Source organism: Methanofollis tationis (genome assembly GCF_013377755.1).
Lineage (GTDB): Archaea > Halobacteriota > Methanomicrobia > Methanomicrobiales > Methanofollaceae > Methanofollis > Methanofollis tationis.
In genome coordinates this window covers 1,061,408-1,116,514 of the sequence record NZ_JABXWR010000001.1, presented here as the reverse complement: position 1 = coordinate 1,116,514, position 55,107 = coordinate 1,061,408, and the positions used below count along the sequence as shown (strand labels likewise).

At 63.0% G+C, this 55,107-nt stretch carries 55 protein-coding genes, 2 tRNA genes, 1 other RNA gene and 1 pseudogene (2 of these 59 only partly in view); 27 read left to right on the top strand and 32 right to left on the bottom strand.

From position 1 onward, the window contains the following. The 3 genes from HWN36_RS05780 to HWN36_RS05770 all read right to left on the bottom strand — a co-directional run. Positions 1-987 carry the 5' portion of an ORC1-type DNA replication protein gene (locus HWN36_RS05780; protein WP_176788486.1) on the bottom strand. It extends 201 nt beyond the left edge of the window, so the window shows 987 of its 1,188 coding nt (coding positions 1-987); its start codon is at positions 985-987; its stop codon lies beyond the left edge, outside the window. A 192-nt stretch (positions 988-1,179) separates the two neighbouring features. Further along, positions 1,180-1,407, bottom strand: a complete 228-nt coding sequence (locus HWN36_RS05775) for a type II toxin-antitoxin system HicA family toxin (RefSeq protein WP_176788485.1) — start codon at positions 1,405-1,407, stop codon at positions 1,180-1,182. Then, positions 1,404-1,607, bottom strand: coding sequence for a type II toxin-antitoxin system HicB family antitoxin (locus tag HWN36_RS05770; RefSeq protein WP_176788484.1), 204 nt, complete (start codon positions 1,605-1,607; stop codon positions 1,404-1,406). The genes HWN36_RS05775 and HWN36_RS05770 overlap by 4 nt, the downstream gene beginning before the upstream one ends. 93 nt (positions 1,608-1,700) lie before the next feature. On the opposite strand from HWN36_RS05770, the gene HWN36_RS11995 reads away from it, so the two are divergent. The 5 genes from HWN36_RS11995 to HWN36_RS05750 all read left to right on the top strand — a co-directional run bounded on the left by HWN36_RS11995 (position 1,701) and on the right by HWN36_RS05750 (position 4,552). After that, positions 1,701-1,943, top strand: coding sequence for an ATP-binding protein (locus tag HWN36_RS11995; RefSeq protein WP_343044934.1), 243 nt, complete (start codon positions 1,701-1,703; stop codon positions 1,941-1,943). A 6-nt stretch (positions 1,944-1,949) separates the two neighbouring features. After that, positions 1,950-2,270, top strand: coding sequence for a Fic family protein (locus HWN36_RS12300; RefSeq protein WP_369334315.1), 321 nt, complete (start codon positions 1,950-1,952; stop codon positions 2,268-2,270). A gap of 154 nt (positions 2,271-2,424) precedes the next feature. After that, positions 2,425-3,759, top strand: a complete 1,335-nt coding sequence (locus tag HWN36_RS05760; protein WP_394354417.1) for an ATP-binding protein — start codon at positions 2,425-2,427, stop codon at positions 3,757-3,759. Between the two features lie 188 nt (positions 3,760-3,947). Further along, positions 3,948-4,364 carry a nucleotidyltransferase family protein gene (locus HWN36_RS05755; protein WP_343044933.1) on the top strand — a complete coding sequence of 139 codons (417 nt, stop codon included), beginning with the start codon at positions 3,948-3,950 and terminating at the stop codon, positions 4,362-4,364. Beyond that, positions 4,301-4,552 (top strand): HepT-like ribonuclease domain-containing protein, encoded by a 252-nt coding sequence (locus HWN36_RS05750; protein WP_218133196.1) that lies wholly within the window; start codon positions 4,301-4,303, stop codon positions 4,550-4,552. The genes HWN36_RS05755 and HWN36_RS05750 overlap by 64 nt, the downstream gene beginning before the upstream one ends. A gap of 4 nt (positions 4,553-4,556) precedes the next feature. On the opposite strand, the gene HWN36_RS05745 is transcribed toward HWN36_RS05750, so the two are convergent. Further along, entirely contained in the window at positions 4,557-4,799 is a 243-nt protein-coding gene (locus tag HWN36_RS05745; RefSeq protein ID WP_176788482.1) for a hypothetical protein, read from the bottom strand. Between the two features lie 164 nt (positions 4,800-4,963). Between HWN36_RS05745 and HWN36_RS05740 the strand changes: the two genes are divergently transcribed. Next, positions 4,964-5,467 carry a hypothetical protein gene (locus HWN36_RS05740; RefSeq protein WP_176788481.1) on the top strand — a complete coding sequence of 168 codons (504 nt, stop codon included), beginning with the start codon at positions 4,964-4,966 and terminating at the stop codon, positions 5,465-5,467. Between the two features lie 98 nt (positions 5,468-5,565). Beyond that, positions 5,566-8,625 carry a PAS domain S-box protein gene (locus tag HWN36_RS05735; RefSeq protein WP_176788480.1) on the top strand — a complete coding sequence of 1,020 codons (3,060 nt, stop codon included), beginning with the start codon at positions 5,566-5,568 and terminating at the stop codon, positions 8,623-8,625. On the opposite strand, the gene mptA is transcribed toward HWN36_RS05735, so the two are convergent. Continuing rightward, positions 8,622-9,557 (bottom strand): GTP cyclohydrolase MptA, encoded by a 936-nt coding sequence (mptA, locus tag HWN36_RS05730; RefSeq protein ID WP_176788479.1) that lies wholly within the window; start codon positions 9,555-9,557, stop codon positions 8,622-8,624. The two genes, HWN36_RS05735 and mptA, sit on opposite strands and share 4 nt — an antisense overlap. 143 nt (positions 9,558-9,700) lie before the next feature. Between mptA and ilvC the strand changes: the two genes are divergently transcribed. Both ilvC and HWN36_RS05720 read left to right on the top strand, forming a co-directional pair. Then, positions 9,701-10,693: a ketol-acid reductoisomerase gene (ilvC, locus tag HWN36_RS05725; RefSeq protein ID WP_176788478.1), complete on the top strand. Its 993-nt coding sequence runs from the start codon at positions 9,701-9,703 to the stop codon at positions 10,691-10,693. 66 nt (positions 10,694-10,759) lie between these two features. Beyond that, complete coding sequence (locus tag HWN36_RS05720; protein WP_176788477.1) at positions 10,760-11,242, top strand: flavodoxin family protein; 483 nt, start codon at positions 10,760-10,762, stop codon at positions 11,240-11,242. On the opposite strand, the gene purL is transcribed toward HWN36_RS05720, so the two are convergent. Further along, the gene (gene purL / locus HWN36_RS05715) at positions 11,220-13,292 is read right to left on the bottom strand and encodes a phosphoribosylformylglycinamidine synthase subunit PurL (RefSeq protein WP_176789583.1); all 2,073 of its coding nucleotides are present in this window, start codon (positions 13,290-13,292) and stop codon (positions 11,220-11,222) included. The two genes, HWN36_RS05720 and purL, sit on opposite strands and share 23 nt — an antisense overlap. A gap of 94 nt (positions 13,293-13,386) precedes the next feature. On the opposite strand from purL, the gene HWN36_RS05710 reads away from it, so the two are divergent. After that, the gene (locus HWN36_RS05710; RefSeq protein ID WP_176788476.1) at positions 13,387-13,998 is read left to right on the top strand and encodes a translation initiation factor IF-2 subunit beta; all 612 of its coding nucleotides are present in this window, start codon (positions 13,387-13,389) and stop codon (positions 13,996-13,998) included. Between the two features lie 391 nt (positions 13,999-14,389). On the opposite strand, the gene HWN36_RS05705 is transcribed toward HWN36_RS05710, so the two are convergent. After that, a complete protein-coding gene (locus HWN36_RS05705; protein ID WP_176788475.1) occupies positions 14,390-14,668 on the bottom strand; it encodes a DNA-directed RNA polymerase subunit L in 279 nt (92 codons plus the stop codon). 148 nt (positions 14,669-14,816) lie between these two features. Between HWN36_RS05705 and HWN36_RS05700 the strand changes: the two genes are divergently transcribed. Continuing rightward, complete coding sequence (locus HWN36_RS05700; protein ID WP_176788474.1) at positions 14,817-16,085, top strand: APC family permease; 1,269 nt, start codon at positions 14,817-14,819, stop codon at positions 16,083-16,085. Between the two features lies 1 nt (position 16,086). Here HWN36_RS05700 and HWN36_RS05695 read toward each other — a convergent pair whose 3' ends face one another. From HWN36_RS05695 to HWN36_RS05680, 4 genes are read right to left on the bottom strand one after another with little or no spacing between them, the layout of a single operon-like run. Continuing rightward, entirely contained in the window at positions 16,087-16,806 is a 720-nt protein-coding gene (locus HWN36_RS05695) for an MBL fold metallo-hydrolase (RefSeq protein ID WP_176788473.1), read from the bottom strand. Between the two features lies 1 nt (position 16,807). Continuing rightward, complete coding sequence (locus tag HWN36_RS05690) at positions 16,808-18,097, bottom strand: ATP-binding protein (protein WP_176788472.1); 1,290 nt, start codon at positions 18,095-18,097, stop codon at positions 16,808-16,810. Positions 18,098-18,136: 39 nt separating this feature from the next. After that, positions 18,137-19,018 (bottom strand): type II methionyl aminopeptidase, encoded by an 882-nt coding sequence (gene map / locus HWN36_RS05685; RefSeq protein WP_176788471.1) that lies wholly within the window; start codon positions 19,016-19,018, stop codon positions 18,137-18,139. Continuing rightward, positions 19,015-20,145, bottom strand: a complete 1,131-nt coding sequence (locus HWN36_RS05680; RefSeq protein ID WP_176788470.1) for a M24 family metallopeptidase — start codon at positions 20,143-20,145, stop codon at positions 19,015-19,017. The genes map and HWN36_RS05680 overlap by 4 nt, the downstream gene beginning before the upstream one ends. A 90-nt stretch (positions 20,146-20,235) precedes the next feature. Between HWN36_RS05680 and HWN36_RS05675 the strand changes: the two genes are divergently transcribed. From HWN36_RS05675 to HWN36_RS05665, 3 genes are all read left to right on the top strand, one after another. Then, positions 20,236-20,493 (top strand): hypothetical protein, encoded by a 258-nt coding sequence (locus HWN36_RS05675; RefSeq protein WP_176788469.1) that lies wholly within the window; start codon positions 20,236-20,238, stop codon positions 20,491-20,493. After that, positions 20,486-20,785: a hypothetical protein gene (locus HWN36_RS05670; RefSeq protein WP_176788468.1), complete on the top strand. Its 300-nt coding sequence runs from the start codon at positions 20,486-20,488 to the stop codon at positions 20,783-20,785. Before HWN36_RS05675 ends, HWN36_RS05670 begins: the two co-directional genes overlap by 8 nt. 40 nt (positions 20,786-20,825) lie before the next feature. After that, a tRNA-Asn gene (locus HWN36_RS05665) sits at positions 20,826-20,898 on the top strand. A 478-nt stretch (positions 20,899-21,376) separates the two neighbouring features. Here HWN36_RS05665 and HWN36_RS05660 read toward each other — a convergent pair. Continuing rightward, positions 21,377-22,504, bottom strand: a complete 1,128-nt coding sequence (locus tag HWN36_RS05660; protein WP_176787296.1) for an IS256 family transposase — start codon at positions 22,502-22,504, stop codon at positions 21,377-21,379. 257 nt (positions 22,505-22,761) lie between these two features. Here HWN36_RS05660 and HWN36_RS05655 point away from each other — a divergent pair, with 257 nt between their 5' ends. Further along, positions 22,762-23,844: a HigA family addiction module antitoxin gene (locus HWN36_RS05655; RefSeq protein WP_176788467.1), complete on the top strand. Its 1,083-nt coding sequence runs from the start codon at positions 22,762-22,764 to the stop codon at positions 23,842-23,844. Between the two features lie 159 nt (positions 23,845-24,003). Next, positions 24,004-24,984 (top strand): DNA-methyltransferase, encoded by a 981-nt coding sequence (locus tag HWN36_RS05650; protein ID WP_176788466.1) that lies wholly within the window; start codon positions 24,004-24,006, stop codon positions 24,982-24,984. Here the strand turns inward: HWN36_RS05650 and HWN36_RS05645 are convergent. Beyond that, positions 24,981-25,598, bottom strand: a complete 618-nt coding sequence (locus HWN36_RS05645) for a class I SAM-dependent methyltransferase (RefSeq protein WP_176788465.1) — start codon at positions 25,596-25,598, stop codon at positions 24,981-24,983. The two genes, HWN36_RS05650 and HWN36_RS05645, sit on opposite strands and share 4 nt — an antisense overlap. Positions 25,599-25,647: 49 nt before the next feature. Further along, positions 25,648-26,202 carry a YqhA family protein gene (locus tag HWN36_RS05640; protein WP_176788464.1) on the bottom strand — a complete coding sequence of 185 codons (555 nt, stop codon included), beginning with the start codon at positions 26,200-26,202 and terminating at the stop codon, positions 25,648-25,650. A 111-nt stretch (positions 26,203-26,313) separates the two neighbouring features. Here HWN36_RS05640 and HWN36_RS05635 point away from each other — a divergent pair, with 111 nt between their 5' ends. Both HWN36_RS05635 and HWN36_RS05630 read left to right on the top strand, forming a co-directional pair. After that, positions 26,314-26,532, top strand: coding sequence for a hypothetical protein (locus HWN36_RS05635; RefSeq protein WP_176788463.1), 219 nt, complete (start codon positions 26,314-26,316; stop codon positions 26,530-26,532). A gap of 108 nt (positions 26,533-26,640) precedes the next feature. Continuing rightward, positions 26,641-26,712: transfer RNA gene (locus HWN36_RS05630), tRNA-Ile, on the top strand. 110 nt (positions 26,713-26,822) lie between these two features. Here HWN36_RS05630 and HWN36_RS05625 read toward each other — a convergent pair. The 5 genes and pseudogenes from HWN36_RS05625 to HWN36_RS11975 form a co-directional block, all read right to left on the bottom strand. Then, a complete protein-coding gene (locus HWN36_RS05625; protein ID WP_176788462.1) occupies positions 26,823-27,389 on the bottom strand; it encodes a YeeE/YedE thiosulfate transporter family protein in 567 nt (188 codons plus the stop codon). Continuing rightward, positions 27,386-27,886 carry a YeeE/YedE thiosulfate transporter family protein gene (locus HWN36_RS05620; RefSeq protein ID WP_176788461.1) on the bottom strand — a complete coding sequence of 167 codons (501 nt, stop codon included), beginning with the start codon at positions 27,884-27,886 and terminating at the stop codon, positions 27,386-27,388. Before HWN36_RS05620 ends, HWN36_RS05625 begins: the two co-directional genes overlap by 4 nt. 10 nt (positions 27,887-27,896) lie before the next feature. Further along, positions 27,897-29,261, bottom strand: coding sequence for an MBL fold metallo-hydrolase (locus HWN36_RS05615; RefSeq protein ID WP_176788460.1), 1,365 nt, complete (start codon positions 29,259-29,261; stop codon positions 27,897-27,899). 37 nt (positions 29,262-29,298) lie between these two features. Then, positions 29,299-30,147 carry an SLC13 family permease gene (locus tag HWN36_RS11985; RefSeq protein WP_343044932.1) on the bottom strand — a complete coding sequence of 283 codons (849 nt, stop codon included), beginning with the start codon at positions 30,145-30,147 and terminating at the stop codon, positions 29,299-29,301. A 287-nt stretch (positions 30,148-30,434) separates the two neighbouring features. Further along, positions 30,435-30,983 (bottom strand): annotated as a pseudogene (locus tag HWN36_RS11975) (SLC13 family permease); the annotation flags it as partial. A gap of 741 nt (positions 30,984-31,724) precedes the next feature. On the opposite strand from HWN36_RS11975, the gene HWN36_RS05605 reads away from it, so the two are divergent. After that, the gene (locus HWN36_RS05605) at positions 31,725-33,740 is read left to right on the top strand and encodes a PKD domain-containing protein (protein WP_176788459.1); all 2,016 of its coding nucleotides are present in this window, start codon (positions 31,725-31,727) and stop codon (positions 33,738-33,740) included. Positions 33,741-33,939: 199 nt separating this feature from the next. On the opposite strand, the gene HWN36_RS05600 is transcribed toward HWN36_RS05605, so the two are convergent. The 4 genes from HWN36_RS05600 to HWN36_RS05585 form a co-directional block, all read right to left on the bottom strand. Continuing rightward, positions 33,940-34,311 carry a hypothetical protein gene (locus HWN36_RS05600; RefSeq protein WP_176787290.1) on the bottom strand — a complete coding sequence of 124 codons (372 nt, stop codon included), beginning with the start codon at positions 34,309-34,311 and terminating at the stop codon, positions 33,940-33,942. 510 nt (positions 34,312-34,821) lie between these two features. Next, on the bottom strand, positions 34,822-35,145 hold the full coding sequence (locus tag HWN36_RS05595; protein WP_176787289.1) for a hypothetical protein: 324 nt from the start codon (positions 35,143-35,145) through the stop codon (positions 34,822-34,824). After that, positions 35,142-36,257, bottom strand: a complete 1,116-nt coding sequence (locus HWN36_RS05590) for a PDDEXK nuclease domain-containing protein (protein WP_246269853.1) — start codon at positions 36,255-36,257, stop codon at positions 35,142-35,144. Before HWN36_RS05590 ends, HWN36_RS05595 begins: the two co-directional genes overlap by 4 nt. Beyond that, positions 36,254-38,353, bottom strand: a complete 2,100-nt coding sequence (locus HWN36_RS05585; protein ID WP_176788458.1) for a class I SAM-dependent DNA methyltransferase — start codon at positions 38,351-38,353, stop codon at positions 36,254-36,256. Before HWN36_RS05585 ends, HWN36_RS05590 begins: the two co-directional genes overlap by 4 nt. A 272-nt stretch (positions 38,354-38,625) precedes the next feature. On the opposite strand from HWN36_RS05585, the gene HWN36_RS05580 reads away from it, so the two are divergent. The 3 genes from HWN36_RS05580 to HWN36_RS05570 all read left to right on the top strand — a co-directional run bounded on the left by HWN36_RS05580 (position 38,626) and on the right by HWN36_RS05570 (position 40,938). Then, on the top strand, positions 38,626-39,639 hold the full coding sequence (locus HWN36_RS05580) for a hypothetical protein (protein WP_176788457.1): 1,014 nt from the start codon (positions 38,626-38,628) through the stop codon (positions 39,637-39,639). Positions 39,640-39,651: 12 nt separating this feature from the next. Beyond that, an RNA gene (gene ffs / locus HWN36_RS05575) (signal recognition particle sRNA) lies at positions 39,652-39,963 on the top strand. A 12-nt stretch (positions 39,964-39,975) separates the two neighbouring features. Continuing rightward, the gene (locus HWN36_RS05570; RefSeq protein ID WP_176788456.1) at positions 39,976-40,938 is read left to right on the top strand and encodes a malate dehydrogenase; all 963 of its coding nucleotides are present in this window, start codon (positions 39,976-39,978) and stop codon (positions 40,936-40,938) included. Here the strand turns inward: HWN36_RS05570 and HWN36_RS05565 are convergent. Genes HWN36_RS05565 through HWN36_RS05555 form a run of 3 tightly spaced genes read right to left on the bottom strand, consistent with a single transcriptional unit; the run spans position 40,922 to position 42,006 of the window. Continuing rightward, a complete protein-coding gene (locus HWN36_RS05565) occupies positions 40,922-41,182 on the bottom strand; it encodes an elongation factor 1-beta (protein ID WP_176788455.1) in 261 nt (86 codons plus the stop codon). The two genes, HWN36_RS05570 and HWN36_RS05565, sit on opposite strands and share 17 nt — an antisense overlap. A 3-nt stretch (positions 41,183-41,185) precedes the next feature. Next, positions 41,186-41,347 carry a zinc finger domain-containing protein gene (locus HWN36_RS05560; protein WP_004037327.1) on the bottom strand — a complete coding sequence of 54 codons (162 nt, stop codon included), beginning with the start codon at positions 41,345-41,347 and terminating at the stop codon, positions 41,186-41,188. Between the two features lie 47 nt (positions 41,348-41,394). Then, complete coding sequence (locus HWN36_RS05555) at positions 41,395-42,006, bottom strand: amino acid kinase family protein (RefSeq protein ID WP_176788454.1); 612 nt, start codon at positions 42,004-42,006, stop codon at positions 41,395-41,397. Between HWN36_RS05555 and HWN36_RS05550 the strand changes: the two genes are divergently transcribed. Further along, entirely contained in the window at positions 41,993-43,696 is a 1,704-nt protein-coding gene (locus HWN36_RS05550; protein WP_343044931.1) for a phospholipase D-like domain-containing protein, read from the top strand. The two genes, HWN36_RS05555 and HWN36_RS05550, sit on opposite strands and share 14 nt — an antisense overlap. 41 nt (positions 43,697-43,737) lie before the next feature. On the opposite strand, the gene HWN36_RS05545 is transcribed toward HWN36_RS05550, so the two are convergent. Continuing rightward, complete coding sequence (locus tag HWN36_RS05545) at positions 43,738-43,971, bottom strand: winged helix-turn-helix domain-containing protein (protein WP_004037333.1); 234 nt, start codon at positions 43,969-43,971, stop codon at positions 43,738-43,740. Positions 43,972-44,067: 96 nt separating this feature from the next. Here HWN36_RS05545 and HWN36_RS05540 point away from each other — a divergent pair, with 96 nt between their 5' ends. Continuing rightward, positions 44,068-44,400 carry a hypothetical protein gene (locus HWN36_RS05540; protein ID WP_176788453.1) on the top strand — a complete coding sequence of 111 codons (333 nt, stop codon included), beginning with the start codon at positions 44,068-44,070 and terminating at the stop codon, positions 44,398-44,400. Here HWN36_RS05540 and HWN36_RS05535 read toward each other — a convergent pair. Continuing rightward, entirely contained in the window at positions 44,393-45,913 is a 1,521-nt protein-coding gene (locus HWN36_RS05535; RefSeq protein ID WP_176788452.1) for an SLC13 family permease, read from the bottom strand. The two genes, HWN36_RS05540 and HWN36_RS05535, sit on opposite strands and share 8 nt — an antisense overlap. A 357-nt stretch (positions 45,914-46,270) precedes the next feature. On the opposite strand from HWN36_RS05535, the gene HWN36_RS05530 reads away from it, so the two are divergent. After that, positions 46,271-46,885 (top strand): DUF4118 domain-containing protein, encoded by a 615-nt coding sequence (locus HWN36_RS05530; protein ID WP_176788451.1) that lies wholly within the window; start codon positions 46,271-46,273, stop codon positions 46,883-46,885. 6 nt (positions 46,886-46,891) lie between these two features. Further along, positions 46,892-47,452 (top strand): DUF7504 family protein, encoded by a 561-nt coding sequence (locus tag HWN36_RS05525; protein WP_176788450.1) that lies wholly within the window; start codon positions 46,892-46,894, stop codon positions 47,450-47,452. Between the two features lie 9 nt (positions 47,453-47,461). On the opposite strand, the gene budA is transcribed toward HWN36_RS05525, so the two are convergent. The 3 genes from budA to HWN36_RS05510 are packed head-to-tail and all read right to left on the bottom strand — an operon-like array spanning position 47,462 to position 51,760. Continuing rightward, positions 47,462-48,274, bottom strand: a complete 813-nt coding sequence (gene budA, locus HWN36_RS05520; protein ID WP_176788449.1) for an acetolactate decarboxylase — start codon at positions 48,272-48,274, stop codon at positions 47,462-47,464. An 8-nt stretch (positions 48,275-48,282) separates the two neighbouring features. Beyond that, on the bottom strand, positions 48,283-49,602 hold the full coding sequence (locus HWN36_RS05515) for a small ribosomal subunit Rsm22 family protein (protein ID WP_176788448.1): 1,320 nt from the start codon (positions 49,600-49,602) through the stop codon (positions 48,283-48,285). Between the two features lie 22 nt (positions 49,603-49,624). After that, positions 49,625-51,760 (bottom strand): PAS domain S-box protein, encoded by a 2,136-nt coding sequence (locus HWN36_RS05510; protein ID WP_176788447.1) that lies wholly within the window; start codon positions 51,758-51,760, stop codon positions 49,625-49,627. A 923-nt stretch (positions 51,761-52,683) separates the two neighbouring features. Here HWN36_RS05510 and HWN36_RS05505 point away from each other — a divergent pair. Then, positions 52,684-54,963 carry a tetratricopeptide repeat protein gene (locus HWN36_RS05505; protein ID WP_176788446.1) on the top strand — a complete coding sequence of 760 codons (2,280 nt, stop codon included), beginning with the start codon at positions 52,684-52,686 and terminating at the stop codon, positions 54,961-54,963. Here HWN36_RS05505 and HWN36_RS05500 read toward each other — a convergent pair. Further along, a protein-coding gene (locus HWN36_RS05500) for a nucleoside 2-deoxyribosyltransferase (RefSeq protein WP_176788445.1) crosses the window boundary here: on the bottom strand, positions 54,931-55,107 show its final stretch. It continues 678 nt past the right edge of the window; the window shows 177 of its 855 coding nt (coding positions 679-855); the start codon falls outside the window, past its right edge; the stop codon is at positions 54,931-54,933. The two genes, HWN36_RS05505 and HWN36_RS05500, sit on opposite strands and share 33 nt — an antisense overlap.

The window sequence follows — 55,107 nt, the reverse complement described above, 5'->3', positions numbered from 1 at the left end:
CCGCATCCGGCCCCCGACCAGCCCGTACACCTGCCCGGAGATCACCGGCTCCTCCTCGTCCTCCAGGCCCGCCGCCACGATCGCCTCCAGCACCGCCCGCTCCCCGGCGTCCAGGGAGGCGACCGCCTGTGCCGCCCGCAGGTCCCGGGAGGCCGCATACGCGGCGAGCACGTCCGCCGTCGTCACCCCCCGCCGGGCTTCCTTTTCGGCCGCAACCGCCGCCAGCCGGACCATCTCCAGCCCCACCCGGAGGTCCCCGCAGGCGTGCGTCCGCTCCACCATGAGGTCGAGCGCCGCCGGCGGCACAACGCCGGGGTACAGCCCGGCCCGGATGCGGTCAGAGAGGATCGCCCGGATCTCCCCCGGCGTATACAGGGGGAAATAGACCTCGGAGGCCTGGAGCACCGAGCGCGTCGCCGGGTCCAGGCAGCGGACGAGGTCGACGTCCACCCCGGAGACGACCAGCACCACCCCGGTCCGCGTCCCGGGATAGCCCTCCGGCATCCTGAGGATCCCGGCGAGCAGGTCGTTTAACACGTTGTCCGGGAGGAGGTAGCCGGCATCGTCCAGGCAGACGACGAGCACCGCACCCCGGCGGGTCAACTCCCGGGCGATCCGGCCCATGAGCCGCCTGAGCGGGATGCCGGACGCCGGGGGCGCCTGGCCGAAGAGGGCGAGATAAACCTGGCCGAAGACCGCATAGGGCGTGCGGTGGACCTGGCAGGAGACGAGCACCGGCACCGCCACGCGGGTCGCTTCCTCGACCTCGGCGAAGATCCGGCGCACGGCGGTGGTCTTCCCGGTGCCGGGCGGCCCGCGGAGCACCGTGTTTATGGGGCGGGCGCCCTGGAGCGTCGGCCGCAGGGCGAAGGCAAGGTCGGTGAGCTGGGTGTCGCGGTAGTTGAAGGTCTCGGGGAGGTAGGTGATGTCGAAGACGCTGTGGTCGCGGAAGAGCGTCTGGTCGGCCATGAGGGGGGGTTGGGTCATGGGGAGTCCATCTCTCCTGAAATATAAATGGGCGAGGCGTGTGCGGGGCGGAAGTGAACGCGGGCGGGTGATACCCCCCAGAACGCCCCGGCGTTGAACGCCCGCGGCGCCTTTTCTCTCAGGACTCCCTATTCACACTGTTGCACGGAGGAGGACCCCACCCGGTTCGCACGGTGCGGGGGCACGATGGGCCTAGAGAAGATCGTTCAACTCTTCGACCGTGATGTGGGCCTGCTTTAAAATGTGCGAGAGGGTCGAACGCTTGACCGGCGTATGCATGGGCACGGTCAGTTTCAGGGTCGTATCGGGCAGGCGCTTGTGCAGGCGGATATGGCTGCCCCGCTGGCGGACCACGACCCATCCATCCCTCTGGAGAGCCGTGACGATCCTGTCGTAGTTCAGGGCCGGCACCCGGTTCATACCGCGATCTCGACCTCTTCGGAGGTTTCGGTAGAGATATAATCGTCCTCAACCGTTTCGAGATACAACGCGATCGCCTCCCTGATATTGTTCAGGGCCTCTTCCTTCGTCTCCCCCTCGCTGATGCAGCCGGGAAGGCCTGGAACATAGACGGTATACCCGCCTTCTTCAGAGGGTTCAAGCACAACCCGCAGTTTCATACTCCTACCTGTCAGTTCCTGGAATTTATACGTAATCGTCCGGCACCGCATGGGAACGCCGTCGCCCACCGCGACTACACCAGCACCAGCAGCGTGCAGGTGATGCTCTTTGCCGACCGCCTGGAAGTCTGGAACCCGGGCACCCTCCCGCCGTCCCTGACCCTCGAGAAACTCCGGGAGGCCCATGGCTCGGTGCCGGGCAACCCGCTTCTCGCCGAGCCGATGTATCTCGCCGGCTACATCGAGCGGATGGGCACGGGAACGCGGGACATGATCCGGCGCTGCACCGAGGCAGGTATGCCGGAACCGGAGTTCGCCGTCAGCGACGGGTTCTAGACGTTCATCCGCCGGGCTCCGGCCCCCGGTCGGGCGCCGCAGCCAGAGTCACGGCCAGAGTCACGGCCAGAGTCACGGCCAGAGTCACTGGAGACGAGAGTCCTCCTGCTCCTGGAGAGCGGCCCGAAGTCCAAAGGGGAACTCTCGCGGGGGCTCGGGCAGAAAGAGATCTCGGGTCAGCTCAACAAGGTCGTCCGCCAGCTCCTGGCCGAGGAGATGATCGATTACACCATCCCTGAAAAACCGGGCAGCCGGCACCAGAAGTACCGCCTCACCGGTCAGGGCCGGGCTGCGCTCGCGAAAGGCCCCGGAAGAGACACGTTGTGAGCGTCTCACGCAGGAGCGGGTCGTCGCCTCCTTCCGCGACGCCCTCACCTGTCGCTACCCGGGCGACCGGGAGGATCCCAAAACCCTCAAAGAAGAAGACACACCATGTGCTGACGCAGGGACCGGCGGGGTATCGCTCCCGGACGGGCGGCAGATCGACTTCAAGGAAGAGGTGAGCAGCACCTTCTACAAACTCCTCTCCGCCTTCGCCAACACCGCCGGCGGCACGGCCGTCCTCGGCGTCAGGGACCGCGACCACGCCGTCACCGGCATCGACCTGCGCAACAACGCCCAGAAAAAACTCGCAGACAGCATCACAAGCAGGCTCGGCCTCCACCCGGTCATCGAGACCCACGAGATCGACGGCAAAAATATCCTCATCGTCACCGTCGAGCAGAGCCGCACGCTGGTCGCCTATGAAGGCCGCTACTACACCCGCGTCGGCGACACCACCCGCGAGATGCTCCCGGACGAACTGCGGGGCTATTTCCAGGAGAGCATCGAGTGGGAAAGCGTCACCGGGACGTTCGACCCCGACGAGATCGACGCGGCGAGTGTCCGGCGGTTCCTCGCCCTCGCCCGGAAAGCCGGCCGCCTCACGGCCATCGACCCTGACGAACCGGTCGAGGCCGTCCTCCGCCGTCTCGGCCTCATCAGGGACGGCCGCATCACCAACGGCGCCGTCGTCCTCTTCGGCACCGACCCGCAGCGCCACTTCCCGAACACGATCCTGCGGATCGGCAGGTTCAGGCGGGCCGACATCATCATCGGCGACCACGAGATCAGGGGCAACCTCTTCGCCCAGTTCGAGGAAGCCGAGCGGACCATCAAGAATTACATCGGCGTCCGCTACGACATCTCCGGGGAGGCGATGCAGGAGTCTTTCCAGCGAAAGGAGGTCTGGGACTATCCCCTCCCGGCGATCCGGGAGGCCCTGCTCAATGCCCTCATCCACCGGGACTACTTCAACAACACCGTCCAGACCCAGGTCAGGATCTTCGATGACCACATCCGCTTCCACAACCCGGGCCGCCTCCCCGAGGGTGTCACCATCGAGATGATCCTCAGGGAGCACTACTCCTACCTCCGCAACCCCCGTATCGCCGATGTCTTCTACCGTGCCGGCCTGGTGGAGCGTTACGGGTCAGGGATCGAGCGGATCCTCCGGGCACTGAAGGAGGAAAACCTGCCGGCGCCAGAGATCGTCAGCACGCCCCTCGGCTTCACGCTCACCATGCGTATGAGTTCCTTCACCGATGAGTATCTGCAGGAGATCGGTCTGAACGAGCGACAGATCGCAGCCGTCTCCTACCTCAAGGAGCACGGCACCATCACCAATGGTCAGTACCAGGAACTCAACGCCGTCGGTGCCAGCACCGCACTGAGAGACCTGCACGACATGGTCGCAAAGCATGTTCTTGAACGGCGGGGCGAATCTCGGCGGGACATGCACTATGTCCTGTTCAGGGAGACGAGGGGGTCACCGTGATGTGGTGTGATAAGGAGTGATGTGGTGTGATGATCTCCCGAGAGATCCCAAAGGCTCTTTCCGGCACGGGTAACCCCTCACCCCCCCCGAACATCTGCAGCACGATCGCCACCTCCTGCCCGGCCCCATCATGCGGCACAGCCCATCCGAACACTATAAATGAACGCACGCGCCACCCGAAACCAGATATGCACCCTCTCGCCCTGGTCCGCCAGAACCTCCGCACCATCCGGGAACGCTACGGTGTGGCACGCATCGGCGTCTTCGGGTCGGTCGTGCGGGGCGAGGCCACCCCGGAAAGCGACATCGACATTCTGGTGGAGTTCAGGGAGGGGGAGGAGACCTTCGACCATTTCATGGACCTCAAGTTCTACCTCGAAGACCTCCTGGGCCGGCCGGCCGATCTCGTCATTGCCGATACGTTAAAGCCCGGGATCAGGAGCACCGTCCTGGGGGAGGTGGTCTATGCCTGGGGACCTCCTGCTCTATCTGGAGGACATCAGGGACGCCCTCTGTGGGGGAACGGTCGTTTGAGGAGGTTGTGGACGATCCGATGTGCCTCGACGCCGTCGTGCTGCGGTTCATCACCATCGGGGAAGCGGTGAAACATCTCCCGGCCGACCTCACCGCCAGCCATCCCGAGATCGAGTGGCGAAAGATTGCCGGGCTCCGGGACATCAGTGTCCATTCGTATTACTCGGTGAAACCGACGATTCTCTGGGATATCATCCAGACCAAACTCGATCCCCTTGACGAGGCCGTCGAGGGTATGATCCGGGATGAAGGGGAGTGACCCGTCACCCCCACCCGAGCATCTGCAGCACGATCGCCACCGCCCCGCCCACGACCCCGCCGGCCCCGGCGGCGATCTGCCGGTCCCGTCTGGCCTCCCCCACCGTCTCGCTCCGCCACCCCTCCAGGGAGCGGAGCCGCCCCTCACGGCAGGCGTCCTCCTCCTCCATCCGCTGCAGCGTCCTGCAGATCCACTTCACGTCCCGGGCCGTCTCGGCGACCAGCTCGCGGGTGCTCTTCTCGTTCATACCTGCCCCGGAGATCGGCGGGAAGGGAGATGAGCGTTTCTTAACCCTGCCATACGCCCCGCCCGTTCGGCCGTCAGATGTTAAGGCAGGCAGATATCCCTCCAGGTAATAGTATCCTGTGCCTGTTCATGTGCCCGGGAGCATGCGGGCAGGAGAAACAAGAAATGGTAGACTTTGTCGAGACCAGCAACACCAGGACCGCTGTGCGGCAGATCCCGGCCCCGATCGCAGACATTGCGACCTTCGAGGCGATCGTCGCCGGCGTGATCGCCGACAACCCCTTCGGGTGCGTGGAGTACGTGCAGGGCGGTTCGACCCATCAGGGCGTCGAGCGCAACCGCGAGTCCTACACCCTCCGGGTGAACTACGAGGACCTCGAGGGCAACGTCGTCGGGACCGTCACCGTGAAGGCGCCGGACATGGCGGCCTTCAACGCCGCGGCGACCGCCGTCCTGAACGATGCGGCCCTCGAGACCGCTCTCGGGGGCGACGCGGTGCGCAACCCGGACGCCGACGCCTTCAGCTGCCAGCTGAAGTGCCACGACGCGAGCGGGGAGACCTACTACGTCACCTTCGGGCGCGAGAGCGTGCGGATCACCTCGTACGAGGATGAAGCCGTTCTCGCCACCATCGAGGCGTGGGCGGACGAGGTCGCGGCCCTGAACTGAGGGGGATCTTCCCCCTCTTCTGGGTGGTCTTATCAGGCGCCTTAGCATCTCCGTGAAGGGGATACTTTTATCGGTTTATTATTATACTTTCATCCTGTATGTGCGGGGGCGAGGCAGACCATATCGCGAAGATCAGGGCGATCATCAGGCACAACCCGAAAGGATTGAGCATCTCTGAAATCGCGCGAAAAGCGCACCTGAACCGGAACTCTGTCGCAAAATACCTCCAGGTCCTCCTGGCCTCGGGCGAGGCCGAGCTCAGGACCATCGGCGCCGCCAGAGTGTATACGCCATCTCACCGCCTCCCGGTCTCCGCCCTGCTGGAGTCCTCGAACGACCTGATCGCCGTCCTCGACCGGGACGGGGCGGTGATCCAGGTCAACACCCCGTTTCTTGCGTTCTCCGGACTGTCCAGGGAAGAGATCCCGGGCGCCGGCCCCCCTGATCTCCCGCTCCTCTCGGCCCCGGCGCTCAGGTCGGTCCTGGCCGATCCCCCGGCCGAAGAGATCGTGATCCCCGAGATCGCATGGGAGAACGGGGCGGTCTTCCGGGCGAAAATTCTTCCGACCCGTTTTGAGCACGGGGGGCACGGGACGACGGTGATCCTGGAGGAGATCACCGGGGAGAAGAGGGCGTGGGAGACCTGCACCATCCTCGCCTCGATCGTCGAGTCCACCGACGACGCCATCATCGGAAAAGACCTTGACGGAATCGTCATCTCCTGGAATCCGGCGGCAGAGGCCCTCTACGGCTATACGGCAGAGGAGATGATCGGGCAGACCTTAGACCGCATCGTCCCGCCGGACCTGGGCGCAGAGGTGGCGGCGATCGTGGAGGAGGTCAGGCAGGGCCTCCCGGTCAGGCATATCGAGACGACCAGGGTCCGCAGGGACGGGAGCGAGGTCACGGTCGCCCTGACCGTCTCCCCGATCCGCGGCGAGGACGGGGCGGTGATCGGCGCCTCGACGATCGCCCGGGACATCAGCGCCCTGAAGAGGGTGGAGGCGGAGAAAGAGCGGCACCTCAAAAACATGGCGTTTCTCTCCGGGACGGCGACGGCCTTTGTCAGGACGGACGACGACGATCTCTACCGTTATATCGCGGAGAAGACCAGGGAACTCGTGCCCGGCGCCCTCGTTGCGATCGCCTCGTACGACCCGGTGAACAATACCCTGACCGCAGAGGAGGTGGCCGCTTCGCCGCACGACCTCGAGGTGATGGCCGGGTATCTCTGCACCTCGCCGGTCGGGATCACCGTCCCGTTCCTCGACGAGTACCGGGACAATTTTAAGGAACCCGGTCTTGCGCCGGGCCCGCCGCTCTACACCATCCTGATGCACGCCGTGCCTGAAGAGACCTGCAGGCAAATCGAGGAGGACCTTGGCCTCAACGGGAGCTTCTATGCCCCAATCATCTCGAATGGCCGGTACCTGGGCAGCGTGCTCATCATCCTGAAGAAGGGGACCGTGGTCGAGGACCCTACCCTGATCGAGACGTTCATCGACGGGGCGGCGGTCGCAATCCAGCGCCGGAATGCCCTCCTGAGCCTCAAGAGGGGCGAGAAACAGGCAAAAGAACTGCTCAACGCCACCCACGACCTTGCGATCCTCACCGATGCCGGCGGCCGGGTGCTCGACCTCAACGAGGAAGCCGCCCGGTTTCTCGGGCGGTCTGAAGAAGACCTGATCGGGTGCTCGCTCGGGGAGGTCCTGCCCGGGGTGGATGCACCGGAGGGGGAGGCGCATGCGCGCTTCGAGGTCTCGATAGCAGGGCGGGTCTTTGACGTATCTGTTGCGGCGGTGATGGACGAGCGATCCCCTTCTCCGAGATCGGCGGTCTTTCTCAGGGATATCACGGCAGAACGTGAGGCAGAGGGCCGGCTCAGGCGGATGAACCGGCATCTTGCCGAGATCATCGAGTTCCTCCCCGACGCCACCTTCACCATCGACGCGGACGGGAGGGTGACCGCCTGGAACCGGGCGATGGAAGACCTCACCGGCGTCTCGAAGGAGGAGATGATCGGGAGAGGGGACTACCAGTACGCCGTTCCCTTCTACGGCGTAGAGCGGGAGATCCTCATCGATCTCATCGACAGAGAGGGCGACGACCTTCCCCCGTACCTCAGCATCGACCGCACCCGGCACGCCGTCATCGGGGGCGCGTACTGCCCCTCCATCGCCGGGGGAAAAGGGGCATATCTCTGGGGCAAGGCGACGGCGCTCTTCGACGAGGACGGAAACCGGGTCGGTGCGATAGAGTCGATCCGGGATGTCACCCGCATGGTCAGTGCGGAGGAAGCGCTCAAACAGAGCGAGGCGAAGTACCGGGACCTCGTCGAGAACGCCAACTCGGTGATCCTCACCCTCGACACCGAAGGGCGGATCACCTTTTTCAACCGGTTTGCAGAGGCTTTTTTCGGCTACACGCGGGACGAGGTGCTTGGAAAGAGCGTTCTCGGCCTGATCGTCCCGGAGACGGATTCTGCCGGTCGGGACCTCAGGTTCATGATCGCCGCTCTCTGTGCAAGGCCGGATCGATTCGGGAACGTCGAGAACGAGAACGTCACCCGGGACGGAACGCCGGTCTGGATCTCGTGGACGAACCGCGCGATATACGGGGATGGCGGCGAGATCGTCGGCGTCACCTGCGTCGGCAACGATATTTCGGCCCGCAAGCAGATGGAAGAGGAGCTGAAAGCGGCGCAGCAGAACCTCGAGGCGACGGTGCGGCGCCAGACTGCCGACCTGCTTTTTGCGAACACCTCGCTCAGGGAAGAGATCGGCGGGCATATCCGGGCGCAGGAAGCGCTGGAGAAGAGCAGGAACACCCTCTGGCTGATGCTGGAGGTGATCGCCGACTGCATCTTTGTGGCCGGCGCCAGCGGCGAGGTCAGGGCGGTGAGGACGCCGGGCGAGGCCCTGCGGGGCGTGCCGGTCGAGGCGATCCTTGCGGGTGCCCTTTCCGGCGAACAGAGAGAGCAGGTGTTTGCAGAAGGGAGGCCGGTCAGGCAGGAGATCAGGCTCGCCTCGTTCGGGCGGGAGATCGCTCTCGACACCTGGCTGATACCGGTGCCTGACTGGGATGGAAAAGGGCCGGCGATCGTCGGCGTCGCCCGTGACGTTGTCACGGACGGGAAAAAAGAAGGGGAGGGGCGTTAATCGCCGTTTAACTCGGCGATCAGTTCGGCCAGCGTCGCCTTGCGCTCGGCATAGGCGTCGTGCTGGTGGATGCTCTCCTCGTTGGTCTGGCGGATCAGGACCAGGGAGTCGCCAGGGAGGGACCCGAACTCGCCGACGACCCTCCGGGCCATCTCGCGCACGCAGTCCTCGACGAAACGGGGGTTGCGGTGGGCCTGCATCACGACATAGTTCTCGTCGCCGCGCTTTAAGAGTTCGTAGATCTGGGCGCTCATCGAGTTCTTCAGGACGTCGATGATCGCCTCTAACGAGACGTGCTGGTCGTCGTCGGTCTCGATGCAGAGGAAGCCGCGGCCGCGCTGGTTGTGGGTGGCCATCGGCACCTCCTCGAAGAACGCCGTGATCTTCTCCGCCTCGATCCCGAGGTTTTCCATCACGCGGACGGCGTGGTCCTTGACGATGTCCTGGGCGCAGGGGCAGGCGGTCATGCCGGTGACCTCGGCGCCGATGCTCTTCCTGATGATCGGCTGGTGCCCGGTCCTCATGGCGATGGCGCGGGCATGGACCTTCACCACCTCGTGGCACTTCGTCCTGGAGACCGGGGTGTCCCGACGGACCATGAACTCGCTGCGCATCTGGACCTCGGTCCGGTCGGCGTACTCGTGGTGGTCGAGGAGTTTGCGTGCAACGACGCTGCAGAGTTCCTCGATCTCGGTGACCTGACCGTTGATCGCCTCCTGCAGCACCTCGTCGATCACCTCGAAGTTCCGTGAAAGATTGGCACCCTTCAGGCTCCCCGGCAGATCGACGTAGACGTCAAAATTGGAGATGAAGATAACCGGGCGCTTTCCTGGACGGCTGACTTCTACAAGCTTCTTCACGTTTTTAACGCCGACCCTTGTCAGGTTGATGCGAACATCAGGGATGGTCGACTGAACATCTGGAAGTTCCATTCTTGTAAACCTCGAATTACTGGAGATAATTGCACGAAATCGCGGCGTAGACCGGGACATTCAGGGGCGCCGAAATTATAGTGCTTTTTAGGTACCCCCTATAATTATTTATGAACTTCGTTCTCACCATATGGTGGTACAGTATGGTCGAGAAATACTTTGATGCCGACGCGGATATGAGCGTGCTGGCTGGAAAGAAGATCGCGGTCGTCGGCTACGGGTCGCAGGGACGGGGTCAGGCCCTGAACCTCAAGGACTCCGGCCTCGACGTGATCATCGGGGTCAGGCCCGGCAGGAGCTGGGAGGCCGCGATAAAGGACGGGTTTGAAGTCTACCAGGTGGCCGATGCCGCCAAGATGGCGGACATCATTCAGGTCCTTCTTCCAGACGAGGACCAGGCCGCTATCTATCAGGCGTCCATCAGGCAGGGGCTCTCCGCAGGAAAGACCCTGATGTTCTCGCACGGATTCAACATCCACTACGGCCAGATTGTGCCGCCGCCTGACGTGAACGTCGTGATGGTCGCCCCGAAGGGGCCGGGCCACATGGTGAGGAGGATGTACGAGGAGGGCAAGGGCGTCCCGGCGCTCATCGCCATCGAGCAGGACGCGAGCGGTCAGGCAAAGGCGGTCGCCCTCGCCTATGCGAAGGGCATCGGGGCGACGAGGGCGGCGGTCTTCGAGACCTCGTTTAAGGAGGAGACCGAGACCGATCTCTTCGGCGAGCAGGCGGTGCTCTGTGGCGGGTGCACGGCGCTGGTCAGGGCCGGGTTCGAGACCCTGGTCGCAAACGGCTACGCGCCCGAGATGGCCTACCTCGAAGTGCTGCACGAGCTGAAGCTGATCGTCGACCTCATCTACGAGGGCGGGTTTACGAAGATGCGCGACTCGATCTCGAACACCGCGCAGTACGGCGACCTCACCCGCGGCCCGCGGGTGATCGGCCCCGAGTCATATGCGGCGATGCAGGAGATCCTGGAGGAGATCCAGGACGGCCGGTTCGCAAAGGAGTGGATCCTCGAGAACATGACCCGCCGCCCGGTCTTCACCGCCCTCACCCGCGCCGACGAGGAGCACGAGATCGAGGAGGTCGGCGCCGAGATCCGGGCGCTGATGCCGCAGTTCCAGAAAAAATAACTCTCTTTTTTCAGGGCGGGTCCTGCCGCCAGAACGCCCTTATGGGTGTGCGTATATCTCTCCTGTATGCGAGCCTGCATTGTCTATTACTCGGCCACGGGAAACACGCGTGCGCTGGCCGAAGCGGCCGCCGGACTTTCCGGGGCCGATATCGTCGAGGTGAAGGACGAGGAGGACTACTCGAAGGTGATGATGTACCTCAAAGGGGCGCCCAGGGCGCGCCGGGGGGAGGCGGCCAGGATCGAGCCCGCGGCGATCGATGTCGGGGGGTATGACCTGATCGCCGTCGGCACCCCGGTCTGGGCGTTCAGGCCGACGCCGGCGGCAAATGCGATCGTCGCCGCCCTCCAGAACTGCGCGGGGAAACGGGCGGTCGCCTTTGCGACGAGCGGGGGTGCGCCGGGCGATACCGTGGGGGTGCTGAAGGCGCGGATGGAGGAGCGGGGCATGAAGGTCGTCGGCACCTTCCATGCGAGCGATAAAGAGGTAAAAAGCGGTGAGGGCGCCGACGCCCTCGCCCGCCTGATCAGTAGCGCATCAGGCGCGTGATCGAGGAGAGGGAGAACTCGATCTCCTCGGGGGAGAGGACGACCGTCTCATCCCCGACGGCGATCCTGAGCCCCTCCCCGCCGGCCGTGCCGATCACGGTGTGGGGGAGGCCGGCAAGGTCGGCCTCGTTTTTGACGGCGACCAGGAAGCGGCCATAGGTCTCGGAGAAGAGGGCGGTGACCGGGTCGCCGGAAAGCCGCACCTCTGCGTCGGGAGAGAGTTTTGCAAGGGCGACGAGCAGCCCGCCCTTCGAGAGGTCGGTGACGCCGGAGAAGCGGTCGGCCGCCACCCGCTCGCGGATAAGGGGGAGCAGGGAGGGGTCGGCGATCGCCGGGGCCGCACCGCCGCACCCGGTCACGGCGTCCAGGACCGACCCGCCGAGGTGCTCGCCGGTCTCGCCGACGAGGGCCAGGATGTCGCCGGCCGCCGCTTTCGTCCAGCAGCGCACCGGGCCTTTTCCTGCCATACCGATCGAGGGCGTCGGCTTGATCTCGGTCCCGTACTCGTCGGATTCGTTGTACAGGGAGACGTTCCCGCCGACGACCGGGGTGGCCAGGATGCGCGCCATGTCGCCGAGGCCCAGGACGGCCTGCTCCATATCGTGGAAGACCTCGGGGTGGAGGGGGCTGGCGAAGTTCAGGCAGTTGACGATGCAGAGGGGTTCGGCGCCGACGCAGGCGAGGTTGGCGGCGTTCTCGTAGACGGCGTTTGCGGCGTTCGCATACGGGGCGAGGGCGATGTGGCGCGGGTTGCAGCCGCAGGAGAGGACCAGGGCGGCGTCTTCGAGGCGCAGCACGGCGGCGTCGTGCGAGAGGGATACGGTGCGCACCTGGACGTCGTGATCGTACTGTTCGGTGATCCAGATCTTCGAGGCGATGTCGGGGTGGGAGAGGACGGCCAGGGCGAGCGCCTTTGTGTCGCCGGACGGGCGGGTGTAGGTGGTGTCGACGGTTCGCGGCGCCTGTGGAAGGGCGCACCGCGGCGTCCCGCCGACCAGGAGGTCGATGGGAAGGTCGCAGACGGTCTCCCCTGCAAACTCCACGATATAGCGCGGCTCGGCGATCACCTCACCGATCTCGCTCCAGCCGAGGTCGTACTTCGCGGCGATCGCACCCATCAGGGCGACGTCTTCTGCTGCCACCTCGATGAGCATGCGCTCCTGCGACTCGGCGAGCATGATCTCGACGGCGTTCATCCCGGTCTCCCTGAGGTGGACGCGGTCGGCGACGATCCTGGCCCCGAAGGTGCTCGCCATCTCCGAGGAGGCCCCGGCAAGCCCGGCGGCCCCGAGGTCGCGGCAGGAAAGCACTTTTCCGGTCTCTGCCATCTCCATCATCGCTTCGATCAGGAGTTTTTCGGTGAAGGGGTCGCCGACCTGGACGCTCGGGCGGTCTTCGGCCTCGGATTCCTCGGAAAGGTCCCGCGAGGCGAACGACGCCCCGCCGAGCCCGTCCCTGCCGGTGGAGGATCCGAAGAGGACGAGCCTGGTGCCCGGCGTCTTCACCCGCGCCGTCAGAAAGCGCTCCGGATCGACGACGCCCACGCAGACGACGTTCACCAGGGGGTTGCCCTGGTACGAGGGGTCGAAGACGGTCTCGCCGCGCACCACGGGTACGCCGATGCAGTTGCCGTAGTCGCCGATCCCGGCCACCACGTGTTCGAGGAGGTAGCGGGTCTTCTCGGCGGCGAGCGAGCCGAAGTACAGGGGGTCCATCAGGGCGATCGGGCGGGAGCCCATCGATATGACGTCGCGGACGATCCCGCCGACCCCGGTGGCCGCCCCGTCGTACGGGTCCACGTACGAGGGGTGGTTGTGGCTCTCCATCCCGATGGCGAGGGCGAGCGAGTCGGAATACCGCACGATGGCGGCGTCGTCGCCAGGGCCGAGGATGACGTTTTCTCCCTCGGTCGGGAGGGTCTTCAGGAGCGAGCGGGTGGAGCGGTACGAGCAGTGTTCGCTCCAGAGGTTCTCAAAGCAGGCGGCCTCCACGTCGGTGAGGTCGCGGCCCAGTGTTCCGGTGATGAAGGCGAGGTCCTCGGCAGACAGCATGTACACACAGATGGGTTTCGCGCGCCTTTATATTCATCTCACTCCCCGGAGGGGCACATATTCCTTTTATCCGATCCCCACCATAGTATATATCATGGCAGATCCTTACGAAGAGTTGCTGAAAAAAGCATATTCCAATATCACCGAGATCAGCGACTCCGCCGAGCGTTTCCATATCCCTGAGGGGAAGATCTATCAGGAGGGCAAGACGACGGTCCTCGAAAACTTCACCGAGATTGCGGAGTACATCAGGCGCGAACCCGACCACCTGATGAAGTTCCTCCTCGGCGAACTGGGGACGGCCGGAAAAGTCGAGGGAAACCGCGCCGTCTTCAACGGCAAGTTCGAGCCGGCGGTGATCACCTCGTCGGTCAAGAAATACGTCGAGGACTATGTGATCTGCTCTGAGTGCGGACGGCCGGACACCCGCCTCGTGAAGGACGACCGGGTGCTGATCCTCCGCTGCGAAGCATGCGGCGGGCACAGACCGGTGAGAAAGCGCCGCGCCAAGGCAGACGACGGGGCCCCGAAGCTTGAAGAGGGAGCGATCCTGGACGTCAAGATCGAGTCGATCTCCAAGCGCGGCGACGGTGTGGTGAAGATGGGGAAATATATCATGTACGTCACCAATGCCCGTCCCGGACAGGTGGTAAAGGTGAAGATCGCCCGGATATCGGGCTCTATCATCTTCACCGAGCGGGCTTAGAGCCGGGGTTTTCTTCCCGGAACTTGCGTCTTCTTTTTTTCCTGGATACGGGAATATACGTCCCCGGATGGATCCGGTGGGGGTGTGGTTGATTGGTGAGCCGTGGCGGGGGGCCTGCCGCCCCCCGGCCCCCCCGCCGGTTGCGATTGAGGGGAGATGGGTGTGGCCCTTATGGCTCATGTGCTGCTTTTTCCCTGCCGGATCGTGGGTGGGGAGGATGTAGCCCTGTTATGATCCACTGTTGCCCTTCCCGGAGACGATCGGGTGGGGCAGGACGAAGAGATCGATGGGATTGTCGGAAAATAGGCAGGTATCGGACGAATTTTCGGGAGAGCCCTGGGCTTCTTAAAGCGGCGACGGGAAAAGAGTTTCAGGGCCAGGAGAGGCCCTTTTATGCGGTCTTTGCGGCCCTGACCTGCTCGATGAGGTCGTCGCACTGGGCGGTGATGCGGGCGCAGGCCTCCCTGATCACCAGGAACGGATCTTTTTCGCCTTTTGTCGTGACGAGAAGTTCGGGATCGGAAAACTGGAATTTTATGACGTATTTTGCCACATCGACCGCGGGATCACTGAGGATCTCCTCGGTGAGGGCGTTCATGAAGGTGTGTCCCTGACCCTTCAGGACCATCCGCACTTTGTCCCCTTCGCGCTCAAGGATCTTGATATCCATGTAGAGATAGGTGGTGGGCAGAAGAGTATATAGATATGGGTACCGGGATCGGTCGGGAAATCCCCGGCCGTGGTGGCCCGTTTGACTCCGGGACGCCCCGGCGTCGGGCGGGTCAATCCCTATATATCCGGGCGGCGTTTCTCTTCTCATGACAGCGGAGGGAGGGCTCAGGCGGGAGCTCGGGCTTGCCGGGGTGACGGTCTCGGGTATCGGCATCATCCTCGGTGCCGGGATCTACGCCCTGCTCGGCGAGGCGACCGGCCTGGCCGGAAACGCCGTCTGGCTCTCTTTCGGGATCGCCGCCGTCATGGCGGCCTGCACCGCCCTCTCGTACGCCGAACTCTCCTCGATGTTCCCGCGTGCGGCCGCGGAGTATGCCTATGTCTCCGAGGCGTTCGGCCGGAAGGCCGCCTTTGTGGTCGGGTGGCTGATCCTTGCGAGCGGCGTGCTTTCCACGGCGACGGTGGCGCTGGGTTTTGGCGGCTACGTCGCCGGGGCCACCCCCCTGCCGATCGTCCCGGCCGCCCTGATCCTCATCGCCGGGCTCTGTGCCCTCGCCGTCCTGGGTATCCGGGAGACCGCCCTGTTTGCGATCGCCATGACCCTGGTCGAGGCCGGGGGGATCGTCTTTGTGATCCTGATCGGCCTGCCCCACCTCGGCTCGGTCGACTATTTCGTGATGCCGAACGGGGTTTCGGGGGTGTTCAAAGGCGCCGCCCTCGTCTTCTTCGCCTTCATGGGCTTTGAGGAGATGGTGAAACTCGCCGAAGAGACAAAAGACCCGGAACGGACGATCCCGAAAGCCGTGCTCCTCGCCCTTGCGATCGCCGTCGCCCTGTACATGCTCGTCACGGTGAGCGCCGTCTCGGTGCTCGGGTGGGAGCGGCTTGCCGCATCGAGCGCCCCCTTCGCCGAGATCGCCGGGGCGGTCCTCGGGGAGCAGGCCTTCGCCGTGATCACCCTGGTCGCCCTCTTTGCGACGGCGAACACCGCTCTTCTCCTCCTGGTCGCCGCCTCGCGCCTCGCGTACGGGATGGCGGCGGCCGGATCGCTCCCGGCGGCGCTCGGGCGCGTCCACGGCCGGTTCGGGACGCCGTGGGTTGCGGTGGCGGCGGCCGGTGCGATCTCCGCCGGTTTCCTCTTTGCAGGAAACATCGCCTATGTCGCAAACGCCACCAACGTCGCCCTCTTCCTCACCTTCCTGACGATCAACGCCGTGGTGATCGTGCTGCGGTTCAGGGAGCCCGATACGCCCAGGCCGTTTCTGGTGCCGGGTGCGGCCCTGGGCGTCCCGCTCGTCCCGGTGCTCGGGATCCTCTTCTCGGTGTTTCTCCTCTTCCAGCTCGAGGCGGCCGTTCTCGCCCTCGGGGGGGCGCTCCTCGTCTCCGGCGCCGTGATCGCCGTGTTCAGGGGATGACTCAGAGGTCGAAGGTCTCCATGTCCATGGCGAGGTGGGGCGTGTCCCAGGGCATGAGGTGGCTTGTATGGGTGCAGCGGAACTCCCGGGGGTGCAGTTCGGCGGCGAGGGCGACGGCGTCGGCGTAGTTCATGTGCTTCGAGATCGTGTAGCCCCGCGGGGCGATGGCGTCGAGCACCAGGAGGTCGGCGCCGGAGAGCACCTTTTTGCTCCGCTCCGCGACGGAGGCGTTGGTGTCCGAGGTGAGGGCGAGGACGGCGCCTTCGTGCTCGATCCTGACGCCGAAGGTCGGCATGTGCGGGTGGTTCACCGGGACCAGGGTGACCGAGGCGCCGAAGAGGTCGAAGGGGCAGTACGGGCTGACGGCGTTTGACTCGAAGCGGAGAAAAGAGAAGATCGAGCTGGCATAGTCGAGGGTCGGTTCGGCTGCATAGACCGGGGGGATCCGCTGCACCCGGTAAAACTCCCCGAACCCCATGAAGTGGTCGTAATGGCCGTGCGTCCAGATGACGGCGTCGATCTGCGGCGCACCGGCGGCGATGAGCTGGGCCCGCAGGTCAGGGCCCGAATCGACCAGGACATTTTTGTCCCCGATCTCGACCAGGGTCGCCGACCTGAGGCGCTGGCGTCCGGCGAGGCGGGCCTCGGTGCAGACCGGGCAGGTGCACCCGATCTTCGGCGTCCCGATGGCGTCCCCGGTGCCGAGGAGGGTGACCTTCATCTTATCCCCACGAGCAGGTGCGGATCAGGCTCCTGTTCGCGACCGAGGCGAGGGCCCGGTCGATGTCGGTCTGGGAGACGACCCTTCGGCCGTCCATTAAGGCCGAGATCACCGCTTCCTTGACGGCCATGCGGAGGTCGGCGCCTGAAAAGCCCTCTGAACGGGCTGCCGCCTCTGCAAGGTCGCCCGTGCACTCGAGGGAGAGGACGAACTTTCTCAGGATCGTCTCGCGCATCGCCTCGTCCGGGAGGACGAACTCGACGACCTCGTCGAAGCGCCGCCATGCCGCTTCGTCCAGGAGCTGGGGGTGGTTTGTCGCCCCGATCAGGAGGACGCCGTTTTTGATCAGGCTGATCTTGTCGATGTTCTTGAGGAGCATGTTCACGGCGCGTTTCATCGCCCCGTGGTCGTCTGAGACCCGGCTTTTTGCCACGAAGTCGAACTCGTCGATGAAGAGGACGCACGGGGAGAGGTGCTTTGCCAGGTCGAAGATCCGGTCGATGTTCTTGGAGGTCTCGCCGAGGTACTGCGAGGTGACCATCGAGAGGCGGACCTCGAGGAGGGGCATGCCGAGGTTATTGGCGAGGGCAAGGGCCAGCGAGGTCTTGCCCGTGCCGGGCGGGCCGACGAAGAGGAGTTTTCCGACCTCGGAGATGTTGTGCTCCCTGAGGAAGTCGCGGTTCTCGATCGCCGTCCTGATCCGTGCGATCATCCCGGTCTGGTCCTCGGTGCAGACGAGGCCGTCCATCTGCTGCTCGATCTCGGCCGGGGCCGAGATGATCACGAGGTCCATCGCCTCCTTGAGCGCCTCGTCACGCGCCAGGATCTGCGCGACCCGCTGGTCGAGGGCGGTTCTCGAATCGGCGAACCTGGGGTTTCTCGCCCGCACGTTCGCATAGTCGATCCCGAGCGAGTCGTAGCCCCCGATGAAATGGGCGAGGGCCGGGTTTTTCTCCACCAGATCCCGTCCGCCGTGGCCGACGAACCACTCGGCCGCTGCCTGAAGGTCGGTGACGTGGTACTGGAGATTTAAGGTGTCGAACTCAACGAACGGGTTTTTCAAGAGGTTTTTTACGGCCTCGTCGGACTGCACGCCCACCCGCTTCAGAAACCCGTCGGTAACGAGGACCGGCCGTTTTACCTCGGACGCCTCGGGCCCTGCGAGGAAGAGGCTCCGGTGCCGGGGGGTAAGGTCGTCCAGGTCCAGACGGGGGGTGCGGTTGAACACCTCGGCCGTCAGGATGACCTCCATCAGCCGGATGACGTCGTCTCTGCTCTCTGCACTCGACATGGATGTAACATCTTCTATTGTCGGTCTGCTCCGATAATACTATCCATGGTGCGTCGTCACGATGCAGCCGTCGGCGGTGACGATGAGGGTGTGCTCGGCCTGGGAGACGAAGGAGCCGGCCACGTCGTGGAGGACCGGGTAGCCGTAGAGGACGCCGCTCTTCAACAGGGTTGAGAGGGCGATCTCGACCTTCTCCTGCGGGAGCCAGCGGCGGGAGAAGGGCATGCCGCGCCGTTCCCTGATCTCCCCGAGGATGCGCTTTGCCGAGGGGAGGCGCACCGGCTTTATGGCGATCTGCTGGTAGATCTCGGTCCGCATCCGGTCGCTCACCCGCCCGCTGCCGGTGGTGGCGAAGGGCTCGATGGCGATCGCCATCCCCTCTTCGAGGACGGCGCCGCCGGCGATCCCGACGTTCGGGATCGTGGGGGCGGTGTGGATCTGGTACGGGGCGAGGCCGTGGCCGGTGAGGTTTGCGACCGGGAGAAAGCCCCGGCCCTCGATCTCGGCCTGGATGGCGGCCCCGAGTTCGCTGGCGGTGACGCCCGGGCGCACGAGGGCGATGGCACGGTCGAGGGCGGCGGCCGAGGCGGCGACGAGGGCGTCGTGCCCGCTGAGGTCCACCGAGAGGGCGGTGTCGGCGATCCGGCCGTCGATGGCGACGCCGAGGTCGAGTTTGATCAGGTCGCCGGCCGAAAAGGTCCGCTCGTCGCCGGCCGAGGCGGTGTCGTGGGCGGCGTCTTCGTTGAAGGAGAGGTTTAAGGGGAAGGCGATCTCGGCCCCGGCCTCCAGGATCATCGCTTCGATCCCGTCTACGACCTCGAGCACCGATCTGCCGGGCTTCACCATTGCCGCCCCGGCGTGCAGGGTTCTTGCGGCAATGCGCCCTGCTTCGAGGTACTGCTCTAGTTCTTCGTCTTTCATAGGATCAGGTCTCTGGTGTAATCGGTGTAACAGTCAAATCCCCCGGCGGTGACAGCGCCCATGTCCTCGATCCGCACCCCGCCGATCCCGGCGTAGTAGAGGCCGGGCTCGACGGTGACGACGTTGCCGGCGGCCAGGGGGCCGCCCGAGGGGGAGAGGGATGGGGCTTCGTGAATCTCGAGCCCGACGCCGTGGCCGAGGCTGTGGACGAACCCCTGCGCCCCGCTCTCGTAGCCCTGGTCGTCGAAGTGTTTGACGACGGCGGCATGGAGGTCGGCGCCCGGGACGCCGGCGCGGATGAGGGATTTGCCGAGGGTCTGCGCCTCCAGGACCGAGCGGTGCATATCCGCAATCTCGGGGGAGGGTTCGCCCTTCACGACGGTCCTGGACATGTCGGCGTAGTAGCCGGTCTCTTCGTGCTGCGGGAAGAGGTCGATGACGATCGGTTCGTCGGGCCTGAGAGGGCCGGCGCCCTGCCGGTGGGGCATCGCCGACTCCTCCCCGCAGGCGACGATCGTCTCGCGGGCGATATAGCCCTGCCCCATCAGCGAGGTGTGCATCGTCGCCTTCACCCGTTCTGAGGTGAGGGCCTCGCCGTCGAGGACGAGGACTCCGCCTTTTGCGGAGGAGCGGCGGATCATGGCGATCCCGAGGTCCATCGCCGCCGCCGTCGCCCGTTGCGCCGCCCTGATGGCGGCGAGTTCGTGCGAGGTCTTGACGGCCCGCATCGCTCCGACTGCCCCATTGGTATCGACGACGACCTCGCCGTAACCTTCGAGGAGGCGGCCGAGGCGGTACGGGAGGGTGCCCGGGACGAGCACCGGCCCGCCTGCGAGGGCGGCGGCGGTGTGCGCCAGCGCCTTCCAGGGCTCTTTGTCCTCGTCCAGGTATGCAAGGTAGCCTGACTCTGCCCTGGTCACCGGCACTGCCGCCGCTTCGGCCGCCGCGCGGGCGTACTCCATCTGCGGGACGACGAGTCCGGGCTCTTGCCCGAGGCGCTTCACGTACAGGAGGGGGTCGGAGACCTGGAACTGCGTGAGGTACCTGAAGTCCGCGTCCTTTGATGAGGCATAGGCCACGTAGGCGGCGCATCCGGCGGCAGATATCGCATCGTCCAGTCTTTTCATAACCCGCTCCCGGCGGACCGGGCCCGCCATTCTGTATACCTATTGCGGGGATACCACAAGTACTTAATCACACAAATGCAACTACGAGTGATGGAGGACGCAGATAAACAGGTCTTCAAGTGGAAGTTCGGCAGACTGGCAATCATCTTGAACATCATCATCATCTTCGTCGCCCTTGCCATAGGTCTTTACTTCAAGGCACCGCAGCCGTACGGCCCTGTCATTGCAGGGGTGCTCATCCTCGCCGATATCCCCCTGATCTGGTATTTCCGGAAGGACTATTACCGGACGAAGGCATGGCTGGACGTCCACGCCACCCCTCCGGAGAAGAAAGAGGACCATGCTTGAGAAACTGAAGACCGAGATTGAACTGGTCGCCCGCCACCTGGAGGTGCTGCGGGTGGTGGCCGCCCACCAGCCGATCGGGATCATGAAACTCGCCGAGGTGCTGGGGCTGCCGTACCACCGCGTCCGCTACTCCCTGCGGGTGCTCGAAGGGATGGGGTATATCAGGGCCTCGCCCGCGGGGGCGGTGGCGACCGAGCGCGCCCTCGCCTTCCTCGACCATCTCGACGACGATCTCGACGCCATGATCGCACTTCTCGAAGGGATGCGGAGGCCCATCTCCCATAACATTTAATAGGAGCGACAAGATAGGTATTAAGGCACAACGTTGCGTTGCCGCCATAACTCAGTTGGTAGAGTGGCTGGCTGTTAACCAGCATGCCACAGGTTCGAGTCCTGTTGGCGGCGTTCTTTCATTTTTGTTCGACCGTTCTGCTCCGAAGATTTTCTATCTCCCTTCAAAAAAATCTCTCGTCCCCTTTATATCGTGCTTCCGGGCCGTGTGCACGATGAATGCAGGTCCGTTCAGGTGATCTTCGCCGCCCCCTCTTTCAGCACTGCCCGCTCTCCCGGCGGGTGAAGAGGGGGAGTAGAAGAAAAATGTATACACTGATTGATGGTATGTATGTGTGTAGCGAGTACGTCCTTCCCGAAAAGGATGAGGCCACCGTAAGGTGGGTGGGACGAAGTAGGGAAGGGTTCGCTGCCTTTTTTATGATCCATTGAGGTAGTCATCCCGGCTCTGTGATTCTGATCATGGATCATGGGTTCTGCCGTCGCCCCTCTGATGCCGGGGAGCCGCATCGGCTATAGAATCTACGGGGGGTACCTGTCGGTAGTGTTTCAGATCTTCTGTAATTCGTCTGAGCCCTGTCTCCTTGTTTGATCATTCCCCCTCCATCGTCAAATATCTTCTGCCGGTCACCCACTCCTCATTGATGTCCATCAGGATGGATCCTGCCAGCCTGAGGAGTGACTCTTCATTGGGAAAGGCCCCTACAACTTTGGTTCTCCGTTTCAGTTCCTTGTTGACTCTTTCCATCATGTTCGTCGTTCGGATCCGCTTTGCGTGCTCTTTCGGGAACGCCGTGTAACTCATAAGTCCCGGGATGAATCTCTCGATCGTATTGGCCGCTTTCCGATATCCTCGTTCGTTCAGATCGTCTGCAAGCTCCTGCAGTCTCTCCTCGTCCCCATATGCCTCCTTCAAGGACTCAGCAACTTCTTTCTGATGTTTCCGTGGAATATTCTTTAAAACCGCCCGGGTGCAATGGACCGAGCACATCTGCCACGATGCGCCGAGGAAGGTGGCTTCCGCCGCCTTCTGGATCCCGGCATGACCATCTGAGACAACCATCTTGACACCCACCAATCCTCGTTCTTTGAGGTCTTCGAACAATCCCGACCAGAACATCTCATTTTCACAATCAGTGATTCTAGCTCCCAGGATTTCCCGGTAGCCATCCATTCGAACACCGGCGATCACCAGAAGAGCTTTGGTGATGTAGCGTGGTCCCTCTCTGACTTTGTAGTACGAAGCATCCACAAAGAGATAGGGAATCTCCTGTTCAATCGGCCTCTGAAGGAATGCATGGACCTGTTCATCGAGGTCCTTTGCTATCCTGGATACTGAAGCAGGAGAGAGTTGTTCGATGCCAAAATGAGCAACAATCTCCTGGATCCGGCGGGTTGAGACTCCCTGAAGGTAGGATTCAAAGATAGCATTCTCAAGAGCCTTCTCAACCCGGGAATAGCGTCCAAATACCTGTGTTTCGAAGGGGAACTCTCGGAATTGTGGTTTCTGGAGGATCGTTTCTCCATATCGGGTTTTTAGAGAGCGCTTCTTGTAGCCGTTTCGGTGAGCCTTCCGCGCATCGGTTCGTTCATACTGCTCGGCTCCCGCCTGGTGGAGGGCTTCGAGCAGCATCACCTGGTTGAGGAACCAGGTGATGAGGGTCTTCATGCCATTCTCATTATCGGAAAGATAATCTTCGATTAACGCTAAGGGATCCATGGCCCTGTTTCTCCTTTGTCCAAATCTAGGTTGGATTCAGGGCCAAATTATTTTTACAGAAAATTCGTTACACTATCTGAGTGCCGGGAGGCCCCATCCGTTGAAGGGAGAGCGTCAGGGGCAGTTGGCGATAGAGTTGCCTGATGGAAAACGGTTGATTCTCGTCCCTGCAAACGATCCGACTCCGCGTCGCGATGATGGGGGTATCGATTGGTCCGGCGTGACAAAAGTCTGTATTATTGAGGTGCGTGATTATCATGACTGAGGGGAGAAAAAAATTTTCTCCAGATTGGATCTCGCCTCCCGGGGACACCATTGCAGATCTCCTGGAGGAGCGTGGCTGGACGCAAAAAGAGTTTGCAAAGAGAATGGGTAGTTCCACAAAGCAAATCAGTCTCCTCATTAACGGAAAAGCACCGATTACTCAGGAAACCGCGTTGAAACTTGAGCGCGTCGTTGGAAGCACCGCAGGATTCTGGCTGAACCGGGAGATCCAATACCGGGAACGCCTTCACCGTTTGCAAGACTCGCAGAACCTTGAAGAGTGGGTCGGCTGGCTCAATGAATTGCCCGTCAAAGAATTGATGGATGCGGAGGCTATTGAGAAGGTCCGATTAACTTCGAAAAATAAGCCAGACGTGGTGGATAACGTGCTCCACTTTTATGGCGTTGCCTCTCCCGATGACTGGAGGGCACAATATCAGAATATGGCGGTAGCATTTCGCTCTGCAAAGAAAGAACACGATATCGGGTCTGTGTCGGCATGGTTGCGCCTGGGCGAAGTAAAAACAGAGAACACCGAAATGTCTCCCTATAATGCTTCCAGATTTGCGAAATTACTTGAAAACATTCGGAGCCTGACGACAAAAGATCCCGATGTATTCAAAGATGAGATGCAGCGGTTTTGCAAAGGCGCAGGGGTGTCGTTGATATTTATTCCGGCAATCCCGCGAGCGCATGTCAGCGGAGCGGCACGCTGGTTGAACGGGCGTCCTCTCATACAGTTGTCGTTCTACGGGAAGACGAACGATAAATTCTGGTTTAGTTTCTTTCATGAGGCGGCCCACATTCTGAAGCATGGCAGGCACGCAGTGTTTCTGGACGATTCTCTCGATCCGAATAGTGGGCATTCCGAAGAGGAAGATGAGGCAAATGATTTTGCGAGCGAAATTCTCATTCCCTCCAGATATAATGAATATTTGCCGAAATTGCGGTCCAAACGCGCTGTGAAAGAATTCTCGGCAATGATCGGTATTCATCCAGGAATTGTCGTCGGCCGTTTGCAGCATGAAGGGCTCATTAAACCCTCATGGATGAATGACCTCAAAGAACATTTTTAGGGGCAGGGACACGGATGCACACGCAGATAGTCATCCTGGTTAGAAAAAGGTCTTCACTCGTCCTCGACGAGACCCTGCTTTCCTGATGCCTCCTCCCTCGTTTCAGCAACCTTTTTTTCCGGCGGCGTCCGACCCTCTGGAGATGACAGGGGTCAGGCGATGAGGTGCGTCACCATCCACGGCAACACCTTCTACAACGGCGACTGCATCGCCGGCGCAGCGGCGCATATCCCCGACAACTCGGTGGACCTGATCGTCACCGATCCCCCGTACGGGATCGACGGCGACCTCCTCCACCGCCACTACAACCGGGACGAGGGTTATGTCGTGGACGGATACGTCGAGGTCCCGGCCGCCGAATACGGCGAGTTCTGCCTCCGGTGGATCGCCCAGGCCGAGCGTATCCTCAGGCCTGGCGGCTCTGTCTACATCGTCTCGGGCTACACGAACCTCTACCATATCCTCCACGCCCTCAGGGAGACCTCCCTGGAGGAGGTCAACCACATCGTCTGGAGATACAGTTTCGGGGTGTACACGAGGAGAAAATACGTCTCGTCCCACTACCACATTCTCTACTACGAGAAGCCCGGCGGAACGAGGACGTTCAACCTCGAGTCTCGCTATGGGCTGACCGAGAAGGACGCGGGCGGCGGGTCCCTGAACTACGGGGACCGGGAGGACGTCTGGACGATCCACCGCGATTACAAGCCCGGCCAGGTGAAGAACAAGAACGAGCTCCCGCCCGACCTCCTCGTCAAGATGATCCAGTACAGCAGCGGCGAGGGCGACCTGGTCTGCGACCTCTTCCTGGGCGGGTTCTCGACGGCGAAGACTGCGGTCGGCCTCAACCGCCGCTTCGTCGGGTTCGAGGTCTCCCCCGCGATCTTCGACCGCAGAATTATCGAGATGGGGGAGACCGTCCCTGGCGGGCTGCTCCCCGGTCTCAGGCGGCCCCGGATCGAGCCGCTGCAGAACCGGGGGAAGCGCTGGAGCGTGGAGGACACCGAAGCGCTCGTCGCCGGCTACCGCCGCCTGACCGCTGCAGGGACGACGAAGAAGGAGGCGGTGCGCCTGCTGGGGCTGGAGTTCGGGCGCGGGCGCTGGGCAATCGAGAAGGTGCTCAAGAAGCAGGGGCTCTAAAGGCCCGGTTCAACCGGTTTATTCAGGAGCGCCGTCCTGCTGAGCAGGATTCGGGGCGTGCCGGCGCCCGTCAGCCCGGCCGCCTCCGCGGCCCTGACCGTGCGCTCAAACTCCGCCGCCGTCACCTCATCCTTCGGTTCGACGAGCAGCATCAATCCGCCGGGACGCAGGGCCGCTGTCACCTCACGCAGGAGTCGCTCCCCGTCAGGCACCTCGTGGACGACGTAGAAGGCGAGCGCGAAATCGACCGGCCCCAGACCGGCAAGACCGGGGGATCCGGGCCCTGTCCGGTGGAGGCGTATCCGGTCGAGGAGCCCTTCCCGCCCGGCCCGTTCGGCGAGCATGGCGAGCATCTCTTCCTGGAGATCGGCGGCGATCACGCACCCCTCCTCCCCCACCATGACGGCCATCGGCCTGGCGAAGAACCCGGGCCCGCACCCGATATCGAGCACGGTATCGCCGGGGCTGATATAGCGTCCGACAATCCGTTTCGGCGATTGGAGAAGTCTGCGAAGGGGGTTGTCCAGGACGCCGGCGCGCGATGCCGGGTGGACCCCGTGCCTCCCCGCTGCCGGTCTGTTCGCGGCGCTCATCGACACCTCTATCGTCGGCATCGGGGATGAACCCGATCCCTTCTCCGGGCCGGGATAAAAAAAGGGGTGATCAGTGGTTTTTCCCGATAAAGAAGACGCCGACGCAGATCACGCCGATTGAGACGGCCATCGCCAGCATGTCGATCGAGGTCGTAAACTCCATCGAGAGGATCCGCTGGAAGAAGCTGACGATGAGCACCATGATGATCACCTTGATGATCTTGTTCTTCAGGTCGTCGAGGCTGGAGACCTCCAGGATGCCCCCGAACTCCCCGTCCACGCGTGCGACATCGATCTCTGAGATGAAGAGTTCGTAGATTCCGAAACTGAAGATCAGGAGCACCAGGGCGATCAGGTAGAAGTCGATGGCGCCGATGACGCCGATCAGGATCTCCTCGTGCGTCAGGTGGCTGCTGGAAAATTTCGTGTATTCAACGAGGATCTCGAATATCTCCATCGAACCGGCGAGGAAGAGGACGATGGCGCTGAGGGCGCCGAAGACCACGCCCAGGAGGACGATGTACCTGGAGTTCCAGAGGAGCCATTCGAAGATCTTCTCAATGGTCGGCTGATCCGTCCTTGTGCCGTGAGGGGCCGGACGGTCTGATGCATCGGGTTGTTCCATAGTGTTCCCCGGATTTGTGAGTAAGAAATCTGTCCGCTATCCGGATAACACCTCTTCCCCGCGGCGCCGGAGGGGGCGTGGCTATAAATATCCGGGGGATGAGCCTTCGGCATGCTGACGATCATCTCCGGCCTCATCGCCTCTGTCGTCCTGGGCCATATCCGCCGATACGTTATCGGCATGGCCGTCAGTGCGGTCGCCCTCCCCCTCGGCGCGGCCGCCGTCGTGCTGGGGTTCCTCGTTGTTCCGGCCATCCTCTTCGCCCTGTTCGCCCGCCCGGTCGGTCGGAAGGCCGGCCGATCCCGGGAGGGCGGTCGGTTGTCTGCATGATGCTGCCGGGATCGGCGATCGTCCCCTGGCGGCATGCCGGAGCCTGAATGGAGACCGGGTCCACCAAACGTATTTATGAAGAGGTGCAATGATTATATGCATCCTTCAGGGCCCGTAGCTTAGTGGTGGAGCGCCCGGCTCATAACCGGGTGGCCGTGGGTTCGAATCCCTCCGGGCCCACCTGGTTTTATCGTTGTTTTGAGAAACTGTGAATAATACCGCGTCAATGCCTGTTTTAGGTCTACCCCTTTATCTCCGCCGGTCGAAAAAAGTCGAATCCGGGGCCCCGCTCAGAGCCCGGCCAGTTCAATCCCGTACAGAACAACAGCGATCGCCAGCACCAGCGGCACCACCACCGCCCACGGGCTGACCCGCAGGAGATCCGGGATCGTCGCCGTCGGCAGCGCCCCCACCCTGAGCACCGACGCCTCCAGCCGCGGGTAGAGCGCCGCGAAGATCCCGGCCCCGATGAGGATCCCGGTCACCCCGCCGACCAGGGCGTCGAGGGCGCCCGACCCCACGGCGCCGGCCACTGTTCCCGGGCAGTAGCCCAGCACCGCGAACCCGGCGCCGAAGATCACCCCGCCGACCACCGTCGCCCCGACCGAGCCCGGTTTGATATGGAGATCGGCAAGCCCGGCCCCCCGCATCAGGTAGACCCCGACCGTCCCGACGGCCACGGCGGTGAGCATCACCTTCACCACCGTGAAATCGGTGAGCAGGAGCTGCCCGAGGATCACGTCGTAACGCGTCACCCCGGCGATCTGGAGGCAGGCGCCGAAGCCGACCCCGATCGCCAGCCCGAGGACGAGCTGCGCCGGCGCATTCCCGCGCAGGCGCTGCAGGGCCTCGTTCATGGCCTCACCCCGTAGAGCAGGAAGGCAAAGAGGATCCCGCTTGCGAAGAAGACGAAGACCGCCACCCAGCTCGAGAGTGCCAGCTGGAGGGTGCCCGAGATCCCGTGCCCGCTCGTACACCCGCCGGCCCACCGCGACCCGATCCCCATCAGCACGCCGCCGGCGAGGGCGACGGCGAGCCTGAGGGGAACGGACGGCCCGAACGCCGCTTCGAATGTCGGCGGGACCCAGACGAGGGCGAACGCTCCCGTCAGGAGGGCCGTCGCACCGGCGCCGATCACCACCCCGAGCACGAGCATCCACTCCCAGTCGATCCGCGGGGCAAACTGTTTGTAATAGGCCCGGTCCAGCACCACCTTCCCGCGGACGGCCCGCTCGATCATCCCGCTCGTCCTGGCATAGGCCGTCGAGCACCCGAGGGGACGGTCTGAGAGGAGGAACGCGAGCCAGGAGAGCACGCCGATCCCGGCGCCGGCGATATACGGTGTCCAGTCCATCCCCGCCTCCTCAGGTATATCCTGCCGCACGGTAGGCGGTGATCCCGCCTGCGGCATTGTAGACGCTGGCAAATCCCTTCTGCTTGAGGATGCTGCACCCCAGGCTCGACCGGTGCCCGGTGCTGCACATCACGACGACCGGCCGCGCCGGATCGAGCCCGGCGGCGCGTTCCCTCAGGTCCGTCACCATGATATTGACCGCACCGGCCACATGGTCCTCCTCGTACTCCTCGGTGGTGCGCACGTCCACCAGCACCGCCCCGCCCTCGGCGACCATCCCGTGCACCTCGGCCGGCGAGACCTGGGGGACATGGCCGGTGGGATAGCCCGCCATCGCCCATGCGTGCGTCCCGCCCTCGAGATAGCCGACGGTCAGGTCGAGCCCGACGCGGCGGAGCATCACCACCGCCGCCTCCGCCTGTGCCGGGCTGTCGGCGACGAGCAGGATCTCGCTCTCCGGCGGGAGCACCCAGCCGGCAAAGGTGGAGAAGTTCCCGCCGAGGTCGATGTGGTAACTCCCCGGGACGTGCTGCCCCCCGAAGCTGGCATAGTCATTGACCGAAAGGACGATCGTGTCCTCCCGTGCAGCCCGCTCCCGAAACTCGGCTGGTTTCATCGGTCTCGTCGCCGGGAGGGTGCGGACCAGAGCCGGGCCGCGGCGGTTGATCTCGCTGCACCGGGCGAAATGGTCCGGCGCCGGCGGCATCCCCTCGGTGAGCGAGCGGATGAACTCCTCCCTATCGGCGATCCGCAGCGCCTCGTTGAACCGCCGCTCGTAGCCGATGGTGGAGGAGCGCATCGAGCCCATCGCCCGGCCGCAGAGCGACCCGGCGCCATGCGCGGGAAAGAGCATGCAGTGGTCGGGCAGCGTGAGGACCTTCGTGTGCAGGCTTTCATGGAGGTGCGCCGCAAGGTCCCGGGCCTGTCCGGGAAACAGGTCGGGCCTCCCCACGTCGCCGACAAAGAGCGTGTCGCCGGGGAAGACGGCGAAGGGCTCTTCGCCCCGGGAGAGGTCGGTGGCCACGTAGGTGACGCCGTCCGGGGTGTGCCCGGGCGTATCCAGGACATCGAACCTGATCCCGCCGACCGAGAACTGCGTGCCGTCGCCCACCGGCTCGTGCTCGAACTCGCAGGAACCCGACCCCGGCGCATAGATCCGGGCGCCGGTCTTCTCTGCCAGGTCCATGTGGCCGGAGACGAAATCGGCGTGGAGGTGCGTCTCAAGGATATGCGTGATCATAAGCCCGAGGTCTTTTGCGGCCTCGAGGTAGCGGTCGACGTCCCGTGCGGGATCGATGATGGCGCAGGTCCCCGAGGCGCCGATCAGGTACGAGCTGTGCGCGATGCCCGGTATGAAAAACTGCTGGATTACCATTCTCTCATCCACTCCCCTCTTCTCTTGGACGAGAGGATCATACAAAGACCATATAAATCCATCCCGAGACGATGATGAGAAACAGGACGGTCAGGATGCTGCCCGCCTTGAGATAATCGCGCGTGTGGTAGCCGCCCGATGACATCAAAAAGGCGTTCACCTGGTGCGTCGGCAGGAGAAATGAGTTGGAGGCGCAGAGCCCGACGAGCAGGGCGAGACCGCGGGGGTCGATCCCGGTTTCGGCGCCGATGAGAAGAGCGATCGGGACCAGGATGACCACCGCCCCGAGGTTGGACATGATCAGGGTGAACAGGGTCGTGAGTGCGCCGATCCCGATGAAGAGCAGAATGGGGTGGGCGTCCCCGATGAGCGGGAGCACGGTGCCGGCGATCAGGGCCGCCGTCCCGGTGTTGATCATCGCCGTCCCGAGCGGGATGAGGCCTGCGAGCAGGAAGATCGTCTTCCAGTCGATCGAGCGGTAGGCTTCGTCGATGCTGAGCACGCGGGCCAGGATCATGACGAGCGCCCCGGTGAGGAGGCCCATGGAGATCGGGATCCCGGTCAGGGTGAGGGCGATCCCCCCGGCAAAGCAGAGGAGGGCGACGGGCGCCTTCTCCCTTCGCACCGCGGGCTCCTCGACCCGGGTCGAGAGGACGAAGTTCGGGTCGGTGGCCAGGGCGTGGATGTTGTTCCACGGCCCGAAGACCACGATGACGTCGCCGGCCGAGAGTGGGGTGTCGACGAACCCCATGCGCATCTCGGAACCTCCTGAGGAGAACATGATGGGCTCGACGCCGTAGGTCTTTCTGAATGCGATCTCCCGCAGGGTTCTGCCGGTGAACGGGGCGTGCGGTCTGACCACGATCTCTGCAAAACCGGCATACACGCCCCCGACCTCCGCGGACAGGCGCTCCTGGTAGAGGCTGCGCTGGAGCGAGTAGTCGGATGCGAACCGTTCTGCGTCCTCCTCTCTGCCCAGGAGGGTGAGGTATTGCCCGGCATGCAGGGTGGCGTGCCGCCACGGCGCATAGGAGACGTCTTTTTTTCGGTGATGGCGAGGAGGTGGAGGGAGTAATCGGCCTTCAGGCGCACATCCTCTCTCTCCTTGCCGTCAAGGGGGCTGGCGGCCGGGATGTAGTAGTGGTGCATCCCGGTGGGGAGGTTCCAGGTGTCCACGAGATCCTCCTGGCTCCCGGGCCTGTGAGCCTCAGGGTGACCGACGGGGAGGACGTATGGGCCCAGCAGGAGGAAATACAGGATTGCCGTACAGAGGAGGAGAAGACCCACCGGCGTCACCGCGAAGAACCCGAACGCCTCTTCGCCGCTGGAGACCAGGAGGTCGTTTAAGATGATCAGGGCCCCTGAACCGATCATGGTGAGGGTGCCGCCGGTGATCGCCGCAAACCCCATCGGCATGACGAGGCGGGAGGGCGGGATGTCTGTCGTTTTTGCGATCCTCATCAGTGAGGGGTGGAAGAGGGCGACGGAGCCGATGTTCTGGATGAAGGCGGAGAGGCCGCCGACGACGGCGGAGAATATGACAAGAAGCCGCTTTTCGTTTTTTCCGGCAATGCCGACGATGAACCGGCTCAGGTGGCTCGTGACCCCGGTGCGTTCGATCCCGCCGCCCAGGATCATCACCGAGATGACGGCGATCACGGCGTTGCTGGCGAACCCCGCGATCGCCTCCTGCGGGGTCACCAGCCCGAACCAGAAGAGCATGAGGAGGACGATGAGGGCGACCAGGTCGACCCTGAGCCGTTCGGTGACGAAGAGGGCGACGGCTGTTGCGATGACGAGGAACATCAGGACGATCTCGGTCTCCACCTCCGGGCCCTCCCGGTTCTATGTGTTCTGGCCCTGACGTATAACTCTTCGGCATCAGGGCCGGGTTGTGGCCCTCTCTCCGATCACGGTACTTCGCTAAAATGGTTGAGACAGCCATCAGGAGATCAACCCATAGGCTTCCCGTCGCCTCTTTTCGCGTCCTTCGCGTGCGTTTTCAACACCCCGAGAGAGCCTCTCGCCAAGGCGCGAAGATACGCGAAGCCCGGTGTTCGGGTGCTGCTAACGCCGTTTTGAGTCATCGCGCGATGTCGGATGTCAAAATGAGCGAAGTACCGGATCCGGGCCAGGCCCTGCGATCGCATCCCCCTCCAGAAAAAATGTAATTTTTTTGGCGGATAACGAGGGGCGAAAAAAACCTATTGGATCGGTATTTGCCCTGTATTGTCCTTAATCTCTGCCCGAATCTCTTGAAATTTTCACTATGCAAATATTATTATATTTTATCGTCATCGTTCTGCCAGGGATCACCGGGATTGCCGTGGAAACAGGGGAGAAAATCTTCAACGAACCGCCTGAACGCCCCGTTCTGGGACCGTTCATGCGGAGATGACAACACAATCGAGGCCTGCACCGGCCTTTCCGTGATTTCAGCCAGAAATGGGAAGGTGATAAAAAATGTATCGAACAATCACAGCAGGAGCGGTTCTGTTCCTCCTGCTGCTCGTCGCCGCGCCTGCATGGGCGCAGCCCACCGATGAGACCGCGTATATGGGCGGTGCAGCGCCGCTGGACGGCCAGACCGCGGCAGCGATGGCGGCCGCAGCCGATGGGGTGACCGTCATCTGGAAAGGCACCGTGGAGATCGATCCAGACGGGAGGTTTGCCCTCGTCCCGCTCAACACCGGAATACCACTCGACGTCAGCCGCAACACCCCGTTAGGGGCGCTCGACGCCGCTTCCGCCCTGGACACCTTCACCTATGGCGTCTGGGAGGCGAACTGGGGCCTCCTGGTCTACCGCGTTAACGACATCCAGATAGGCCCGGCCGATGACGGCGAGGTCCATATCTGGTGGTTCTACGATATCGGAGGACAGTATATCACCAACAATCCCACCTTCAAATCCCTCTCGGACGGCGAGTGGATCCGGCTCATCTATGCACCCATGAACGCGCCGGGCAACTGGACCGGCGACCCCTTTGACTACATCGTCGGCAATAGCAAATATGTCATCGACATGACGGTCGACTTCGCCGACGACGGGGTGGACTTCACCGCCGATGTCACCGAAGGGCCTGCCCCGCTCACCGTCGGGTTCACCGACACGAGCGGGATCGAGAACATCACCGCCTGGTGGTGGGACTTCGGCGTCGACAACGCCACTTCTGAAGAGCAGAACCCGGTCTACACGTATGAGGAGCCCGGTACCTACACGGTCTCGCTCACGGTCACTGACGATGCCGGCGCGGATGACACCCTGGTGCGGGAGGACTATATCACCGTCGTGGACGGTATGAGCATCTATGAAACGGCCGCAACGGACGGCAACTTTACCATGCTCGTCACCGCCCTCGATCTCACCGGCCTCAACGCGACGCTCGACGCCCCCGGCACCTATACCGTCTTCGCACCGACGGACGAGGCGATTGCGACCCTTCCGCCTGATCTCCTCGATGCCATGCTCAACGACACCGTCGCGCTCACCGGGATCCTCCTCTACCATGTCGCCGGGGAGACCTACCGGGCGGCTGACCTGATCCCGCTGGACGAGGTCGAGACGCTGCTCGGGCCGACCGTGGCGATCACCTGGGACGAGGCGAACCAGACCCTCATGGTGAACGATGCAACGGTGATCGTCGCCGATATCGAGTGCTCGAACGGCGTCATCCACGCCATCGATCTGCCCCTGTTCCCGCCGGATGAGCCCGGGGCGGATTTTGAAGCGGACGTCCTCGCCGGCACCGCTCCGCTCACCGTCGGGTTCACCGACACGAGCGCGATCGAGAACATCACCGCCTGGTGGTGGGACTTCGGCAATGGCTATATGTGCACCCTTGAAGCCCCGCTCTTCACCTACCATACGCCCGGCGTCTTCAACGTCTCCCTTGCCGTCACCGATGACGAGGGCCGCACATGGACGGCCGTAAAAGAGGGATACGTCACCGTGACGGCGCCGGTCGTGCCTGAGGCGAACTTCACCGCCGAGCCCACCGAAGGCTACGCCCCGCTCACCGTCGGGTTCACCGACACGAGCACCGTCGAGAAGATCGTTGCATGGGCGTGGGAGCTCGGCGACGGCGGCACCTCACAGGAGCAGCACCCGGTCTACACCTACGGGACGCCCGGTCTCTACACGGTCAGCCTCACGGTCACCGACGAGGCCAATGCCACCTACACCGTGACAAAACCTGACTATATCGCCGTTCTTGAGGAAGAGGAGGAGGAAAGCGCCGACTTCGAGGCGGACGTCACCAGCGGGGCCGCGCCTCTGGCCGTCCAGTTCACCGATCTGAGCACGGTGAAGAACATCACCGCATGGGCGTGGGAGTTCGGCGACAACGGCACCTCCGAAGAACAGCACCCGGTCCACGTCTACACCGAGAACGGCACCTACGACGTGGGGCTCACGGTCTATAAGGGGCTGAGCGCCTCGTACTGGGAGATCAAGTACGAGTATATCCGGGTCGATTGAAAGGGAGAGAAGGTTCCCCCCTTTCTCTTTTGAGGAATCCGTCTGGGGCTCTGGAGGACGAAACGCCGTTTTCTGTCAGGCATCGAGACTCTCTTACGGCGAGGCCGATAGGTGTCAGATTATAGGCATTGCCGCTCCAGTCCCTGGTGATGGCGTCCCTTTCCGATTCCTCCGGTGCGGCTTTCCCGCGTCCGTTGCATTATACCGATGCGCTCTTTTCGTAGAACGGCGACGGGAGCGTTGGATAGGCGCGGTAGACATGACGATACACATCCTCAGCCCTGGCCTTCACGTCGTCTTCGGTGTAGTGATTCACCGGCAGGCCGGTGGATTCGCTCCAGAGGAAATCGCGGATGACAAGTCGAACGGCGTCGCGGGTGGCTTCCTTGTCGCGCCAGTGATCGACGCGAAGCTTCTCCGCCTTGAGGATGTTGTTGGGGATCAAGGCCACCTGACCAAGAGTGCCGCGTTGGGTAAATACAAGATCTCCTGGCTTCGCCAGATTGCTCGATAGAGCCTTTCGGACCTTTGATGCCGAGAAATAAACAAAATCGTCTTTGTAGAATCCCACACACCGAGTTTGACGTATCTCCTGTAATCGCAGGGAGAGAGCGCGGATCCCCCGCCTTCCCCATACTGCCGCCGGAGGTTTCACCCCGTTGGAGCGGACGGGCCCCGGGAAGAGCGAACAGGACGTGCGGGGGGCCATATCCCCACCTATCCTGCGCGGGGGTCCGGGGGCGTAGTCCCCCGGTTCAAGCACGCCAGAATAGGATTTACCATGAAAAACATTTCATGGGGTATGCTTGAGTCGCCCTCCCAGACTCATGCCCGATTCTACAAAGCCACAAAATCGGACATATCCAGGAATCTCCCGCTGTTCAAATAGGAGCCTCGAATCACGGGAATGCCTGTATCGATGTAGTCACGTGTCGTAAGTTTCGAGCCAGATGGACCACCAACAAACGAATACGGTTCATCAGATGCGATGGATTCGAGTTTCTGTTTCTTCCATATCACACCATTACCCCCTCAAACATCGCCGCCCCTGATCTGCCTGCCCTCTCAACCTGCTCAACCATCATCCCACACCCTCCAGCAGCCTCGAGATCTCCTCCGGGCCAGGGAGTTCTCCCCTCAGCTCCCCGGGCAACTGGCTGCCGACGAAAGCGAACAGCCCGCCCATCGCCCGCAGGAACTCCTCGACACGGCCGATCAGGGAGCGCTCCGGCGGGTCCTTGCGACGCGACATGATGATGAGATTGTGGCTCCAGCCGGTTTCTCCAACCGGTGGTTGGAGTTTTTCGCTGTCGCGGTACTTCCCGGTGCGCCGCCCGGGCGAATGCGACCGATCGCCGGTCACGCAGGTAAAGGCACCGGACCCCTCATAATCGGCCGGACTCACTCTTCATCCCTCAGTTCCGCCTCGATCTCCTCAATCGTGGGGAGGCTGCCTTTCAGGTCTTCGGGCAGGCGCTCGGTCAATCTCGTCTCCCAGGTTGCCACCCCCATAGGGCTGCTCAATCCGCGGAGAGCGTACTCCACGACCAGCCTGTCCTTGTTCTTGCAGAGCAGCAGCCCGATGGTTGCATTGTCATCTGGATGCCGCAACAGATCGTCGACGGCAGAGAGATAGAGGTTGAGTTGTCCCACAAAAGCCGGATCAAACGGCACGGCCTTCAACTCGACCACCACGAAACAGCGCAGTTTCAGGTGGTAAAAGAGCAGGTCGAGAGAAAAATCGCGGTCCCCTACCTCCAGCAAAACCTGTCTGCCGACATACGCGAATCCGGTTCCCATTTCAAGAAGAAAACTCTGAACGTGGTCCACCAGGGCCCGCTCGACTTCACGCTCCTTCCTCGGATCGGCAGTTCCCAGAAAATCGAAAAGATACGGATCTTTAAACACCTGTGCGGCCATATCCGAATCGGCAGGGGGGAGGGACTGCTCAAAATTGTTCAGTGCCCTGCCCTGCCGTTCATGCAGGCGGTTCTCGATATGGATATCAAGTATCTCCCGGCTCCAACCGTTTTCGATGGTTTTTTGCGCATACCATAGGCGCACGTCCGGATCTTTCAGTTTATCGAGCAGAGCGATATTGCTGCGCCACGGAATTCGTGCAATGGTGCGTTGCACAAATTCCCGGTCAGACCAGGACCCGGAAAAGGTACGCATGTACTTCAGATTGCGGGGGGAAAATCCCTTCATATCAGGAAAGGCGGTTTTGAGGTCGTGCGACAGGCGATCGATAACCTTCGCACCCCATCCCTCTTTTTCCTGGCGTTCCAGGATTATCCTTCCAATATCCCAGTACAAAAGAATCATGGCCGTATTGGCCGCAAGGGTGACTCTCAGCCGCTCCGACCAAATTCGTTCTTTAATGTCTTCGAGTACCCCGGCATAGTCCGCAGGCAGGACGTTTTTGCCTATCGGTGCGGGAAAAGAAGCATTTTCCTTGATTCTTCCCAGTGCTCTCCTCTCCCCGTCAGCGTCAGGGCCATCTGATGCCATCTTCATATCCCCAGCTCCTCGAAGTTCCTCCTGATCGTCGCCGCCAGGTGCACCGCCTCGGCGTTGAGATCCTCCAGCTCCGCGTGGATCTCGCGGAGCGCCTCCTCGAAGTCGAAGTCCTCGTCCTCCTCCTCCGGGGCGACACCCACGTAGCGTCCGGGCGTGAGCGACCAGTCGTTCGCCTCGATCTCTGCCCGGTCCACCAGTCTGACCAGCCCCTCCACATCGCGGAACGTCGCCTCCGGGAAGCGTTCGGTCAGCCAGCTCGCCTGCCGCCAGAAGTAGCGCACCTGCTTGAGGTGCTCCACGGCCCCCTGCCGCGCCTCGTCCGCGGCCTTCCGGGCGCGGGCGACCTCGCGGCCGGCGCGGGCGTCGGCCGCGCTCTCGCAGGTCTCGATGAGGCGGCATGCAAGTTTGTAGAGCAGGTCGCTCTGCCTGACCAGGTCGCGGCCGGACTCAGCCAGCGGGGCGAGACGGTCCACCGCCTTCTTGAGGTCGCCGTTGGTGGTCTTCTGCTCTTTCCACGCTGCCCGCTGGTCGGACACCACCTCCTGGAATTCTTCAACATCGGCCCTGAATGCACGATCGGCCTCGTCGAAATCCCCGAGCACCCCGGCATGGGGGTTATCTGCGGGCAAGATCGCCAGAAACGGCCCCATCGCCTCGCGCAGCGCCGACAGAGAAGCGATGAACGACGGCAGCGGCTCGATCGATTCGCCGTCATCTTCCCGGGCGGCAAAACAGCCTTCCCCTTCATCCAGCACCCGCCGGCAGTACCTGGCCACGAGATCCAGGTATTCCCCGGTCTCACCGCGATAGAGCCAGACGATGGCCAGAATGTTCTGCTCCTGCTCCGGCGAAAAATCGTAGATCTTGCGGGTGACCTTGCGGTAGATATTCCGCGCATCGATCATCAGCACCGCATCGCGGTGCTCCTCCGGTTTGGCGCGGTTGAGGAACCAGAGCTCGCACGGCACCGAACGGGTGTAGAAGAAGTTGGAGCGGATCGCGACCATGATCTCCACATCGCCGGTCTCGATCAGTTCCTGCCTGACCGCGGCCTCCGCGTGCCCGGCGCTTGAGGCCTGGGAGGACATGACAAAACCCGCCCGCCCGTGCTCGTTTAAGTAACTGTAGAAGTAGCTGATCCAGACGTAGTTGCCGTTCGAGACCTTGCCCTTCTTGTTGACCCCCGGCAGCCCGAATGGGAGGCGGGGGTCTCTCTTGACCCTGTCCGCGTCGATCTCATCGACGTTGAACGGGGGATTGGCCATCACGAAGTCGGCCCTGCCCGCCAGTTCGTGGGGGTCTTCGTAGTAGGTGATTGCCTTCTGGATATCACCCTCCAGCCCGTGGACGGCCAGGTTCATCTTCGCCAGGCGGATGGTGGTGGCGTTCTTCTCCAGCCCGTAGAAGGTGAGTTTATCCACCGGGTTTTCGTGGCGGCGCTCGACGAACCGGGCGCTCTGGACAAACATGCCGCCTGAACCGCAGGCCGGGTCCAGGACGGTGCCGCCTTCGGGTTCGAGGATGTTGGCGATGAGCGAGACCAGCGAGACCGGCGTGAAAAACTCGCCGGCATCATGGGCCTTCTGGTCGGCGAACTGGGTGAGGAAGTACTCGTAGATGCGGCCGAACACATCGCCCGAGACACGCCTGAGCTCGTCGGGGTTGAGCGTGCGCAGGAGATGGCCGAGCACACCGTTATCCAGCTCCTGGTATTCGCTCTTGGGCAGAACACCCCTGAGGGTCTCGTAATCGCCTTCGATAGACTCCATCGCATCGATGATCGCCCTGGCGCGATCGTCGCTGTCCGTGAGAGAGACCAGGTGGTCGAACTGCGCCATGGGCTGCAGGAAGATGGCGCTCTTCCGGGAGAAGTCCTCCTTGGTCAGCGCCCTGGTCCTGCCGCCGCGTTGTGGGAGGTGTGCTTCAATATCGTCCTTGACCGCGAGGAAACGGCTGTACGCGTGCCGCAGAAAGATCAGGCCCATGACCGGCAGGAAGTACTCGTTGCTTGCATAGTTCGAGTTCGCCCGCAGGGTATCCGCCGCGGTCCAGAGCCGTTTTTCGATTGCTTCGATATGTTCCAGTTGAGCCATTTCTCATACCTTTTCGTTAGCGTGCGCTAACACTGATTGATCTGCATAAGGTATGGTGTTCTGCCTTCCTGCCCCGGCAGGGTTCGGCGACATCGATCCTTCGATCGCCATCTGAGAGGTCAATTTGGAATATCTGTCTTTTATAATGGTCACTTTACCAAAAAGTCCGTGCATTGCCCTATAAACCTTGCGATTTGTCCGTCGGCCTCATCGACTTCGACGGGACCTGACCGGCCACATCTTTTATCCCCCCTCTCCCCCGATCTCTCTTCATGCACTGTCCGGTCTGCGGGAGAGACCATATCGGCGAGGCCGGTCCGGTCCTCGCCTCTCTCCCCGACGTCTTCGCCCCCTGCGACGCCTGTCGCGGGACAAACCTCGACAAGGCCGCCCCCCTGCCGCCGGGCTTTGAGCCCCGCGGGCCCTGCACCTGCGGGCGGCAGTTCATCGACGACGTCTTCGCCGCCATATACCTGATTCTCGTGGACGAGGGCGCCCTGGCCGGCACCGAACCCCTGCGGGCGGCCGGCGTCCCGGTCACGAACCCCGGGTTTGCGATGGCCGCCCCGCCGCATCTCCCCGAAGACTCCCTCGTCCTCCTCAGCCCCCACCCGGACAGGGCCGCCGCAGAGCGGATCGTCGAAGACGTGCCGGCCGTGCAGGGCGTGGTGCGCACCGTGCCGGCCACCCCGGGCATCGGCCCGGACGGCGCCGCCGCCGCTCACACCCTCCTTGCCGGATGCGACGTCCAGGCAAACGTCTTCTCCACGGCCTACGGCGATATCGTCGTCTACAAAGAGGTCTCGACGATGCACATCGAGTTTCCCCGGCCTTTCAACCCGAAGATCCGCTCGGTCGAGCGGGAGATCGGGCGGAACAACCCCCGGATCTTCATCGACGCCTGCTGCGGCGCCGGCACCCTCGGGCTTGCGGCCGCCCTTGCCGGGACGCCGGTCGTCATATTCAACGACGCCTACGGCCCGGCCGCTTTCTGGACCGCCGTGAACATCGCCGTAAACCGTGAGTCTCTCCTCGTCGAGAGCGTCTCCCTGCCCCCCTCCGCCCTTCCCGTATCGAGAACCGACCCCGTCGTCGTCGCAGAGGCCGAAGGCGACCAGCGCCTCATCGTCTACCAGGGCGACTTCGCCCGCCTGCCCCCCCTGGTCCCCGGGATCGACCGGAGCCTTGCGGCACTCGACCTCTTCGGCAAAGAAGACCGGGCGGCCTGCGAGGCGGCGCTTGCGCAGTGGCAAAAGAGCGGGGGAGGGAAGGCATTTATCCCGTGAGTATCAGTATATATGGGGACTAGCCCGGGTGGTTCGGCGTCACCTGTAACCCGAAATCGCCGGTATGCGGAGGGCGAAGTCTGAGGAAGGCTCTGGCGATCTGCAGGCGCTTTGCGCGTCCTGACTGAGAAGCCTTGTCCCATGAGGTCGACGTACAGGGATCGATGCCTCGTAGGGGGTGGAGACCTGGCACCGCGGAAACCGGTTCAGGCCCGGAAGGGAGCAGACTTACCGTGGACGTTTGGCGCCCATGGGGGTGCGGGGTGGAGAAGGGATGCCCTGGCAAATGCAGGCACGTGCTGTCGACCAAAGACCCGTCCCCAATGACTGATTTCTATGTCTAAAGTTACGATTATCGGAGCCACGGGAAGACTTGGCTCTTTTGCGTCCCATGCCATCTCAGGCATCCCGCATGTCGATGAAGTGATGCTTGCTGGACGTCCTGGCCGGGAAAAATCTCTTATGGCTCTCTCCCACGACCTCACCGACTCCTGTGCGGCGCGGGGAACCGGCACGAAGATCACCTGGAGCACCTCGCCGGCCGACTATGCAGGTTCAGATGTGATCGTCGTCACCTCCGGCGTTCCGAGAAAGGAGGGGCAGGACAGAACCGACCTCGCCCTCGAAAATGCCCGGATCATCGCTCCGATCGCAGAACAAATCGGAAAATATGCCCCGGACGCGATCATCCTGATGATCACGAACCCGGTGGACGTCATGACCGCCGTCGCCCTGCGGTATTCCGGGATGGAGCCGCGGCAGGTCTTCGGCCTCGGCACCCACCTCGATTCGATGCGGCTGAAGGTGCTGATCGCCAGATATTTCCAGGTCCATGTGAGCGAAGTGCACACCCGCATCATCGGCGAGCACGGCGAGAGCATGGTCCCCCTCTGGTCGGCCACCACCATTGGCGGGATCAGGATCTCGAACCTCCCGGCGTTTTCAGACCTGCCGATGGACGAGATGGTGGACCGGGTCAAAAACAGCGGGAGCTTCATCATCAAAAACAGCGGGGCGACCGTTTACGGCCCGGGCGATGCGATCGCGACGCTTGTCCAGACCATCATCGGCAACGAGAACCGGATCCTCACGGTCTCCAGCTACGTCAGGAGCGAGGTCCACGATATCGGCGACACCTGTATCGGCGTTCCGGCCAGGATCAACAGGGAAGGCGTCGTTCCGGTGTCTATCAGGATAGAAGACGCAGAACTGGCGGCGTTCGGTGCGTCGGTCGAGAAGATCCGGGCACTCACCCGGAACATCTTCGAAAAAATGGATGAACTCAGATCATCCGGTTGACGTCGACGATCTGTGCGGTTGCAATGCCGTCGACTGCTGCGAGTTTCGATTCGAGCGCGTCGGTGGCGCCTTCCTCGTCCTCGATGACGGCGGCGACCTTCAGTGCCGAGAGCCCGAAGCCGATCGGTTCGGCCCTGATCTCATCGATCCCGGAAACGGTTTCTTTTACCCTCTTTTCCAGTTCCTCGATTGGAACATCTGCAGATTCGGGCATCAGTTTCAGGATGACTGCGACTTTACCCATTTCTTACGGCCCCTGGAACCCGCATTTTCCGCAGATGTACACATTGCTCTGTTCCCGGCACTGGACGCAGCGCTTGATCTCGGCACCGCAGGCCGGGCAGGAGAATTTAGTCGCGCCGCTTTCCGCGAGTGGCGCATTACAGGAAGTGCATTTTTCTATAGCCATGGATAAACCCCGGTTATGAGTCATTAATGATTGATCGTTCTCGGCAATTAAGGTCGCGTACCGATACGGGTGCACGGCACATCCTCGCCGGCGAGGAGGGCGGATACCCTTCCAGGAACCCGGCCGTTCACCACGCATGCCCGGATTTTGCGGTCGAAGAGATAGGGCAGAAGGCAGGGATCGACTTCCTCGCAGAAAAAAGGCTCCCTGACGTCATGCATTCTCTGCCCGTCCCGCCTCAGGGCGTCCACCGACTTGACCAGGACGAGGGGGACGTCCAGGCGATCCGCCACCCATGCGGCGATCGTGTCTGAGGTGACCTCCCAGGAGTGCGGGAGGGGATCGGCCGCCCTGAGGGCGGTATAGGGGAGGAGGACCGTCGGGCCAGCCGGGACGGCGACGTCCGCGGTCGCCGGCAGCCCGAAGGAGGAGAGGTACCATCCGTAGGCCTCCATCGCGCAGACGGCCATCCAGTGGGCGGCGGTCGCCGGGGGGTCGAGGGCCCGCACGCCGTCGGCAAACCCGCCGCCGCCCGGGACGATGAGCGCCCGGCGGCCTGAAGCGCGGACCTCCTCCACGACCGACCGGGCGCGGACGGTCAGGCTCCCCCCGATCTTTATGACCACCGCTCCGTCCATGATGAGGGTGGACAGGCTCATTATAAAAATCAGGAGGGCGCACCCCTCAGATATGCCCCGCCCCTGCCTCCTCGTCCTCCTCGTCTTCCTCCTCGCCCTGCCCGCGGGGGCGTTTGAGATCGTGGAGTTCTGCCCCGACCCCTACCTCTCCGGCGATCCCGACGAGTATTTCGTGCTGGAGGGTGCCGGCCCCCTCGACGGGGTGACGGTCACCGACGGCGAGGGGAGCGTGCGGTTCCCGGCCGGCGCCGTCTCGCCGGGCCGGGTGGTGGTGGCGCGGGACGCCGCCGCATATGCCCGTGTCCACGGCCTGCCCCCGGACTACGAGATCGCCGGCAGCGATCCGGCGGTCCCTGACATGACCGCCCTCGGCGACCTGCGGATGGCGAACGACGGCGACAGCCTGGTCCTGATGGCGGGCCGCACCGTCGTCCAGGAGGTGCGGTGGCCGGAGGACGTGGCGGCGCGCCAGGGGCAGGTCCATTTCCTGCGGGACGGGGTCTGGGACCCGCACCCCAGGATGATCGGGCAGTCGGACTTTGCCCCGGCGACGTATGAGGGCGTCACCGTCACCCTCTTCGTCTCCCCTGACTGTTCGTACGAGGTCTTTTCAGGGGCGATCGGGTCGGCGCGGCAGAGCATCGACGCAAACGTCTACGAGTTCACCCACCCGGGGATCGCCCGGATGCTCGTCGAGGCCGCCGGCCGCGGCGTCGCGGTGGCGGTGCTCCTGGAGGGCGGGCCGGTCGGCGGGATCTCGGCGGAAGAAAAGGCGGTCGTCTCCTATCTCACCGGGAACGGGATTCCTGTCAGGGTGATGACGACGCAGGGCGATGCCCATGCGAGGTACCGTTTCGACCACGCGAAGTACCTCGTGATCGACGGGGCGAGCGTGCTGGTCACCTCGGAGAACTTCAAGGAGAGCGGGGTCCCGGAGACCGGGCTGAAGGGCAATCGCGGCTGGGGCGCCTGGGTGCAGGACGCCCGCGTGGCCGGCTACTTCTCGGCGGTCTATGAAACAGACAGCACCGGCGGCGACATCGGGCCGGCGCCGTCCGGGGGTGCGCCCTGCGAAACCGGGAGGAGCGCATACGATCCGGTCTTTGCACCCCTCACCGTGGAAGGGGCGGCGGTGACGCCGGTGCTCTCACCCGAGACGAGCGATCTCGTCCTCGCCCTCATCGCCGGTGCAGAGGAGCGCCTCCTCATCGAGCAGGCCTATATCACGAACAGCACCGGCGGGGGGCCGAACCGTTTCCTCGCGGAGGCGATCAACGCATCGCGCCGCGGCGTTGCGGTGCGGGTTATCCTGGACTCCTCCTGGTTCAATGTCGAGGGGGAGAACGACAATGACGAGCAGGCGGCATGGATCAACGCCCTTGCCCGTTCTGAATCCCTGCCCGTCGAGGCGCGGTGCATCGACCTTGCCGCCGCGGACCTGGAGAAAGTCCACACCAAAGGGGTGGTCGTGGACAATCGCAGCGTGCTCATCTCGAGCATCAACTGGAACGACAACTCGCCTGATTTCAACAGGGAAGCCGGCGTGATCGTCGTTCACCCGGATGCGGCGCGCTACTTTGCGGCGGCATTCGATGCCGACTGGAACGCCGGCGGCGAGGGTGGCAATGGGGCCGATGTGCGTCTCGTCTGCGCCGCTCTGATCGTGCTGGCGTTCGCCCTGCTCTATGCGGTGCGAAAGATCCGGCGGTGATGAAAGGGCTCTGGCCCCGAAAAAGAAAGGCTCCTTCTGGTTCAGGCTGCCTCGACGGCCTGCCCGGGCTTACACAGATAGATGATCTGGCGTGCATCCTTGAAGTTGAACTTCTCGATGATGAGGTCGTTCTCCTTCAGCTTTTTCAGCGCATACCTGACCGTTCTGGGCGCAAGGCTGGAGGTCCGTACCAGGTCCTTGTGCGTCATCGCACCCCCATCCCCCAGGATCAGCAGGACCTTCCTGGAGGAAGGTGGGAGGGTCATGTGGTGCATAGTATACAATTAACAACGTTAACATATCAATGTATCGCCCATTTATAAATAAAGGCTGAATATTATGCTATGCCTGATCGCCGGGAAAAAATCGCTTTGATTATCCTTGTCGGTATTTCGCTTCTTCTTCTTGCTGCACACGGGGCGCTTGCCGCCGCCGGGAGTACGACCTTCGCCGCCCCATGGACCCCGGAGGCCGAGGACGGCACCTTCGTGGCCGTGCGCGGGACGGTGGACGGCCTCCGCCACCTCACCGGCGGTCACCTCTCGGTGACGGTCGGGGGAGCGACCGTCTTTATCCCTGCGCGGGTCTCGGACCGCATATGCCTGGAAAAAGGGTTGAACGTGAGTATTGCCGGGACCGTCCAGACCTACCGGGGAGAAAAGGAGATTGTGGTGCAGTTCCCCGGCGACGTCGCCGTCACTTGACCGGCATCGTCGCCCAGTCCGGGAGGGCCGGGGAGAACCCGAGCGCCCACATCACGATGGTGAAGAGGAAGAAGGTCCAGAGACCGACGCCGATGAAGTTCAGCACCCAGCCTGAACGCATCAGGTCTTTCATGTCGATATACCCGGAGGCATAGGCGACGGCGTTCGGCGGCGTCGCCACCGGGAGCATGAAGGCCAGCGAGGTGCAGACCGCTGCCGTGAGCATGAGCATGTACGGGCTCATGTTCATCGAGACGGCGGTCACCGCCATGATCGGCATCATCAGGGATGCGATGGCGGTGTTCGAGGTCACCTCGGTCAGGAGGGAGATCCCGATCGCCACGAGCAGCACGAGAACGACGATCGGCAGTCCGCCGAACATGGCGATCTGGTCGACGATCAGCTTTGCAAGCCCGCTCTGGATGAAGGCGACCGAGAGGCAGAGACCACCGCCGAAGAGGATGAGGATGCCCCAGGGTATCTTCACCGCCCATTCCCAGTCCATCGTATAGATCCCCTTTGCCCGGTCCACCGGGAGGAGGAAGAGGAGAAGGGCGCCTGCGATGGCGATCACCGAGTCGTCGATCCCCGGGAAGAACACGTCGAGGCCCGGGATGACGACCCCCTCGATGTTCTTCGTCTTCGCGAAGATCCAGGCGAAGGCGGTGAGCACGAAGATCATCAGGGTCCACCGCTCCCCCCGCGTCATCGGCCCGAGGTTCTCGATCTGGTGGGCGATGATATCCTTTGCATGGGCGATCTTCGTGGGAAGGTGGCGGTACGACCCGTAGGTGAGCCAGATCCAGGCGAGCACGAGCAGGATCGCCGCAAGCGGAACCCCGAACTTCATCCACGAGAAAAAGTCGATGGGCGGGGCGGCCGGGAAGAGGGTCTTCATCTGGGCGGCAAAGATCCCGTTCGGCGGCGTGCCGATGAGGGTTGCAATCCCGCCGATGTTCGCCGCATAGGCGATGGAAATGACCAGCGCCTCGGAGAAATCGCGCTGTTCGTGGGTCATATCCTTGAGGAGTGTGCTGGCGTTGGGGATGATGGTAGTGATGATCGCGATGGCGATCGGGATCATCATCATCGCCGTTGCCGTATTGGAGATCCACATGGAGAGGAATGCCGTGGCGATCATGAAGCCCAGGATCAGCCGTTTCGGGCTTGTACCCACGATGTTGATGATATTCAGCGCGATACGCCGGTGGAGCCCCCACCGCTGCATCGACATGGCGATGATGAAACCGCCCATAAACAGGAAGATGACCTTGTCGGCATAGGGTGCCGTCGCCTGCGTGGCGCTGAGGACGCCAAGGGCAGGGAAGAGCACTACCGGCAGAAGGGCCGTCGCTTCAAGGGGAATTGCCTCGGTGATCCACCAGATGATCATCAGGAGCGTGACCGCCGCCACATATCTGGCCGATGTCGGCATCACGCTCTCAGTGATGGGGGCGAACACCAGGGCCAAAAATACAAGCGGCCCGAGGACTCTCCCGATATTCTTTTTCATCGAACACAAAGATTGGAATTCGTTATATTTCTACTATTCCCTTCATGCGTGAAATGTCACCCCGATACGGCAATCGCTGATGTTCGGGGTGTATTCTGATTTTTGACCGTTTAGACGCCGCAAAGGCCATCTCTCCATCCCGACGGCATTTGGGATTCTTCTGGAAAAGAAGGACTTGAGGGGCCTTAAGATCGGGTGCGAACGAAAACCGGCGCTTGCGAGACGGACCGGGCAATGCTGGCGTATTTTCCAGAAATTCGACCGTTTCGATGAGTGGAGTGGGACATATCTATTTGGGTAGATTTATCAGAATAAAGAATGAGATCTTAGCCCTATCCAGCAAGCAGGAGGATGGAGATGAAGATGCATAATATCGCCGGGCGCCACCCGTGGATCAAACCTGCCGTGGTTATCGGTCTGGTCGCCGTCTGTGTCACCCTTGAGGTGCTCGTCCATGCCTACCTGAATATCGCAGTGGCCTTCACCCACATCTTCTATCTCCCGATCGTCATCGCCGGGACCTGGTACTATAAAAAAGCCGTCGTGATCGCCCTGCTCCTCGGGGCGATGCACATCGCCGTCGAATATTTCACGATGGGTTTTGTCTTCGAGCCAGTGGCCCTCGTTCGGGCGGCGATGTTCGTCGTGGTCGCCTTTGTGATCGGATCCCTCTCAGAATCAAAAGACTTTCTCGCCGCCGAACGGGAGATGAAGCATAACGCCCTTCTCAGCTTCGTCTCTGAGGTCGGGCTGCGGATCAAGACGCCGATGAGCGTGATCCGCGAGAACCTTGGTGAGATCGGCCGCGGCATCGAGGCCGACGAGATGGAAAAGGAAGAGGTTTTAGCCACTCTGCAGGTCCAGATCAGCCATGCCGAGAAGATCCTTGCCACGCTGAGGGAACTGAACCAGGGTGTCATCGATGAACAGAAGGATATTCCGGAGTCGTACAGAGACCTCCTGACGCGGTGATGGTGCATGAAGTTCTCCCTGAATGGGTCTGATGACAAAAAACTCTGCCTGCTCCTTTCCTCAGCACAGACGATGAAACAGGCGAATCTCGCTATTGTCAGGGAGATCACCGCCCATGGCAATGCCGCCATCGTCATCACCACAAATCAGCCATATCTGATCCTGAGAAAACTCTATGATCGGGATGGGATCGATCTCTCGAAGGTCCATTTCGTCGATGCCATCACGCGCTATGCCATCGGGAAGGTGCCCGAAGACGCTGCAAACGCCCTTTTCGTCAACAGCCCTGAGAACCTCACCGACATGGGCATCGCCATCACCCAGACCCTCAAGGAGATGGAGGGGCAGAACATCTTTGTCGTCTTTGATTCGGTCTCGACGATGCTCATCTATCTCTCGTCGGTGAACATCTCGAAGTTCATTCACTTCGTTTCGAGCCGTTTAAAAATTCTCGATGTTTCAGGCATTTTTCTCGCCGTCGAGAAGGGGCTTGACCCGCTTCTCCTGACGCAGCTCACCACCTTCGTCGACGAGGTGGTCGATCTCGACGAGTCCGCGGAAGGGTGACGGCCGGGCTCAGCCGGTCGTTCTCCCGCGTTCTGCGGCGTTTACCTCGCCCGAGCGGTCGCCCGAGAGGTCGGCCGCGGCAAAACCTCCGGCCTCGGGGAGCGAGAGCCTGAGGTTGGGCGTGATGTCGAGGGCCACCCTGACCTGATCTGCCGTGCAGTCGAGGAGATGGCCGCCGCCGGTGCGGTCGTCTGAGAGGTAGTGGAGGTGGAACCCGACGACATTGACCCCGGCCATATACTGCGGGAGGTAAAAGCCGACCAGGGTGCCCTCGGTCCGGTCGAAGGTGAAGAGGTGCTGCGAGGCGGTCACCTCGACCAGGGGCGGGTAGGGTCTGGTCTGCGCGTCCACGCTCCGGGTGGTGAGGTTTGCAAACCGGCCTTTCACGATGACGGCGACCGGGTGGTTGGGGGAGGGCAGGGCGTCTTCGATCGCCGCCTCCAGGTCTGCGAGGGAGACGGGGCCGTCGAGGTCGAAGGCGATGTCTTCGTCGAAGACGGTGACCGCCGCAAAGGCCGTCCTGGTGGCGAGGTCGATCTGGCTGACCGCTCCGTCGCCGCGGATCTGCCAGACCTCTCCGTCCAGGATGACGATCTCGCCGTCGAGACCCTCGGGCGTGCCGATGCCGGTGTCGCCGCGGTCGGTGAGTGCGCCGAACTCCTCGACGCCGTCATAGACGCCTTCGAGAAGGGCGCCGATCGTCGAGACCTGGTAGATTGTCTCGGCCGTCTCCTCCCCGTCATCGGCCCACCGCACCGTCGAGGAGACCATGAAGCCGGCCGAGACGATCAGGAGGATCAGGAGGGCGGAAATCCGCCACATATGCGGGATCACGCCCCGCACTCCCGGCCGGCCCGGGCCACGGTCGTCTTCCTGCCGATGATCACCGAGTAGGTGTCTGCCTCCCGGTTGTACCTGACCGTCGCATTCCTGATGATCAGGATCTCACCGTATGGGCCGCTCAGAAGCGGTTCGTTCCCCTCGTTCCGGGAATATTCGGGCAGGACCGCATAGACCGGCTTTTTCGGGGTCCCGTCGCAGATCTTCACCACGTGCCGCCCGGGTTCGCCGATATCGGCCGACATCCTGGCGGCGCAGAGGTGGATCCTTTTTTCGACATGGTCGGCGAGAGCGCCGAGACGGGCGGCCTTCAGGTTCTTGCCGATGCGGTAGCCTTCGCGGGTGAACCCGTCCTTCCGCAGCACGAGATGGGAGAACTTGATGTCGGTGTTGCGGTAGCGGTAGCCCTCCTCGCCGGCGGCGACCAGGGCCTCCATCAGCCGCGGCGGCCGCACCTCCGGGCCTGTGGTGAAGGTCCAGCACCGGTCGGGGCGGCAGGGCTCGCCCCAGAGGTGCGTGCAGGGGGCGTAGACCGAAAGGCCGGCATCGACGAGGGCGCGCTGCACCTCGCGCAGGGCGGTGGAGGCGTCCTTCTCTGCGGGCTCGACGATGAGGATGGTGCCGTCAGGCGCAAGCCTCTCCCCGAACCTGGCGACCATCGCCGCCTTCTCCTCCGGGCCGCGGCCAGGGATCTCGTTGAGGACGTTGGAGAAGACGATCAGGTCGTAGGGCCCCTGCAGGGTTCCTGCCGGGGGGTCGAGGAGGTCGCCTGCCACCGGGCGCCCGACGGTGACGAGCCCTTTCTTCTCCGCGGCCGGAGGCACCAGCGCCATATAGGCCTCGATGTTCTCCTCGGAAATGTCGATGGCGTCGATCCGGGCCGTTGCGCCCTTCACCCTCCCCAGATAATCGGCGATTGCAAGCGAGATGACGCCGGGGCCGCACCCGGCGTCCAGCACCCGCATGGTTCTGGGGATGAGTCCGTCGGCGACGAGGCCGTGGAGGAGGAGCTCTGACTGGACGAGGTAGACCGGGAACTGGTAGGCAAGGTAGGCGAGTACGTCGTAGCCCTTCGCATAGGAGATCTTTCTCCGGCGCCCTCTCGCCCAGTAGCCCCATTTCTGGGCGACGACCGCCGAGCGGATCCGCTCGAGAACGACCGGGTCGTTCCAGGTCTTCCCGGTCTTCTTTTCGATATACTCCTCGATCAGCCGTTCGAGCCGCCGCGGGACCCTGGGCGAGGCGAAAAACTCGTTCTGCTTCATTTCCTCGCCGGGCGACAGATGGAGGGGGGCGTCAGGTCGCGTCATGGTGAGAAGAGTCACCGGCCCCTTAATAAACATCTTCCGCCGGCGGCCCTGAGATGAGGCCCGAGGTGACGAGGCCGGTGATCCGGCCGTCATGGTCACGCACGATGGTGTTGCGCCAGAGCACGCCGATCTCGCAGCCGTCCCGTGCAAGGAGGGAGCCTTTCTCCTCTCCGGGCGTGGGGGACGCCCCTTCCATCAGCCGCCTGAAGTTTGCCTCAAGGCGCGGCCTGAGGCGGGCCGGGACGAGTGTTTTGAACCAGTTTTTCCCGACGAGATCGGTCTCGGCGTAGCCGAGGGCGAGGCACCCGGTCAGGTTCATCCGTTCGATCGTCCCGTCCGTCCTGATCCCTGCGATCATCACCCCGGCGACGTCGAGGTAGCGCTCGGCCCGGTCACGCTCGATCCTGACGCTCTCCTGGGCGAGGATGCGCCCGGCCACGTTTGCCGCCTGGGCGGCGATCGTCTCGAGGGCCTGGACGCCGGCCGCGGGTATCAGGCCGGTGAGGCGGGACCCGGCGACGAGAACGGCGACCGGCATCCCCCCGTGGACGATGGTGAACGTGACGGTGCCGCGCAGGTCCTCGTCTCCCGGGAAGGCGGCGGCTCTGCCCCCGATGAGCGCCCCGGCCTCATCCCCGTCGATCTGCTCTGCCCGGGCGGCGGCTTCTGCGGAGAGCCCGAACGCCGCCACGCGCTCGAGGCGCCCCTCTTCCCTGACGGCGTAGACGGCGGCGGCGTCCACGCCTGCGGCCTGCATCGCCGCATCAAGGCAGATGGAGAGGGCCGCTCTGAGGTCTGAGGCCGAACCGAGGGCCTCTGCAAGGTCGCGCTGGTCCGCGAGGAGGGCGTCGGCGCGGACATGGTCGGTGATGTCGCGCACGATGGTGAGGACATATTTCATCTCGCCCCTATCCCCGGCGATCGGGATCTTTTTCGTCTGCAGGTGGTGCGTCTCCCCGTTCTGGAAGACGACCGGCATTGCAGGGCATTCAACCGGGATCTGCTTCAGGAGCATCTCCGCCTCGCCGCAGGTGATGAGGGGGACGAGATCGGGCCCGAAGATCTCGCCCTCCTCTTTTCCGGCGAGACGCCCGGGTGCCCCACCGACGAACGCCTCTGCCGCACGGTTGAAAAAGACATACTTTCCGCCTGCGATCTCCCTGACAAAGACCATGTCCGGGATGTTCTGGACGATGCAGTGGAGAAACGATTTCCAGCCCCGCACCCGGCGCTCTGCCTGGTGCCGTTCGGTGACGTCCCTTGCGACCATGCGATAGCCACCGAAATCCCCGATCTCGTCGAAGTCCGGGGTCCCGCTCGCTTCAAAAACGAGGCTCTTCCCGCTCCGGTGAAGCAGGGGGATGGGGAGGAGGGAGAATGGCCGGTCGAGGAGTCCGGCGAGGCGTTCTGAGAGCCGCTCCTGTTCGGGGGCCGGGACGAAATCGAGGAGAGAACGCCCGACCATCTCGTCCGGGGCGTAGCCCAGAAGATCGAAACTCTTCGGGCTCACATAGGAGAAGGTCCAGTCGTCGTCGACATTCCAGATGATGTCGTTGATGTCCTCGACGAGCGCCCTGAACTTTGCCTCCTCTGCGCGCAGCGCCTCCTCTGCGAGTTTCTGGCTGGTGATGTCCTCGAGGATGATGGTGATCCCGGGGCTGCCGTCGTTGAAGGCGGTGGGCAGGATCTTCATTCTGAAGTAGAGTTCCCCCCCGGTCCTGAGGAACCTCACCTCCTCGACCACGTCGTCGCCCCCGAGGGCGTCTTCGATCCGCGCCCTGATCAGGGGGTGATCAAAGGCCGAGAGGCGCGATTCCCCGATCGGTTTTCCGATGACGTCGTCCCGGCCGGCGCGGACGATCTCGAGGATGCGGTCGTTTGCCTGGACGACGGTGAGGGTGCGGTCCAGGATCGCCACGCCGTCTGAGGAGAAGTTGATCATGGCCGAGAGGGGCACCCGCTGCGAGGGGTAGAAGACCTTTGCCTTGCCGTAGGTCCGCATCTCCACCTCGCCGGCGATGAGGAGCATGTCGAGGTATCGGGAGGTCGTATTCCTGTTGATCGCGAGGTCTCTGGACAGATCGGTGACCGACATCCCGCGGGGATTCGCCTTTAATCGGGCGATAATTTTAGTGATCTCCTCAGGATAGGGCCTCATATCTGATCAGAGTGATACTGGCCAGTACTTATCGGTTTCGGACATGACCGGCATCATGCTCTGCATTGGTGATAGCGTCAATGCCATGCAATACGTGATACATTTATATATCTGAACATTCAACATATGATCGCCGACGTCCCATCCGAAGTGGGGAAATCTCGGACGGGGCGCAATCGACAGGAACACCAGCAGGCACCCGCACATCACCTAACTCAAGCGGCACACACCAGCACGCGTGGGTGCCTGGATATTTCACCTCTCAAAACGCGTCAACATTCATTCTTCCGGCGGGAGGCCGGCATCCTCCCATCCTGTGCACATTCACGTACACCTCACTCAGAAGAGGTTCTGGGGGCGCGAACCTGGCGTCCCTGGAAAGGTTTCACCCTTTGTACATTTTTTTTGCTTTGTAGAATTGGGCATGAGTCCGGGAAGGGGACGCAAGCATACCCCATGAAATGTTTTTCATGGTAAATCCTATTCTGGCATGCTTGAACCGGGGGACTGCTGCCCCCGGACCCCCGCGCAGGATAGGTGGGGATATGGCCCCCGCACGTCCTGTTCGCTCTTCCCGGGGCCCATCGGCTCCAATGGGGTGAAACCCCCGGCAGGCAGTATGGGGAAGGCGGGGGATCCGCACCCCTCCCTGCGATTACAGGAGAGCTATCAAACCCGGCACGAGGGTTTCAACAGCGCCATTTTTTTGTTCTTCGCTCTTTCACGCGGGAAACTCCCTGCCCGGTCCCATCCCGCAGGTCCACCCCTGATAGCGGTCGGTCGTCCGGGGAGGTCGGGCGAAGGCGTCGCGGCCGCCCACGCACAGGACTCAAGAGCCCTTTTTTCCTTCCTGTATGGCGACCGGATCAACAGGAGTATCACGCCGCAGGTATCATCTTCTTAGCCGGGAGAGGTACGACGAGATGGATACAACCGTTGCACTGAATTTTTTCTGGGAATCATTCTGGATCGACCGGTGGATGCGTCGCGACGCCGCTCCCCGGGACGCCGCCCTCCTGCATCTCTTTCTGATACGAAGGGCGAGAGACCCGGGTTTTGCGGCCTATTCTGCAGCTGCAGGTTTTTCTGACGACCGGGCGAAGGATGCGGTCAGGACGGCGCTTGCCGGCGCCCTTGCCGAAGACTGCCCTGATCTTTTCGGCGCCGGGAGGGACGCATATCTCTGGCGGCGGTATCTCGGCTTTCTGGATGCGGGCGATCTCCGTGGAGCGCGGCTTGTTGAGACGATGCTGTGCACGCCGGCGGAAGACGGTTATCTTGCCCCGCCGATCGCCGCCGGCGAGGGGCCGTCACGCTCGGCCTGGGAACGGATGGAGAAGAGGGTGGTGATGGCGGAGATCCGGTATCCTGACCTCTACTTTGAGGCGCCCTATCTGCGGGACCTTTCGGGTGCGCAGATAAGCCCGGCCGACCTTGAGATCACCTCCTTCGCCGTCGAGAACCTGAAAAACCTCCTCGGCGGAGCGATCCCGCCCGGGGACGCCGGAACCTTCGAGCGTTTCATCAACGATGCAGGAATGATCATCGCCTTCTCCTGGTTCGCCGGAAAAGCCTACGACGAACAGACGGCGATCCTGAATGCGGTCTATCCGTTCAGCCTCGACGAGGAGACGCTGGACCGGTTCGTGGCGATCTTCGACGACTATGAGACCCTCCTCGAGGAGGCGGCCGGGCTTGTAAAACGCGGTTTTATCGAGGAGGCAAAGACCGTCTATGCCTATACGATCCTGCACGCGGACGGGGCGGCCCTCCACCACGCCTGCTATGAGAACCTCGCCGTCCTCTTCAGGGAGGAGGGTGACTACGCCCGTGCCGGCGACTGCGCCGAACGCGCCCTCGCGATCAGGAAGGCCATGCCGGGCGCCGATCCCTACCTCGTCGCCCTCGGGGAGAAGAGCCTCTCGGAAGCACTTTATTTGCAGGGCAATGCCGGTCGTGCAGCCGACCTGATCGCCTCGGCGGTGGCGGCGGCCGACCGCCTCTCTCCTGAGAAGGCCAGGTCGCTCTTCTGGGCGATCGCCTCCTCTTTCAGGAGGACCGGGAGGTTTGAGGAGGAATATGCTCTGCTCACCCGCATCCTCGAAGGAGAGGGTGAAGGGGAGGCGATGGACGCCGCAATGGCGCGCCTCTTCTCGATGGACCAGTACGCCAGGGCCGACGGCTCCTTCGATCTGGCCGGGCTTGCCGCCGTCGAGGAGCGGCGGCGCTACCTGGACTTCTTCGGCAAGGGTGCGGCCCTGCTCCAGGCCTTCCAGTTCGACCGCGCCATCGCCTGCTTCGGGGACGCCCTCGCGATCAGCCGGGACCTCGATCTCCTCAGGAACATCGCCATCGCCCACCGGCTGTACGGCTCGGCCGATGCGGCCAGGGAGTACTTCGGCATGGTGCGTGCCGAGCGGCCCGGAGACGTCTTCTCCCTCATCCACCTCGGCCTGCTCGCCGGCGGGGAGGAAGGGCGCCGGCTGATCGGGCAGGGCATCGCCGCCGCCCTTGAGGGGCGGATGGACCTCGCCCTCGTCCTCTACCCCATCGTTCGGGATGCCGTTGCCGACGGTGCGGTCCTCGATGCGATCGACCGCTCAGGCGATCTCCCGGCGCAGGGCGGTGGCCGGGCGCTCTACTATCTCGGGGCAGGGACGATCCTCGCCGATCTCGGCTTTTCCGGGGAGGCAGAAACCTGTTACCGCCGGGCCCTCAAGGCGACCCCGCCGTCCCCGGTGCGGGCGCGGGTGCTCAGGAATATGGGTGTGATCGCCGCCGACGCCGGCAATCCAGAACGTGCCGCCTCCCTCTTTGACCAGGCCGTCAGGTATGCGCCCGGAGACCCGACGCTCTGGCACCGCCTGGCCGGGGTGCGGGCGGCACTCGGGGATCCTGCCGGTGCGGCGGCGGCGGCGCGGGAAGCGGTGCGCCTCGCCCCGGCAGAGCCCGCATACGAGCGCGAGCGCGACCTGCGGACGGCAGAAGAAGAGGCCGCGCCCCCGGCGGTCGACGACCCGGTCGCCGCCGAACTCATCGCCGCCGGCGAGCGGATGATCGAGCGGGAGGCGTGTGCGAAGCGTGCGCTCTCCGCCTATGCCGAGGCATTGCAGAGGGTCAAAGGCCTGGACGAGGTCTCTCTTACCGGGGGCTCCTATGCGGTGGCGCTCTCAGAGCGTGCCAGGATCTTCGCCCTGTTTTGAGGAGAGGGCGGCGGCGATCGCCCCCGGCAGGTCGGAGGAGCGCTCAACAACGGTCGACGAGGCTTCGAGCATCAGGTTGACCGCCTCGGCCTCCCCGACCCGGCGGAAGTCGGTCCGCAGGGCGACGACCGGGATGCCGCGGGC

Bases quoted from the DNA above. Each gene is read 5' to 3' on its own strand.
- HWN36_RS05720 (WP_176788477.1), top strand. From the start codon at position 10,760: ATGCGAGCCTGCATTGTCTATTACTCGGCCACGGGAAACACGCGTGCG.
- HWN36_RS05645 (WP_176788465.1), bottom strand. From the start codon at position 25,598: ATGCCGACGATAGAGGTGTCGATGAGCGCCGCGAACAGACCGGCAGCG.
- HWN36_RS05680 (WP_176788470.1), bottom strand. From the start codon at position 20,145: ATGAAAAGACTGGACGATGCGATATCTGCCGCCGGATGCGCCGCCTAC.
- HWN36_RS05620 (WP_176788461.1), bottom strand. From the start codon at position 27,886: ATGGACTGGACACCGTATATCGCCGGCGCCGGGATCGGCGTGCTCTCC.
- HWN36_RS05580 (WP_176788457.1), top strand. From the start codon at position 38,626: ATGCACTGTCCGGTCTGCGGGAGAGACCATATCGGCGAGGCCGGTCCG.
- ilvC (WP_176788478.1), top strand. From the start codon at position 9,701: ATGGTCGAGAAATACTTTGATGCCGACGCGGATATGAGCGTGCTGGCT.
- mptA (WP_176788479.1), bottom strand. From the start codon at position 9,557: ATGGAACTTCCAGATGTTCAGTCGACCATCCCTGATGTTCGCATCAAC.
- HWN36_RS05615 (WP_176788460.1), bottom strand. From the start codon at position 29,261: ATGGTAATCCAGCAGTTTTTCATACCGGGCATCGCGCACAGCTCGTAC.
- HWN36_RS05535 (WP_176788452.1), bottom strand. From the start codon at position 45,913: ATGAAAAAGAATATCGGGAGAGTCCTCGGGCCGCTTGTATTTTTGGCC.
- HWN36_RS05570 (WP_176788456.1), top strand. From the start codon at position 39,976: ATGTCTAAAGTTACGATTATCGGAGCCACGGGAAGACTTGGCTCTTTT.
- HWN36_RS05530 (WP_176788451.1), top strand. From the start codon at position 46,271: ATGAAGATGCATAATATCGCCGGGCGCCACCCGTGGATCAAACCTGCC.
- HWN36_RS05745 (WP_176788482.1), bottom strand. From the start codon at position 4,799: ATGAACGAGAAGAGCACCCGCGAGCTGGTCGCCGAGACGGCCCGGGAC.
- HWN36_RS05675 (WP_176788469.1), top strand. From the start codon at position 20,236: ATGGAGGACGCAGATAAACAGGTCTTCAAGTGGAAGTTCGGCAGACTG.
- HWN36_RS05510 (WP_176788447.1), bottom strand. From the start codon at position 51,760: ATGAGGCCCTATCCTGAGGAGATCACTAAAATTATCGCCCGATTAAAG.
- HWN36_RS05755 (WP_343044933.1), top strand. From the start codon at position 3,948: ATGCACCCTCTCGCCCTGGTCCGCCAGAACCTCCGCACCATCCGGGAA.
- HWN36_RS05695 (WP_176788473.1), bottom strand. From the start codon at position 16,806: ATGAAGGTCACCCTCCTCGGCACCGGGGACGCCATCGGGACGCCGAAG.
- purL (WP_176789583.1), bottom strand. From the start codon at position 13,292: ATGCTGTCTGCCGAGGACCTCGCCTTCATCACCGGAACACTGGGCCGC.
- HWN36_RS05555 (WP_176788454.1), bottom strand. From the start codon at position 42,006: ATGAGCCTGTCCACCCTCATCATGGACGGAGCGGTGGTCATAAAGATC.
- map (WP_176788471.1), bottom strand. From the start codon at position 19,018: ATGAAAGACGAAGAACTAGAGCAGTACCTCGAAGCAGGGCGCATTGCC.
- HWN36_RS05700 (WP_176788474.1), top strand. From the start codon at position 14,817: ATGACAGCGGAGGGAGGGCTCAGGCGGGAGCTCGGGCTTGCCGGGGTG.
- HWN36_RS05505 (WP_176788446.1), top strand. From the start codon at position 52,684: ATGGATACAACCGTTGCACTGAATTTTTTCTGGGAATCATTCTGGATC.
- HWN36_RS05690 (WP_176788472.1), bottom strand. From the start codon at position 18,097: ATGTCGAGTGCAGAGAGCAGAGACGACGTCATCCGGCTGATGGAGGTC.
- HWN36_RS05655 (WP_176788467.1), top strand. From the start codon at position 22,762: ATGACTGAGGGGAGAAAAAAATTTTCTCCAGATTGGATCTCGCCTCCC.
- HWN36_RS05560 (WP_004037327.1), bottom strand. From the start codon at position 41,347: ATGGCTATAGAAAAATGCACTTCCTGTAATGCGCCACTCGCGGAAAGC.
- HWN36_RS05585 (WP_176788458.1), bottom strand. From the start codon at position 38,353: ATGGCTCAACTGGAACATATCGAAGCAATCGAAAAACGGCTCTGGACC.
- HWN36_RS05710 (WP_176788476.1), top strand. From the start codon at position 13,387: ATGGCAGATCCTTACGAAGAGTTGCTGAAAAAAGCATATTCCAATATC.
- HWN36_RS05740 (WP_176788481.1), top strand. From the start codon at position 4,964: ATGGTAGACTTTGTCGAGACCAGCAACACCAGGACCGCTGTGCGGCAG.
- HWN36_RS05650 (WP_176788466.1), top strand. From the start codon at position 24,004: ATGAGGTGCGTCACCATCCACGGCAACACCTTCTACAACGGCGACTGC.
- HWN36_RS05565 (WP_176788455.1), bottom strand. From the start codon at position 41,182: ATGGGTAAAGTCGCAGTCATCCTGAAACTGATGCCCGAATCTGCAGAT.
- HWN36_RS05605 (WP_176788459.1), top strand. From the start codon at position 31,725: ATGTATCGAACAATCACAGCAGGAGCGGTTCTGTTCCTCCTGCTGCTC.
- HWN36_RS05770 (WP_176788484.1), bottom strand. From the start codon at position 1,607: ATGAAACTGCGGGTTGTGCTTGAACCCTCTGAAGAAGGCGGGTATACC.
- HWN36_RS05545 (WP_004037333.1), bottom strand. From the start codon at position 43,971: ATGCACCACATGACCCTCCCACCTTCCTCCAGGAAGGTCCTGCTGATC.
- HWN36_RS05705 (WP_176788475.1), bottom strand. From the start codon at position 14,668: ATGGATATCAAGATCCTTGAGCGCGAAGGGGACAAAGTGCGGATGGTC.
- HWN36_RS05775 (WP_176788485.1), bottom strand. From the start codon at position 1,407: ATGAACCGGGTGCCGGCCCTGAACTACGACAGGATCGTCACGGCTCTC.
- HWN36_RS05670 (WP_176788468.1), top strand. From the start codon at position 20,486: ATGCTTGAGAAACTGAAGACCGAGATTGAACTGGTCGCCCGCCACCTG.
- HWN36_RS05635 (WP_176788463.1), top strand. From the start codon at position 26,314: ATGCTGACGATCATCTCCGGCCTCATCGCCTCTGTCGTCCTGGGCCAT.
- HWN36_RS05625 (WP_176788462.1), bottom strand. From the start codon at position 27,389: ATGAACGAGGCCCTGCAGCGCCTGCGCGGGAATGCGCCGGCGCAGCTC.
- HWN36_RS05590 (WP_246269853.1), bottom strand. From the start codon at position 36,257: ATGAAGATGGCATCAGATGGCCCTGACGCTGACGGGGAGAGGAGAGCA.
- HWN36_RS05640 (WP_176788464.1), bottom strand. From the start codon at position 26,202: ATGGAACAACCCGATGCATCAGACCGTCCGGCCCCTCACGGCACAAGG.
- HWN36_RS05660 (WP_176787296.1), bottom strand. From the start codon at position 22,504: ATGGATCCCTTAGCGTTAATCGAAGATTATCTTTCCGATAATGAGAAT.
- HWN36_RS05515 (WP_176788448.1), bottom strand. From the start codon at position 49,602: ATGACGCGACCTGACGCCCCCCTCCATCTGTCGCCCGGCGAGGAAATG.
- HWN36_RS05735 (WP_176788480.1), top strand. From the start codon at position 5,566: ATGTGCGGGGGCGAGGCAGACCATATCGCGAAGATCAGGGCGATCATC.
- HWN36_RS05525 (WP_176788450.1), top strand. From the start codon at position 46,892: ATGAAGTTCTCCCTGAATGGGTCTGATGACAAAAAACTCTGCCTGCTC.
- budA (WP_176788449.1), bottom strand. From the start codon at position 48,274: ATGTGGCGGATTTCCGCCCTCCTGATCCTCCTGATCGTCTCGGCCGGC.